Source organism: Amycolatopsis vancoresmycina (genome assembly GCF_000716785.1).
In the GTDB taxonomy this organism is placed as follows: Bacteria; Actinomycetota; Actinomycetes; order Mycobacteriales; family Pseudonocardiaceae; genus Amycolatopsis; species Amycolatopsis vancoresmycina.
This window is the reverse complement of record NZ_JNYY01000004.1, coordinates 335,682-391,710: the sequence shown is the minus strand read 5'-3', so window position 1 is coordinate 391,710 and position 56,029 is coordinate 335,682. Positions and strand designations below refer to the sequence as shown.

Below are 56,029 nucleotides of genomic sequence, written 5' to 3'. Positions count from 1 at the left end.
CCGGGCCGCGATCTTGATCTTTCTGGTGGTCAAACACGCGGGTCGTGCGTGCGGGCGCCGGAACTAGTGCGAATATGTGGACATGAAGGCACGTGTTCTCGTGGTCGACGACGACCCCGCACTCGCGGAGATGCTCACCATCGTGCTCCGTGGGGAGGGGTTCGACACGGCGGTGGTCGCCGACGGCTCACGCGCGCTGCCCGCGCTGCGTGAGCTGAAGCCGGACCTCGTCCTGCTCGACCTGATGCTGCCCGGGATGAACGGGATCGACGTCTGCAAGGCGATCCGCGGCGAGTCCGGGGTGCCGATCGTCATGCTCACCGCCAAGAGCGACACCGTGGACATCGTCCTCGGCCTGGAGTCCGGCGCGGACGACTACGTGGTCAAGCCGTTCAAGCCGAAGGAGCTGGTCGCGCGGGTCCGGGCCCGCATGCGCCGCACCGAGGCCGAGCCCGCGGAGTCGCTCACCATCGGCGACCTGGCGATCGACGTGCCGGGCCACGAGGTCACCCGCGAGGGCAAGGCGATCCCGCTGACCCCGCTGGAGTTCGACCTGCTGGTGGCGCTGGCCCGCAAGCCGCGCCAGGTGTTCACCCGCGAGGTGCTGCTGGAGCAGGTCTGGGGCTACCGCCACGCGGCCGACACCCGGCTGGTGAACGTGCACGTCCAGCGCCTGCGGTCGAAGGTCGAGAAGGACCCGGAGCACCCCGAGGTGGTGTTGACCGTTCGCGGTGTCGGGTACAAGGCCGGCCCGCCGTGATGAGTCGATGAGCACGGAGACCGGCAGACGGCTCCCCGCGTTCGCGCGCTCGACGGCACGCCTGGTCCGGCGTGTCGTCGTTTTCGCGCGCCGCCGTGCGGTCGCGTTCAACGAGCTGTGGAAGCACTCGCTGCAGTTCCGCGTGACGGTGTCGACGCTGGCGCTGTCGTCGGCCGTGGTCTTCGTGCTGGGCATGGTGCTGCAGAACCAGATCACCGAACGGCTGCTCGACACCAAGCGCGACGCGGCGATCGCGCAGACCCGCGCGGCCGCGGACACCGCGGCCGGTGAGCTGGTCGGCCTCGGTTCCGAGAACGACGAGGCGCTGACGAACCGGCTCGAAAACGCGCTGAAGAAGATCGCGATCACCCCGACCAGCCAGGACGCGGCCGGCTCGGCGGCGGGCACGTTCGTCCCGGTGCTCGCCAGCGGCGGCCGCAACCAGTCCGGCGACCCGGCGTCGGCGGGCCCGTTCGAGAACGTGCCGCCGCGGCTGCGCCAGTTCGTCGAAGCCGACCAGACGAGCTGGCTCGAGCACACCGTCACCGACGACGGCGGCAGCCGCACGACGTATCTGATCGTCGGCACGCCGCTGAACACCGTGGCCAGCCCGCTGCAGCTGTACCTGCTGTTCCCGCTGACGACCGAGCAGAACACGGTTTCGACCGTGCAGAACACGCTGCTGGTCGGCGGCCTCGTGCTGCTGCTCCTGCTGGCCGGCATCACGAACCTGGTGACGCGGCAGGTGGTGCGGCCGGTCCGCCAGGCCGCGGCGGCGGCCGAGCAGTTCGCCGGCGGCGACCTCGACCAGCGGCTCGCCGTGCTCGGCGAGGACGACCTGGCGAAGCTCGCGGTGTCCTACAACGAGATGGCCGCCAGCATCCAGCGCCAGATCCGCCAGCTCGAGGAGTTCGGCGGCCTGCAGCGCCGGTTCACCTCCGACGTCTCCCACGAGCTGCGCACCCCGCTGACCACCGTCCGGATGGCCGCGGACGTGCTGCACGCGTCCCGCGAGCAGTTCCCGGCCGGGCTCGCGCGCTCGACCGAGCTGCTGGTCGACGAGCTCGACCGGTTCGAAGCGCTGCTCGGCGACCTGCTGGAGATCAGCAGGCTCGACGCGGGTGTCGAGGAGCTGGCCGCGGAGTACATCGACGTCCGCCCGATCGCCACCCGCGCGGTCGAGCAGGTGCGGGTGATCGCCGGCAACGCGGGCAGCTCGGTCGAGCTGGTGCTGCCCGAGGACGAGGTGATCGCCGAGGTCGACGCCCGGCGCGTCGAGCGGATCCTGCGCAACCTGCTGGCCAACGCCGTCGACCACAGCGAAGGCAAGCCGGTGGTGCTGACGGTCGGGGCGAACGAAACCGCCGTCGCGATCACGGTCCGCGACCACGGCGTCGGCCTGCGGCCGGGCGAGGCGGACCTGGTGTTCAACCGGTTCTGGCGCGCCGACCCGTCGCGCAACCGGCGCACCGGCGGCACCGGCCTCGGCCTGGCGATCAGCCAGGAGGACGCGCGCCTGCACGGCGGCGAACTCGACGCGTGGGGCGAGCCCGGCCACGGCGCCTGCTTCCGGCTCCTGCTGCCGCGCAGCCAGGACGTGCCCGCCGGCGACCCGCCGCTGACCCTGCCGCCGCCGGACCGCTTCGCGGCCGAAGTGCCGCTCGGGATCATCGACGTCACGCCGGCGCCGGAGGCGATCTTTGCGGAACGTGAGGGAATCGGTCAGTGACGCAACACGCTTTTCGGGGGTCCGGGTGGCGGAGCCCCCGGCTCGGGGCGAAGCCCCGGTTGACACGGGTTCTTCTCTCGGTGCTGTGTTTCGTGCTGCTTGCCGGCTGTGCGAACGTGCCGCTGGAATCGCAGCCGCAGGTGGTCCCCGGCGAGCGTCAGGGGCAGAGCTCCGGTGACGTCGTGCCGGAGCCGCCGCCCGGCATCGACCCGCTGTCGCTGGTCCGCGCGTTCGTCGGGGCGACGCTCAAGCCGGGGCAGAACAACGCCGCCGCCCGCGCCTACCTGGACGAGCAGGGCCGTGCGGGCTGGCGGCCGAGCCGCAGCCTGACGATCATCCAGGACACCTTCGGCACGGTCTACGACACGAACCCGCCGCCCGACCCGAACACCCAGGTCGTCAACGTGCGCGGGGTCGACATCGGCTCGCTGGACCAGAACAGTGCGTTCGTGCCGGACCACAGCCCGGCGATGCTCCAGGTGAAGGTGCGCAAGCAGGCGAACGGCCAGTGGCGGATCGTCGACCCGCCCCCGGACCTGTACGCGACCGAGTCCGACTTCAGCGAGAACTACACGCCGGTGCCGGTGAGCTTCTATTCGGAGTCTTCGAACACGTTCGTCCCCGATCGGCGGTACGTGGTCGCGAAACCGCAGTCCGGGCTGCCGGGCCGGGTGATGGACCTGCTGGTCAGCGGGCCGTCGACGAGCCTGGCCGGCGCGGTGAAGAACCTGCTCGGCGAGCCGATCGAGATCGACACGAACGTCAAGAGCCTCGACGACGGGACGCTGGTGGTGCCGCTGACCGGCCTCACCGGGGTGCCGGACGACATCCGGAACCTGATCGCCGCGCAGATCGTGCTGTCGCTGCAGTACGTCACGTCGGCGCGGATCCGCATCCTCGCCGACGGCGCCCCGCTGGTGCCGAACCACCCGGACTGGCGGCTGAACGAGCTGCCCGCGTACGGCGCGTCGCTGTCGATCGGCCAGGAGCTGCTGGGCCTGATGACGGTGGGCGGCCGGGTCCGGTCCCTCGGCGACGGCGCCCCGGTGCCGGGCCCGGCGGGCAACGGCGGCTACGACGTGGTCAGCGCGGCCCAGTCGATCGACGGCAAGCGCCTGGCGGTGGTGGAGCGCGCGGACGGCGGAGTGCGGCTGCGGATCGGCGACCTGGGCCACGACCTGGCGCTGACCACCCTCGGCGGAAGCTCCCTGACTCGCCCGACCTGGCGCCCGGCCACCGGCGAGGTGTGGACGGTGGTCGACGAGCTCACGGTGTGCCGGATGGTCCTCGACCCGAACGGCCACTGGACGGCCCTGCAGGTCAACGCCACGGACCTGACCCAGCAGGGCGGCGTGACAGAGCTGCGCTTCTCCCGCGACGGCGCCCGCGTGGCGGCGGTGATCAAGGGCGAGCTGTGGGTGGCTTCGGTGGTCGTCAACGGCGATTCGGTGTCCCTGCGCGAGCCCCGCCACCTCCAGCAGCACGAGCTCGAGGACGTGGTGGACGTGGACTGGGTCGCCCAGGACGGCCTGGTGGCGGTGACGAAGTCCCCGTCCCAGCCGGTGGTCCGCGTGACGGTGGACGGCCAGCGGATGGACGCGTTCAACAGCAGCAACCTGACCCCGACGGTCCACGGCGTGACGGCGGCGCCCAGCCGTCCGATCGTGGTGGCGGACGCGAACGGCCTGTGGACGGCATCGGTGCTGGGGGAGGTGTGGCGCCCGCAGAGCCACACGATGAAGGACGCGGATCCGTTTTATCCGGGCTGATCTTTCGCTCGTGTGGGTGACGGCTGGAGCGCCGAAACTGTCGGTGCCGGTCGTGACACTGTCCGTGTGCTGAGGAAACTGATCGATCTGCTGATCCCGGCCCGCTGCGCTGCGTGCGGAGCGCGCGGGGAGCCGTGTTGTGCGCGGTGTGAGGGTGTTTGGGGCGCGGCCAGGGAGGTGTCACGCGCGCCGACGGCGGGGGTGGTGCGGGTGTTCGCGCTGGCCCGGTACCGCGGGGTGGGGCGGAAGTTGCTGATCGCGTTCAAGGAGCGGGGGCGTCGCGATCTGGCGCCGTCGCTGGGGAGGGTGCTGGCGGAGGCCCTCGTCGAGCTGCCGCTGGAGGTGGGCGGTCCGCCGGTCGACCGGGCGGCTCCCCATGCCACGGTCCTGCCGTTGGCCGTGCAGGTCCCGGCTCGGGCGATCTGCGCGGCCCCAGCGAGCCGCCGATCGGCTGCCGAGGTTCCGGACCGGGCGTTGTGTCTGGTCCCGGCGCCCAGCCGCCGGTCGGCCGCACGGGTGCGGGGTGGCCCCCACGTCGAGCGCCTAGCCAACGCCGCGGCGAGGGTGCTGGCGGCCCGGGGCATCGAGGTAGTGGTGGCCCCGGCCCTTGAGTTGGCTGCCGGAGCCCGCGATGCGGTCGGCTTGAGCCGCGAGCAGCGCATGGCCAACCTCACGGGCCGCTTGCGGTTCCGCGAGGCGGGGCGGCCGCCACCGGGCGTGCCGATCGTGGTGCTGGACGACGTGGTCACCACCGGAGCCACGGCAGCGGCCTGCACCCGAGCGCTGGCGGCGGAGGGATTTACGGTCTCCGCCGTCCTGACCCTGCTCGCAGCCGGCTGAACCGGGCGAGCTTCCCGAGGCATGGGAAGGAGCGATCCATACCACCACTGTGGCCCTTCGACGGCAGGAGCGCACGCCGGCCGATCATGTGACAGCTCGCGGCCCCGAGCCGGGCGGTCTTGCTTCGCCCGCTCAACGGGGTGACGGCCGCCGCCTCGGGTGGTGGGCTCGCCGTGCCCGGTCAGCGTGCTGCCCGGTCCCGCAGCGACAACCCGGACCCTCGCGCCGGGCGGCCTCGCCGCGCCCCTTCATCGTGCTGCCCAAGCCCCAGCGCCAACCCACCCCTCGAACCGGCCAGCCCGCCCCGAACCATCGCCGGGCCACACCACCTCACCCCAACCACACGCCCGCACACCCCGAACCACCGTGGTACCGGTTCCGCGCCACCCCCGCCAAAAGCCCCCACCCACCAATCCCCGCCCAGGTCGAGCCCACAATCCACCCCACCCCGCGCGCCCGGGTGACCCCCGCGTCACCTACACGAGTGACATCAACCGGGAACGCGAACGGACCGGCGGCCGTTGTCCGGGCATGAGGGTGCCGATCATCACCACCCGGCCGCCACACCACTCCACCGGAGTGGCGGCTGCGGGAGACCGGGCTGTCACCCTCGGCGTCCACCCGGGAACACCAGTGCGCCGTCCGTGTGAAAGCACGGCCACCGCGGCGCGTCCGACCAGCGGGTGTTTTGTGGTGCCCGCCCCGCGATCACTGCGCGGGGTGACCGAGTCCCATCCCCTGACATCCCCCGGCTCGGGGGCTGTTGTAACGGGCGTGAGGAAGCTAACGTGCTCCGCAATCAGCAATCCCCGCAGGCAGGGAGGTGACGAGCCCATGTCCCTGGCGCCGGAGGTGCGCTGAGTCCGCGCTCGGTCACCGGCACGAGACGTCGTGATCCGTCCCGAGTTCCTTCTCAGCCCGCGATCCGGGCTTACGTCCCCGCAATACCGGCGCCGTGTGTGAACACAACAGCTCGCAGTCATCTCAGCGAGGGAGGTCGTGTATGGACATCGTCGTTAAGGGCCGCAACGTGGAGGTGCCCGACCACTACCGGGCACTCGTCAGCGAAAAGCTGGCCCGTCTCGAGCGCTACGACAGGAAAGTCATCCGGTACGACGTGGAACTGTTCCACGAACCCAACCGGCGCCAGGCCAAGAGCTGCCAGCGCGTCGAAATCACCGGAAAGGGGCGAGGCCCGGCCGTACGCGCCGAAGCGTGTGCCGCCGACTTCTACGCGGCGCTCGATTCCGCAGTCACCAAGCTGGAAAACCGGCTGCGGAGGACACACGACCGGAGGCGCGTGCACTACGGCCGCAGCCGCCCGGAATCGGTCGCCGAAGCGACCTCGGCACTGCCGGGTGGTGGATCCCCGGCCGCAGCCAGTCCCGCCGCGCGTACCGCGGTGTTGGACGCACCCGAAGCCGAACCGCAGACGAACGGCTTCGCGAGTGCCGAAGAATTCCACCTGCCCCAGCAGCAGAGCTGGGCCGACGACGACCTGGGTCACCAGCCCGGCCGCGTCGTTCGCGAGAAGCAGCACACCGCGGAACCCATGACGGTGGACCAGGCTCTCTACGAGATGGAGCTGGTCGGCCACGACTTCTACCTCTTCAACGACTCCGACGCGGGCCGGCCCAGCGTGGTCTACCGGCGGAAAGGCTTCGACTACGGCGTCATCCGGCTCGGCTGAGCCGGGTAAAAGGGAGGTCAGCCGGAGGGCCCGCACGCGCTTGCGTGCGGGTCTTCCGCATGTCAGGACGTACGGCGTGTGCACACGAGCGCCACCGTTCCCTACGATGGGGGTGGGAAGGTGGCGCCGAACACGGCCGCCACCGCGGGAGAACCTGCCCGGGACCGGCCTGGGCGCGCTCATATTCAGCTAGTGAGGTCGACCGGATGGTGCTGAACCGCCTGCTCCGCGCGGGTGAGGGCAAGATGGTGAAGCGGCTGCGCAACATCGCCGATCACATCAACACCCTCGAAGACGACGTCAAGGACCTGACCGACGCCGAGCTGCGGGCCAAGACCGAGGAGTTCCGCAAGCGGAACAGCGACGGCGAATCCCTCGACGACCTGCTCCCGGAGGCCTTCGCGGTCGTCCGGGAAGCGGCCAAGCGGGTGCTGGGCCAGCGGCACTTCGACGTCCAGCTGATGGGCGGTGCGGCCCTGCACCTCGGCCAGGTCGCCGAGATGAAGACCGGCGAGGGCAAGACGCTCACCTGCGTCCTCCCCGCCTACCTGAACGCGATCCCCGGCAAGGGCGTCCACGTCGTCACGACGAACGACTACCTGGCCAAGCGCGACTCGGAGTGGATGGGCCGCATCCACCGCTTCCTCGGTCTCGAGGTCGGCGTCATCCTCTCGGAGCAGCAGCCGGACGTGCGGCGCTCCCAGTACAACGCCGACATCACCTACGGCACGAACAACGAGTTCGGCTTCGACTACCTGCGCGACAACATGGCGTGGAGCCTCGACGACTGCGTGCAGCGCGGGCACAACTTCGCCATCGTCGACGAGGTGGACTCGATCCTCATCGACGAGGCCCGGACGCCGCTGATCATCTCCGGCCCGGCCGACCAGTCGTCGCGCTGGTACGTCGAGTTCGCCCGGCTCGCGCCGCTGATGCAGGGCATCGACACCACCACGATGGGCTCGCGTGAGCGGGTCGAGAAGACGAACCTGATCAACTCGAAGTACCACTACGAGGTCGACCAGCGGAAGCGCACCGTCGCCGTCACCGAGAAGGGCGTCCGGTTCGTCGAGGACCAGCTCGGCATCGACAACCTGTACGAGGCCGCGAACACCCCGCTGGTCGGGTACCTGAACAACGCGCTGAAGGTCCAGGAGCTCTTCCACCGCGACAAGGACTACATCGTCCGCAACGGCGAAGTCATGATCGTCGACGAGTTCACCGGGCGCATCCTGCACGGCCGCCGCTACAACGAGGGCATGCACCAGGCGATCGAGGCCAAGGAAAAGGTCGAGATCAAGGCCGAGAACCAGACGCTGGCCACGATCACGCTGCAGAACTACTTCCGGCTTTACGAAAAGCTTTCCGGCATGACCGGTACGGCCGAAACCGAGGCCGCGGAGTTCCACCAGACCTACAAGCTGGGTGTGGTGCCGATCCCGACGAACCGGCCGATGATCCGCGTCGACCAGGCCGACCTGATCTACAAGACCGAGCAGGCCAAGTTCGAGGCCGTCGCCGAGGACATCGCCGAGCGGCACGAGAAGGGCCAGCCGGTCCTGGTCGGCACCACGAGCGTCGAGAAGTCCGAGCACCTGTCGAAGCTGCTGGTGAAGCTGAGCGTCCCGCACGAGGTGCTGAACGCGAAGCACCACGACCGCGAGGCGCTGATCGTCGCGCGCGCCGGCCAGAAGGGCGCGGTCACGGTCGCCACGAACATGGCGGGCCGCGGTACCGACATCGTGCTCGGCGGCAACCCGGACCTGATCGCCGACCAGGTGCTGCGCGAGCGCGGCCTGGACCCGGTCGAGCACTCCGAGGAGTACGAGGCCGCCTGGCCCGAGGTCCTGGAGCAGGTCAAGGCGGAGTCGAAGGCCGAAGGCGAAGAGGTCCGCGAGGCCGGCGGTCTGTACGTCCTGGGCACCGAGCGGCATGAGTCGCGCCGCATCGACAACCAGCTGCGCGGCCGGTCCGGCCGTCAGGGCGACCCGGGCGAGTCCCGCTTCTACCTCTCGCTCGGTGACGAGCTCATGCGCCGCTTCAACGCGACCATGGTCGAGCGCGTCATGACGACCATGCGCCTGCCCGACGACGTGCCGATCGAGCACAAGATGGTCTCCAAGGCCATCAAGAGCGCGCAGACCCAGGTCGAGCAGATCAACATGGAGCAGCGCAAGGACGTCCTCAAGTACGACGAGGTCATGAACGAGCAGCGCAAGGTGATCTACGCCGAGCGCCACCGCGTCCTGGCCGGCGAGAACCTGCGCGACCAGATCGAGGGCATGCTCGAGGACGTCGTCAACGCCTATGTGGACGGCGCGACGGCCAACGGCTACGCCGAGGACTGGGACCACGAGAAGCTGTGGTCGGCGCTGAAGCAGCTCTACCCGGTCAGCATCGAGTGGGACGACCTGGTGGAGGACGGCGACCTCGACGCGAGCGGCCTGCGCGAGGCGCTGCTCGAGGACGCCCGCCACGCGTACGACAAGCGCGAAGAGGAGATCAACGCGCTCGTCGGCCCGGAGGGCATGCGGACCCTGGAGCACCAGGTGATGCTGACGGTCCTCGACCGCAAGTGGCGCGAGCACCTGTACGAAATGGACTACCTCAAGCAGGGCATCGGCATGCGGGCGCTGGCGCAGCGCGACCCGCTGATCGAGTACCAGCGCGAGGGCTTCGACATGTTCCGCGCGATGCTGGACTCGCTGAAGGAGGAGGCCGTCGGCTTCCTGTTCAACCTGCAGGTCGAGCGCGCGGAAGCCCCGCCGGCCGAGGCCGCGTCGGCGCTGCCCACGGGCGTCCCGACGGGCAACGGCCAGGCGACCGAGGGCCGCCACGCGCGTCCGGCACCGCCGCAGCCGCCGACGACGGACACCGAGTCGGTCCCGGCGGCCCTGCGCGGCAAGGGCCTCGGCGGCGGCGGTCAGCCGTCGGGCATGACGCTGTCCGGCCCGGGCGAGGACGGCGAGGTCGAGTCCCACGCCGAGGGCGGCGCACGCCCCGCGGGCGGCGGCGCCGGAGGTACCCGCCGGGACCGTCGCGCCGCGCAGCGCGACGCGGCGAAGAAGGGCAAGAAGGGCCCGCGTCGCTGACAGACGAGAACGAACGGGGCGCGCGGCAGGTTCGCGCGCCCCGTTTTCGTCCCCGGACGTGACAGGGTGCCGCAGGGGATTTCCGCCGCACCGATGTGGACGGTGCGGCACGGTGCCCGGCGGTGAGCGAGCACCGCGCACCCGCCTCACGCCGCTCGCCGGCTCGGCTGGCCCGGCTGCTGTGGCCTCAACAGCGCGAAGCGCTCGCACCGCCAGCCCGTCGGCGTGCGGGTGAAGCGGGCCGCCAGCGCGAACGACCGGCCGTCCGCCTCCACGCGCGCGCACGCCTCGACCACGTCCGGTGCCGGGGTGCACGTGTGGACGGTCTGCGTCCGGTGGCGTGGGCGTGGCAGGCGTGGCCCGCTGAGTCCCGCGTAGACCGCCGGGGCCACCAGCGCCCGCACCTGCGCCGCCGGGCGGCGGCCGTCGTAGGCCTCCAGCAGCGTGTTCAGCAGGTGGCCCACCTCGCCCGCGTCGAGCTGCCTCGGCGACGGCCACCGGCCGCGGCGGTGATCCGGCGGGGTCACCGATTGTTCCCCGAGGCGTGGCACTTCGTAGTCGGCCAGCGTTCGCAAGCGGTGTTCCTCGATCATTTTCTCCCCTTCCTGACTCGCATTCCCTTGGAGTGGGAACAGGCCGAAAAGGACACCGGAATCGCTCGATCAGGGCGAGAACCCCGGAAGACGTGGATTGCACGTGGCCGATGCGGTAAGTCCGACCGGCGTTGTTGCGCACTGCGAGACACCGCGTTGCCGCCCCGGCTATGGTGTGCCGGGTGCTGAAAGGGCTATTGGTCGATTTCGCCGGAGTTCTCACCGATCCCGACGCAGGCCGGTTCTACGACTATCTGGCGGCCGCCCGCGAGCGCGGCGTCCGCACCGCGCTGCTGTCCAACGCGCCCGGGGCGTCGGACGAGGTCAAGAACACGATGTTCGACTATTTCGACGCGCTGGTGTTTTCCGGCGAGGTCGGCGTGGCCAAACCCGACCCGGCGGTCTACCTGATCGCGGCCGACCGGCTCGGGCTGCCCGCGGCGGTCTGCGCGTTCGTCGACGACTCCGCGACGAACATCCGCGGCGCCGTCCAGGCGGGCATGATCGGGGTGCAGCACCGGTCGGTCGGCGAGACGCTGGAGGAGCTCGCCGTGCTGTTCCCCGACGGGTGAGGGTCAGCGCGCGCGGCGGACCAGCTCGAACGACAGCACCGCGGCGGCGGCCGAGACGTTCAGCGACTCGGCGTCACCCGGCATCGGGATCGACAGCCACTCCGTGACGAGCTCGCCGACCTCCGGCCCGACCCCGGCGGTCTCGCCGCCGAGGACGAACGCGGCGCGCTGCGGCAGGTCCACGTCGAACACCGTGGTCTTCGCCGACGCGCCCAGCGCGTAGACGCCGTAGCCGGCCTCGGTGAGCTCTTCGGCGGCCTCCCGCGCCGACCCGCAGCGCAGCACCGGCGCGCGGAACGCCACCCCGGCCGACGCCTTGACGACCAGCGGGTCCAGCGCCGCGACGCCGCGCCGGGGCACGATCACGCCGTCCAGCCCGGCCGCGGTCGCCGTCCGCAGGATCATGCCGACGTTCGCCGGCGTGGTGATGCCGTCCAGCAGCAGCACCCGCGACGGCGGGCGCCGGTCGGCCAGCGCGGCGGAAAGCGCTCGCATCCGCGGCGCGACGACGTCGGCGAGCACGCCCTGGTCCTGCTTGCCGTTGCCGGCGAGGACCTTGACCCGGTGGGCGCTGGCGCGCTGCACCGGCACACCTGCGGCCTTCGCGGCCCGCTGGATCTCCGCCGCACCGGGGCCGCGGGCGGTATCGGCGAGGATCACCTTGTCCACGCGCAGACCGGCGTCCGCCAGCGCCTCGAGCACCGGCTTCCGGCCGTAGACGGTCAGGAAGCGGTCCTTCGGCGAGATAGTCGACTCATCACCCACACCCCGCAGTCTCGCACCATGAAAGGATCGGCCCATGCCCGACCGCCTTTCCGCGCTGGACGCCTCGTTCCTCTACCTCGAGGACCACGCGACGCCGATGCACGTCGGCGGGGTGGCGATCTTCGAGCGGCCGCGGTCCGGGTTCAGCTACGCGCAGCTGGTCGACCTCGTCGGCGGGCGGCTGGCGTACCTGCCGCGGTACCGGCAGCGAGTGCTGGAGGTGCCGGGTCACCTGGCGCGCCCGGTGTGGGTGGACGACGTCGACTTCGACCTGAACTACCACGTCCGGCGTTCGGCGCTGCCCCAGCCGGGCAGCGACGAGCAGCTGTTCGACCTGGTCGCGCGGCTGATGTCCCGGCGGCTGGCGCCGGAGCGGCCGCTCTGGGAGGCGTACTTCATCGAGGGGCTGGCCGGTGACCGGGTGGCGCTGGTGACGAAGACCCACCAGTCCGTTGTGGACGGTGTCGGCACGATCGACCTCGGCCAGCTCATCCTCGACGCGACGCCGGCCGAGCCGGAGCCGTTCGAGGACATCTGGACCCCGCGCCGCGAGCCGAGCCGCACCCAGCTGGTGCTCGACGCGATCAGCGAGGGCGTCCAGCGGCCGGGCGAGGTGGTGGAGAACGTCCGGTCGGCGGCGAACGACGCGTTCGCGGCGGCGGGCAAGTTCGCCGAGACGGTCGGCGGGGTGGCGTCGACGCTGCGCACGCTGGTGAGCCCGGCGCCGCCGGGACCGCTGAACGTCCGGGTGTCGGGCGGCCGCGTGTTCGCGGTGGTGCGCACGCGCCTGGAGGACTTCCGCAAGATCCGCGCGGCGCACGGCGGCACGGTCAACGACGTCGTCCTCGCCGCCATCACGGGCGCGCTGCGCGAGTGGCTGCTCTCGCGCGAGGAGCAGCTGACGCCGAACACGACGATCCGCGCACTGGTCCCGCTGGCGGTGCGCGACGCCGAGACGGCGGAGTTCTCGACGCCGGCCCTGGTCGGCAACCAGGTGGCGGCGTACCTGGTGGACCTGCCGGTCGGCGAGCCGAACCCGGTCCTGAGGCTGCAGCACATCGGCCACGCGATGGCCGAGCACCTCGATTCGGGCCGCTCGGTCGCCGCGCGCGGCCTGCTCAAGGTGGGCGGCTTCGCCCCGGCTACGCTCCATTCGCTCGGCGCGCGGGCGGCGGGGTCGCTGTCCGGGCGCATCTTCAACGTCATGGTGACGAATTCACCGGGCCCGCAGGTGCCGATGTACGCGGGAGAGGCCAGACTGGTCGAGATGTTCCCGGTGATGCCGTTGATGCGCACGCAGGCGCTGGCGATCGGGGTGACGTCCTACCACGGCGGCGTCTACTTCGGACTCAACGGCGACCGCAAGGCCGCGTTCGACGTGGATCTGGTGGCCGGGATGATCGAAGAGTCCCTGGAAGAGCTGAAGGGTGCGCACTGGTGAGGGTCTATCTGCCTGCGACCATCGCGATGCTTCGCGACCTCGAGTCCTCGGGGGAGTTCCGCGCCCGCAGCGGCACGGCGTTCGCGCTGACGCCGGCGTTGCGCGAGGCGTACGTGAGCGGTTCGGACGAGGAACTGGAGTACGCGGCGCTGCTGGACGCGGCCCGGGCATCCCTGCGCCTGATCGCGGCGGAGGAGAAGGGCGAGCCACGCCGCGTGGTGGTGTCGGCGGACGTGGCGGGCGTGACGTTGCGCCCGGACCTGGACGCCCCGGTGGTCCGCATCGGCGGCCCGATCCCGCTGTCGGCGGTGGCGGCAATCCACGTGGACGCACCCGAGGCAGCGGAGGCGGTGTCAGCGGCGGCGGCGGTGATCGACGCGGCGGACCTGGGCGACCCGGACGCGGAGTTCACCTTGGGCGATGCCGAGGACCATGAGCTGGCTTGGTATGCGCCGCAGGAACTGCCGTTCTTGCTGGAACTGCTCTGAGTTGTCCACAGGTGGGGACACCTGTGGACAACTGGCGTTGAGGCGGGGTTGCTGTCGGTGGGGGCCGATAGACTGGACTTGGGACGCCCCCCGTGGAGGGCGGGGGCTGTCTAGTTGGTCTTAGGGCTGCTGGTAGGCGCGGCGCGGGGTGCGGCATCCGCTGGCATTGGTCCTGGTCCTGGTCCTGGCCGCAGCCGCTGCGGGCGCGCAGTCATTCACCGCGATCGGGGAATGGGCTGCCGACGCACCACAACGGGTGCTGGCCCGGCTCGGCACCCGGTTCGATCCCCACCGCAACCGGCACGTTCCCCCGGAGGAAACCACCATCCGGCGAGTGCTCTGCGACATCGACGGCGACAACCTCAACGTCGCAATCATCGGCTGGAACAACGGCACCACCCACACTCCCGCAGCGATCGCGGTGGACGGCAGCCTACCGCGAAGACGCATCCCGCACCCGCACCGGCCCCGCGCCATGGCCACCCTCCGCAACCTCGCCATCAGCGCCCTGCGCGACACGGGCCACAGCAGCATCGCCGCAGCACCGCGACCCATGGCCCGAGACACCACTCGGCCACTCACCCTCTTCGGAATCCCCGCATGACCAGCACAAACGACTTTGCCGGAACCCTGCCGGAAAGGGCGGCCCTGTCTGATTGGGTCTTAGGGCCGGGTCGGGCCGCAAAACGCAGGGCTTGTCACTCCGCGAACCACTCAGGTCCCGGCACCGGCCGTTCACACCGCCACCCGGTCGCCGCCATCAGCTTCCCCGAATCCACCCGCTGCGACCGCCCCATCGGCTCCGCCAGCGGGATCCGCGAAACCAGCCACTTAGGCAACGCCCGCGCCCGCCGCACCCCAGCAGCCGCGGCCATCGCCGCTCCCAGCTCGCCCTTCCGCACCGGTGGCGCCCCCACGTTGTAAACCCCGGAAGGCGCCCCCAAAGCCGCCGCCGCGGCAGCCGCCGCGTCGGTTGGGTGGATTGCTGTTGTCCAGTCCTCCCGTGCGCCGATGATCAGCGGGGCTCCGCGGCGGGCCGCGGCCAGCAGGGCCGATGTCATCGGGTCCGAGCCCACCAGCAGGCCGATCCGGAGCCTGACCACCGTCCGGTCCGTCAGCGCCGCCACGTTCTCGTGCGCCACCTCCGATGATGCCGTCACCACCCCCGGGCGCAGGGGAGCGTCCTCCTTCAGCAGAGCGTCGCCGCCGTCGGCGTACCCGAACGAGATGCCCTCCTGGACCACCGTTCGCACCGCTTCGACCTGCCGGACCGCCGCCGCCAGCGTCGCGCTGCCCTCAATGCGGACCCGGTCGTTCGCCGCCCACGCCGTCTTGCTCGTCATCTTCCGGGGGATTCGCGTCGCCAGGTTCAGCACCGCGTCGTGCCCGCGCAACGCCGTGACCAGCGATTCGACCGAAAACAGGTCGCCCATCACCGGTTTTGCGCCCGTCGCCTGCACCCGCTCGGCCGAGCGCGCCAAGCCGCTCACCTCGTGCCCCGCCGCCAGCAGCTTCGCCACCGCCGGCCCGCCCAATACGCCCGTCGCCCCGATCACCAGTACTCGCATGCCGACCGGACGAGGCAGCGGGCGGAAACGTGACTACCCCACCTCGCCCGCCGGTGGCGGCTGGACGTCGACCGGGGCGCCCCAGTCCGAATACCGCGTGGTGATGCGCGCCTCGGCGCCCGGCAGGATCGGCGAGAGGTCGAGGACGATCTGCAGTGGCCGGTGCGTCTCGTCGAGCCACAGTTCCACCGGGAACTTGCCGGTCGCCGCGCCCGGGGGCAGGCCCGCCGGCAGGTCGGTGCCCAGGCGGGCCGGGTCGAGGTCGACGCGGTAGTGCTCCGCCGCCACGCCGTTCAGCCGGCCCCGCTCCGCCGCGACGATCGTGCCCGCCGTCCGGATCTCGCCCAGCGTGTGCGCCGGGTCGTTCTGCGTGGTCAGCTGGGTGAGGCTGCCGCCGAGGACCTGGGAGAACGGGTCCGTGCCGTCCGCCGCGACCACGATCCACGGCTTTCCCGCGCCGACCTCGTCGCGCGAGCCTTCCGGCACCTTCGCGTACAGCTTGCCGCCCACCGCCCGCAGCTCCATCGGCTCGCCGAGGAAGTCCGTCGTCATCACCTGGGCCGTTCCGCCGGCCCCGAACCGCGCCTGGCCCTGGCCCTTCGACCGGACCGAGCCGACGGCGACGTCCGTGCCGAACTTCGCCGAGCCGCCGCTCGTCGTGGCCGCCGTGGCGGCGTCGGCCAGTGCCCGCGCGTCGTCGAACGCCGGTGGTCGCGGCGGCTCGGAACACGCGCCGGCGAGCAGGGCGGCCAGCAGCACCACGGCGGCTTTGCGCATGGCGACAACAAAAACACAGCGGCTCCCCCGAACTCGTTCGGGGGAGCCGCCGCTACTCAGCGTCGTGCGGTCAGCGACCGGCCTTCTTCATCAGCTCGCCGAGGTCGACGACCTGGTCGGCCGGCGGGGCCGTCACGTCGACCTGGGTGCCCCAGTCGCTGTACTTCATCGTGAACTTCGCGTCGCCGGCCGGCGCGCCCAGCGCCTGCATCATCGGCCCCTGGTCCATGGTGACCTGCACCGGCAGGTTGTCCTTGTTCAGCCACAGCTCGGCCGGGATCTTGATGTCCTTGCCCTTGAGCATCTCGGTGAGCTTGTCGCGCGCCGCGGCCGGCACCTGGCCGGTGAACTGGTCGACGGCCTTGGCGACGTCGAGCTCCACCTTGTAGTGGTTGACCTGCTCGCCGTTCAGCTCGGTCTGGTCGGACGAGATGATCCGGCCGGTCTTGGAGATCTGGTCGAGCATCTTGCCCGGGTCGCTCTGCTCCGCCGACTGCGACAGCGCGCCGCCCAGCGCCTGCGAAACCGGGTCCGTGCCGTCGGCCGAGATCTTGGCCCACGCCTTGTCGGTGCCCATCTGCTTCTGCTCTTCGGCGGGCAGCTTGATGTACATGACCTTGTCCACCATGCGCATCTCGGTGGTCTGGCCGGCCGCGGTGCTCGTCATGGAGAACTTCGTGTCCGCGCCGTCGAACGCCATCGCGCCGGTCGCGGTCATCGTCTGGCCGCCGGCGGCGCCCTCCATGGTGAACTTCGCCGACTTGGACTTCTCGGTGCCCTGCTTGGACGCCGACGCCAGCTGGATCGCGTCGGTGAACGGGGACGCGAGGCCCTTGCTGCCGCCGTCGGACTGGGACTGGCCGCCCGCGGCCGCCGGCTGGGCGGTGCCGGTGGCGGAGTTGCCACTGCACGCGGTCAGCGTGAGCACCAGCGCGGCGCCCGCGGCGACCAAGGTGGTCTTGCGCATCGAAATTCCCCTCAGAGTCGGATGGTCCGCTCGGCATATCGCCCGAACGGGCGAATAATTACACCTGTGACGGTGACGATCCCCGGTCGGTTCCCGGTTGTCTCAGGAATCTGTGGTGCGGGTCACATCGTGACCGCCACGGGAGGCCAGCAGGCGCCGCAGCGACGCGAGGCGCTCGGGGCTCGCCGTGCCGTCGGTGACGACGTCGTCGAGCGCGCAGTCCGGGTCCTCGGGCGGGCCCAGATGCCCGCAGCCCGACGGGCACTCCTCGGCGGCTTCGGCGAACTCCTCGAAGGCCGCCACGATGTCGTCCGCGGTGACGTGGGCGAGCCCGAACGACCGCACGCCGGGCGTGTCGATGACCCAGCCGCCGTCCGGCAGGGGCAGCGCCACCGCCGCGACGGACGTGTGCCGCCCCTTGCCGACCGCGCTCACCACGCCGGTGGCCAGTTCGGCGTCCGGCACCAGGCGGTTGACCAGCGTGGACTTGCCGACGCCGGAGTGCCCGACCAGCGCCGTCACCCGGTCTTTCAGCATTTCGGCGAGGCCCTCGGGTTCCTCGTCGAACCGGGTCACGATCGCCGGGATGTCGAGGCCCGCGTAGCCGGCCAGGAGCTCGTCCGGGCTGGCCAGGTCGGCCTTGGTCAGGCACAGGACCGGCTCGACGCCGCCGGCGTAGCAGGCGACGATGCAGCGGTCGATGAAGCCGGTGCGCGGCGGCGGGTCGGCCAGCGCGGTGACGATCAGCAGGCGTTCGGCGTTGGCGACGACCAGCCGCTCGTACGGGTCGGTGTCGTCGGCCGTGCGCAGCAGAGAGCTGGTGCGGTCGTCGACCCGGACGATCCGCGCGAGCGTGTCCGGCTTGCCGGAGACGTCCCCGACGATGCCGACGCGGTCACCGACGACCACCGGGGTCCGGCCCATCTCGCGGGCCCGCATGGCGGTGATCACCTGGCCCGGATCGGCGTCGATCGCGCAGGTCCAGCGGCCGCGGTCCTTGCCGATGACCATGGCCGTGACGGCGTCGGCGTGCTCGGGACGGCGCTTGCTGCGGGGCCGGCTGCCCTTGCCCGGACGCACGCGGACGTCGGACTCGTCCAGCTTGCTCCAGTCGTTGCGCGCCAAACCCTCGTCCTCTCGTGCGCCGGTGCCCACCCGAATGATCCCACGCCGCTCGCCAGGGCCCTGGCCAGCGTGTAACGATGGCTCATCCGGCAAGAGGAGGCGCTATGTGCGGCCGCTACGCCGCCACGAAGGACCCGGCGAAGCTGATCGAGGAGTTCGACGCGATCGACCTCACCGAAGGCCACGCGCGCGCCGACCACAACGTGGCGCCGACGAAGAACGTCGTCACGGTCGTGCAGCGGCACCCGCGTGACGAAGACGGCCAGGTCCTCGAGGACGAGCCGGCCGAGCGCTCGCTGCGGATGATGAATTGGGGCCTGGTGCCGTTCTGGGCCAAGGACCCGTCGGTCGGCTCGCGGATGATCAACACGCGCGCCGAGACGGCGGCCGAGAAGCCGGCCTTCCGCCGCGCGCTGGTGTCGCGCCGCTGCCTGGTGCCGGCCGACGGCTGGTTCGAGTGGCGCCGCACGGGCAAGGAGAAGGAGCCGTTCTACATGACTTCTCCCGACGATTCGTCGATCGCGTTCGGCGGCATCTGGGAGACCTGGCGGCCGAAGGATGACGACGACGCGGCGCCGCTGATCACGTTCTCGATCATCACGACCGATGCGGCGGGCCAGCTCACCGACGTCCACCACCGGATGCCGCTGATCGTGCCCCGCTCCCACTGGGACGGCTGGCTCGACCCGGACCGCGAGGACGTCACCGACCTGCTGGTCCCGACGCCGGAGGACATCGTGGCGTCGCTGGAGCTGCGGCCGATCTCGACCCGCGTGAACAACGTCCGCAACAACGGCCCCGAGCTGCTGGAGCGCGTCGACCCGGCGCACGAGGGCGCCCTGTTCGACATGCCGAAGTCATGACGGCGATCCCGGTCGAAACCGCCTACGGCCCGGCGCGGGTCTACCTGCACTGCGCCGAGGAGGGCACGGCGGTGCTGATGCTCGGCCACGGCGCGGGCGGCGGCCTCGGCGCGAAGGACCTGGTGGAGGTGACCCGCGCGGCCCAGACGGCCGGCGTCCACGTGGCGCTGGTGGAGCAGCCGTACCGGGTGGCGGGCCGCCGCGCACCCGCCCCGGCGAACCAGCTGGACACGGCCTGGCTGACGGTGGCGGACGAGCTGTCGGAGCGCTTCGACGACCTCCCGTTCGTGTTCGGCGGCCGCTCGTCGGGGGCCCGGGTGGCGTGCCGGACGGCTGCCGCCGGGCAGGCGGTGGCGGTGCTGTGCCTGGCGTTCCCGGAGCACCCGCCGGGCAAGCCGGAGAAGACGCGCCAGCCGGAGCTGGACGCGGTCGAGGTGCCGGTGCTGGTGGTGCAGGGGGCGCGGGACCCGTTCGGTCGGCCCGCGGCGGGACCGCACCACGAGGTCGTCGTGGTCGACGGGGACCACAACCTGTCGGCGGACCTGGAGTCGGTGTCCCGGGCGGCGACGGAGTGGCTGTCGCGGGTGCTGCGGCCGCTGGCCTGATCCCGCAGCTCAGGCCGCGATCGGCGCCACCACGGCCCCGGTCAGCCGGATCAGCTCAGCCGGCGCCAGCTCCACCTCCAACCCCCGCCGCCCGGCCGAGCAGAACACCGTCTCGAATCCCTCGGCCGACGCGTCGATCACCACCGGCAGCCGGCTGCGATGCCCCAGCGGCGAGATCCCGCCGAGCACGTACCCCGTCGCCCGCTGGGCCGCCGCCGGGTCCGCCATCTTCGCCTTCTTGCCGCCCGCCGCGGCCGCCAAAGCCTTCAAGTCCAGCTGTCCCGTGACCGGCACCACGCCGACCACCAGCCGGCCGTCCACCTCCGCCACCAGCGTCTTGAACACCCGTGCGCGGTCCAGGCCCAGCGCCTCCACCGCCTCCAACCCGTACGACTCCGCCCGCGGGTCGTGGTCGTACGCGTGCAGCTCGTGCGCCACTTTCTGCTTCGTCAACAGCGCCGTCGCCGGGGTGCCCTTGCCAGCCATGGCGGAAGTCTAGGGAATGCCCGATCCCCCCGATCGGTTGTACGGGGCGTGACCACAACGCTCGCCACCACACGCTCTCGCAGCCGCCGCCGTCCCGAGGCACCGGCGAACCGCGGCGTGCCCGGTCCCCGCGTAAACTCGGGTCCGCCGTATGCGCGCACGCGCATCGACGCCGAGCGGGAAGGGAACGGTTTGCCGAGCACGCAGAACTCAGCGCCGGAAGAAGCGACCGAGGCGGAGCGCGCCGAGCGCTTCGAGCGGGACGCGATGCCGCTGCTCGACCAGCTGTACTCGGCCGCGATGCGGATGACCCGCAACCCCGCCGATGCCGAGGACCTGGTCCAGGAGACCTATCTGAAGGCCTACGCCGCGTTCGCCTCCTTCAAGGCGGGGACGAACCTCAAGGCGTGGATGTACCGCATCCTGACCAACACCTACATCAACGGCTACCGCAAGCGGCAGCGGCAGCCCGTGCAGGCGCCCACCGAGGAGATCACCGACTGGCAGATCGCCAAGGCGGAGAGCCACACCTCGAGCGGGCTGCGGTCGGCCGAGGTGGAGGCGATGGACAACCTCCCCGACACCGACGTCAAGGCCGCCCTGCAGAAGCTGCCCGAGGAGTTCCGGCTGGCCGTCTACCTGGCCGACGTCGAGGGCTTCGCGTACAAGGAGATCGCCGAGATCATGGACACGCCCATCGGCACCGTGATGTCCCGCCTGCACCGCGGCCGCGCGCAGCTGCGCGACCTGCTCGCCGACGTCGCGCGGGAGCGCGGCTTCATCCGGGGGGCCAAGGAGGAGGTGGCCGGGCGATGAACGACATGTGCGAGGGCGCGTCCGACAAGGTCCGCTGCGAAGAGGCGCTCGCCGACATCTACCTGCTGCTCGACCGCGAGTGCAGCCCCGAGCGGGACGCCGCGCTGCGCGCCCACATCGAGGACTGCCCGCCGTGCCTCGAGGAGTACGGCATCGACGAGCACATCAAGCAGCTGCTGGCCCGCAAGTGCGGCGGCGACCACGCCCCGGCCGAGCTGAAGAGCCGGTTGCGCGCGTCGATCCGCCAGACCGTCGCCACCCGCGGCGGCGTCACCGTGGAACGCACCGAGATCACCCTCGAGCAGCGCTCCGAGTAGCGCCCGAGCACGACGAAGGCCCCCACTCGATCGGGTGGGGGCCTTCGTCATGCCGGACGCCGGATCAGGCGTTGGGCTTCTTGCCGTGGTTCGCGCCGTTCTTCTTCCGGTCGCGACGCTTGCGGGCGCGCTTCGACATGCTCACTCCTCGTCGTCAAAGCTGGTCAACCTCTCAAGTGTGTCATGACGTCCCGTTCTGGTTGGATGGGGGACGTGTCCACGCTCGCCGAACTGCTCGCCGACAACACCGGCCTCCCCGGTGAGGCCGCGGACCACCTGCAGACCGTCGTCGCCGAGTGGCAGCTGCTGGCCGACCTGTCGTTCGCGGACTTCCTGCTCTGGGTCCCGGTGACCGAGGAACTGCAGCCCGACGGCGGCGACTTCGTCTGCGTCGCGCACGCGCGCCCGACGACGGCGCCCACCGCGCACCCGGAGGACGTCGTCGGCACGCGGTTCACCGTCGACGAGCACCCGCAGCTGGCGAAGGCCATGCGTGAGGTCCGGATCTGCCGCGAAGAGGACCCGCACTGGTACCGCGACCTGCCGATGCGGCGCGAGGCCATCCCGGTCCGGTTCCACGACCAGGTGATCGCGGTGATGAGCCGCGAGACGAACCTGGCGGCGCCGCGCGTGCCGTCGCCGTTGGAGATCGCGTACCTGGGCAGTGCCGGCGACCTGTGCCAGATGATCGTCGACGGCACGTTCCCGCCGAACGGCACCAACGCGACCGACACCCACACGTCACCGCGGGTGGGGGACGGGCTGATCCGCCTCGACTCGAGCGGCACGGTCGTGTTCGCGAGCCCGAACGGGTTGTCCGCCTACCACCGGATGGGGCACGAATCCGACCTGGTCGGAACGCGCCTGGCGCCGCTGACGCGGTCGCTGATCCGCGACCCGTTCGACGCGACCGAGGTGTCCCACCGGATCATCGAGGCCCTCGACGGGAAGCCGTCGAGCCGCACGGAGGCCGATTCGCGACGCGGCGCCGTCGTGCTGTTCCGGGCGCTGCCGCTGCGGCCGGCGGGCCAGGCGGCGGGCGCGCTGGTGCTGGTCCGCGACGTCACCGAGGTGAAACGGCGGGACCGGGCGCTGCTGTCGAAGGACGCGACGATCCGGGAGATCCACCACCGGGTGAAGAACAACCTGCAGACGGTGGCGGCGCTGCTACGGCTGCAGTCGCGGCGGACGTCGTCGGAGGAGGCGCGGCTGGCGCTGGCGGAGTCGGTGCGCCGGGTGACGTCGATCGCGCTGGTGCACGAGGCGCTGTCGATCTCGGTGGACGAGCGCGTCGACCTCGACAAGCTGCTCGACAACGTGCTGCCGATGGTCGGCGAGGTGGCGACGGCGGAGTCGCAGGTCGGGCTGTCGCGGAAGGGCTCGTTCGGGGTGGTGGTCGCGGAGATCGCGACGCCGCTGGTGATGGTGCTGGCCGAGCTGGTGCAGAACGCGATCGAGCACGCGTTCCCGGCGGGCCGGTCGGGCAAGGTCGAGCTGATCGTGGAGCGGTCGGCCCGCTGGCTGGACGTCGTGATCCGCGACAACGGGCGTGGCCTGCCGTCGGGGTTCTCGCTGGAGCGGTCGGACGGTCTCGGCCTGCAGATCGTGCGGACGCTGGTGGAGTCGGAGCTGCGGGGGTCGCTTTCGCTGCGGAAGGTGCGCACGGAGGCGTCGTCGCCGCGGGTGTCGGGGACGGAAGCCGCGCTGCGGATCCCGCTCTCGCGTCGCCTCTGACCCGAGCCGGCCGTACGCAAACGGACGACTCGCGTACCTGGAGGGACGACTCGCGTACCCAGGCGGACGACTCGTGTACCTGGAGGGTCGGTTCGTGTGCGCGAATGCGGATCTCGCGTGATCGGAGGGGCATCACGCGTGATTGAAGGGGCGAGACGGTGAAGGCCCGGCACCAGGTGCGTGGTGCCGGGCCGTTCAACGTTTTGCGGGAGGACTTTCAGTCCCGATGAGGGTTCAGCGCACCCGTTGCCAGGTGGTTTCGCCTCGCTTGTTAGGCTTGAGCCGGGCAGGTATCACTCCAGGCGAGGAGGGCACAGCAGTGCCCGCCGGGTGAAATTTCCTTCACGGCTCGGGTGGTGCAAGCAGTAAAACTCAGGCGTTGGTACGCGTGCCGATGTGCGTACGGCGGCGCTTGAGCGCGCGTCGCTCGTCCTCGCTCATACCGCCCCACACGCCCGCGTCCTGGCCGCTGGCCAGAGCCCAGGCCAGGCAGTCGGAAGCAACGGTGCAGCGGTGGCACACGGCCTTCGCCTGCGTAACCTGCGACAGAGCCGGACCGCTGGTTCCCACCGGGAAGAACAGCTCGGGGTCCTCGTCTCGGCAGGCCGCGTCGTGGCGCCAGTCCATGTTCGTGAGCTCCTTCATATGGCGCGGGAGGGCCGCGCCACAGTCGTCATGGCGGTCGTTTTTGGGTGCTTGTGAATGCTTTCACGAAGCACCGCTTTCGACAAGGGTTTCTTGGAGATCGGTGAGTCAGGTCACCCGGCCGAGCGACCCCTCTGACCTGCGGTTTCTCTCCGAAACAGCCGCCCGTAGGGAAGGCTGATGCGCTGAGTGGAGCTTCTGCGTCGACGAACGGCAGATATCACTTTGCCGCAGGCGATCAGCGGTCCCGTCGTCACACGATTACCGACAGTGCATCCGGGACGCTGAAGAATTCCACCCTGGTCCGCTGGCCGACGAGGTCGCCGTCCACCTGGAAGTTTACCGGTTCAGCTGCGTCGATGCGGATCATCGGCACGTCGTCGTGACGCACGAGACGCCGGCCGCGCTGGTTGCTCTTCGTAGCCAAAGCTTGGCGTACATGCTTGAACACGGTGGGCAACCCCAGACCGTTCAACGCGAACAAACCCAATCCCGTCTCGAACGAGCAACCCGGATTGAGGTGCACCGCGCGCTCCCCCAAATAACTCCACGGATCGGTGTTCGACACGAAAGCGGTCAACGCTTCGGCGGGTTCCTCGCCCGGGATGCGGATCGTGAGGGCCGGCCTGCCCAGCGGCGGCCGGAAGTAGGAGCGGACGGCGGCCCGCATGTACAGGGCGGCCGTGGTCTGCTTGCCGCGGCGCTTGGCGACCCGGCCGACGACGTCGGCGTCCCAGCCGAGCCCGGCGTTGAAGGTGAACCAGTGCCCGTCGGCCAGGCCGAGCCCGACCCGGCGTGCGCGGTCGTTCTCCAGGGCGTTGAGCAGCTGGTGGGTGGCCTCGAAGGAGTCCGCGGAAATGCCGAGGGCTCGTGCGAAGACGTTGGCCGATCCGCCGGGCACCACGCCCAGCGCCGGTACCGGCCCGATTTCGGCAGGGTCGCCGTCGGCGTCGGCCAGCAGGCCGTTGACGACCTCGTTGACCGTGCCGTCGCCGCCGTGCGCCACGACCAGGTCGATACCGTCCCGCGCGGCCGAGCGCGCGACGGCCATCGCGTGGCCGCGGTAGTCCGTCTCGACCACGTCGAGCTTCACCTGGCTGGCCAGCGCGTGCGCCAGCACGTCCCGGCCACCGGCGGTGGTCGAGGTCGCCTGGGGGTTCACCACGAGGATTGCGCGCACCACCGCAGGGTAAGTGACTTCCGGCGGCCCGAGAACCTTCCGGCGCCGCATGGTGACGGGCGCAACCCCGGGGAACAGCACCTTCGAGACCCTGTGCCGGGCGGTCCTCCTTCACGCGCGAGTGTCCGCTCGTCGTGACAAGTGCACCCGGGCCGACCGCCCGCTCATCGACGACATCTTGATTTTCGACGCGCGGGCGGCCCCGGGAAAACGGCCGACCGGGTGGCATACGATCGGAGGAGCCTCACGCACGGTGACCCGCCCTGGTGGAGTCCACTGTGCCGCCGAAAACAGTGCTCCCGGAAGGCCCGCAGTGAAGCTTTCGCCCGCTCCCCGTGAGGTCCGGCTGGCCGGCGCGGTCACCGCGGTGCCGTCGCTCGCCCTGCTGGTGTTCGGCGTGATCGTGCTGGTGAACGGCCTGGGCGCGCCCGCGCAGCCGGGCAACAACGTCTTCGTCGAGTCGGGCACGTTCATCGTGGTCGCGCTGGCGTTCCTGGCCGCGTCGGGCGGGCTGGTGCTCGGGCAGACGTGGGCGCGCTCGCCGGGTGTGGTGATCGCGCTGATCGTGATCGGCCTGGGCTGGTACCTGCTCGGCCCGTCCGGCGAGCCGCTGTGGGGCGTGCCGATCGCACTGCTGGGCATCGTGGCCCTGGTCCTGCTGTTCCTGCGGCCGTCGCGGGCCTGGGCGCTGGGTCTGCGCGAAGGCGAGACGGAGACGGAGGCGGCCGAACGCGGCGGTCTCGCCGGCCGCCGCGCCGAGCGCGAAGGCCACGACGAAGACTGAACCGCTCCGGCCTCGTGAGTGTTTAGGCGAGTTCTAACTCGCCTAAACACTCACGACCGGTGGGGTCACGCCTGGGCGGCCAGGGCCTGCAGGGGCGCGTCGGTGAGGCGGTTGACCGTCCACTCGTCCATCGGGACCGCGCCGAGGGCCTTGTAGAACTCCGTCGCTGGGTTCCAGTCCAGTACCGACCACTCGAGCCGCGCGTAGCCGTTCGCGACGCACTCCGCCGCCAGGGCCGCCAGCAGGGCCTTGCCCAGGCCCGAACCGCGCTGGGACTCCCGGACGTACAGGTCCTCCAGGTAGATCCCGTGCACCCCGCGCCAGGTCGAGAAGTTGAGGAACCAGACCGCGAAGCCGACGACCTCGCCGTCCACTTCGGCCACGTGCCCGAACAGCTTCGGCTCCGCGCCGAACAGCGCCTCGTGCAGCTGTGCCGGCGTCAGGTGGCACTCGTCCGGCGCGCGCTCGTAGTCCGCCAGCTCGTGGGCCAGGCCGACGGCCGCCTCGACGTCTTCGGGGCGGATCCGGCGGATGCGGTCGTCGGGCACGTCAGTCCTCCGCGGGCAGCAGGTTGAGGTGTTCGATCTGGGGTTCGCCGCGCTCGTCGCCGAGCACCGCGATGCCGGCCGCGTCCAGTCCGAATTGGACGCCGGCGGTAGCGGGCAGGCCGAGCCAGCGGGCGACCAGGACCCGGCTGAAGTGGCCGTGGCCGACCAGGATCACGTCGCCGGCTTCGATGTCGCGGCGGGCCCGGTCCAGCACGCGGTCGGCGCGGGCGGAAACGTCCGAAGCGCTTTCGCCGCCGGGGATCGGGTGGGTCCAGACCGTCCAGCCCGGCACGGTCTCCCGGATCTTCGGCGTGGTGACGCCTTCGTAGTCGCCGTAGTCCCACTCGGCGAGGTCTTCGGTGACGTCGTCGACGCGCAGCCCGGCCAGCGCGGCCGTGCGCAGGGCACGGGCCCGCGGGCTCGAGAGCACCAGCGACGGGCCGCCCACCAGGCTGCGGAGGGTGCCGCCGGCGGCCCGCGCCTGGCCTTCGCCCGCCGGCGTCAGCGGGATGTCCGTGCGGCCGGTGTGCCGCCCGTTCAGCGACCATTCGGTCTGCCCGTGCCGGAGGAGGAAGAGACGGTTGGTCACGCGCCCGAATATATCCGGCGGTTTGCGCGGCGGCTGGCCGTCTGCTTAGCTACTGAACGGTAGCTTAGTTCGAGGAGACGCCCATGTCCGAGACGCCGACGTTCGCGCTGTGGCACAAGCTCGCCGGGAAGCCGGGCGGGAAGCAGCTGTTCAGCGCCGCGATGTGCGTGCGGGTGCCGTACTTCCGCACGGTGCTGCCGTCGGTGCGCGAGCTGCGGCCGGGGCACTGCGAGGTGACCGCGCCGAGGTGGTGGGGTGTTTACAACCACATCCGCACCTTCCACGCGATCGCCGCCTGCAACCTCGCCGAGATCGCGATGGGCATGCTCGCCGAGGCCACTGTCCCCACCACCCACCGCTGGCTGCCGAAGGGGATGAGCGTCCAGTACGTCGCCAAGGCCGAGACGGGCCTGCGCGCGGTGGCGTCGCTGCCCGAGCTGCCGGAGTTCGGCGCCGAGGGCTTCGACCTCGAGGTCCCGGTGACCATTTCGGACGCGAACGGCAAGCCGGTGGTCACCGGGACGATCACCATCTGGGTGACGCCGAAGAAGCGTTAGAGCTGCTTGTACTGCACGTAAGTCGTCTGGTGGAAGGTGTTCGCGCCGGACGGCGACGGCAGCCCGAGCCGCCGGTCGACGAGCGGGCCGAGCACGCCGCAGCCGTGCGTGGCCGGCAGCGCGAGGTCCGGGTCCACGACGCCGAAGTGCATGGTCGGCGGGTTCTTCGAGATCACCGTCGGCGGCACCGCCGGGTCGTCGTGGACGACCGTGTGCAGCACCCCGAGGGTGCAGCCCTTGCGCAGCAACGGGTGCCGCAGCGTCGCGGTGACGTCCAGTTCGCCGCGCCGCTCGGCGTTGCTCTGGAAGTCCGAGTGGCCGCCGTAGTGCAGCTGGAGCGTCGTGCCCGCCAGGCCCGGCACGGTCACCGGCGCGTGGCGCAGCGTGCCGAACTCCTGCGCGTACGCCCCGTTCACCCGGCCCTCGCTGAACGTGAGCCGGATCTCCCCGAGCGGGATCTCCCGGCCGTCGATGGTCAGTTTCCCTTGTGAGACAAAGGCTTCGCAGCGCCAGGTGCCCGGATCGGCGGCCGGCGGCGGTGCCGGGCAGTCGGTGAAGTCGAAGGCCGGGACCTCGTCGGCGGACGCGGTTCCGGAGGTGACCGCCAGTGCCGCCACGGCGACCGCGGCCGCCCCCAGTGCGAGAAGTTTCATGGCGGTGAGCCTGCTCGGAACGCCCGGCCGGGACATCCGGGATCGCCCCCAGGGAAGCCCCGGGGATTCGTCACGGGCCGAGCCGGGCCAGCGCGTCGACGAACCCGTCGTCGGTGGCCGCGAAGAACTCGGCGTCCGCGGCTTCGACGTCCTTCAGCGCCTTCGCGACCAGTTCCAGTCCGGCCGGGGTGATTTCCAGGCGCTTCGCGCGGGCGTCGGCCGGGTCGTCGGCGCGGGCCAGCAGGCCGCGGCCGGCGAGCTTGCGGACGACCTGGCTGGTCATCATCGTGTCGGTGCCCGCCTGGTCGGCGAGCTGCCGCTGGGTCGGTGGCTCGCCCGCGCGGGTGAGCCACCACGTCGTCGTCAGCAGCACGAACTGGACGTGCGTGAGGTCGTGCGGGGCCAGCGCGGCCCGCATCGCCCGCTGCCAGGCCAGTGTCACGCGCCACAGCAGGAAGCCGGGGCTGCGCTCGGGGCCGGGCAGGCGGGACTCCGGGGCGGTCATACCGGGGAGCTTGCCTCAGCGAGCTTCGCGAGTGCGCGCATGGCGTCCGGAGTGTCCGAAGTGACCTGCGGGCCGAACCCTTCGGGGCCGTCGATGGTGACGCGGTAGGTGATCCGCGTGCCGCCGTCGACGTCGGTCAGCTCGTGCTCGAAGCGCAGGTGCGCGTCCGGCAGCGCGGTCTCGTCGGTGAAGCTCCGGCCCTCGGTGACCTCGGTGAGGGTGAACGGGATCGGCGGCATGCCGTCCATCGTCATCGTGCCGCTGGTGCCGACGGCGAAGGGGCCGTCGAGGACCACGGACCGGACGCCGGCGTCCCACTCCGGCCAGCGGCTCGTGTCGGCCCAGAGCGGCCAGATCGCGGCGGCGGGGGCGGTGGACGTCTCGCTGTGCTCGTACTCGAAAAGTGCCATGCGAGCAGACTATATGCACGCTTACTAAAAGTGCAAGCGGCCTGGTGGCCGGGAGGTGGTCAGTTCGCCGAGCGCAGCTTGTCGTAGTAGGCGACGCAGTCCGCGTACACCGGGAGCAGGCCCCGGTCGACGGCCTCGGCGAGGGTCGGCGCGTTGCGGTCCTTGTCGGACAGGACCGGCTCGATGTCCGTGGGCCACGGCAGCGCCAGCGTGGGGTCCAGCGGCGTGATGCCGTGCTCGCCGGTGGGGTTGTACGGCTCCGAGCAGAAGTACGACATCACGGTGTCGTCCTCCAGGGCGGCGAAGCCGTGACCGAGCCCCTCCGCGAGGTACATCGCGCGGAACTCGCGCGAGTCGAGCACGACCGCGTCCCACTGGCCGAAGGTCGGCGAGCCGACGCGGAGGTCGACGACGACGTCGAGCAGCGAACCGCGCGGGCAGTAGATGTACTTGGCCTGGCCGGGCGGGGTGTCGGCGAAGTGGAGGCCGCGGATCGTGCCGCGCCGGGACACGCTGTGGTTCGCCTGGCCGAGCCGCAGCGGGTGGCCGGCCGCCGCGCGGAAGACGTCGTCCTGGAAGGGGGCGACGAACAGGCCCCGGTCGTCGGGGAACGCCCGGGGGGAGAACTCGTAGGCGTCCGGGACGCGCAGCCGGCGGAATTGCATGGCGTCACCTTATCGGGCGGCCTACAAAACCGGACGGACGTCTTGGGAATTGCCGGGAAAAGGGCGCCGGTGTGACATCAACCGCACCGAGGGGTCACCCGCGGCACGGGACCTGTCACAATGGCGGGACCGCCGCGTCCGCGGCCATCGCCAGACCCACGGCACCGATGGCCGACGTGACGCCTCGCCGACAGGCCGGCGCTACCGCGCTGGGCTGCCGTGCCGGGATTCCCCCACGGTTTCCCCCTTGTGGACCGTGGTCCCAGCCGCATGCCCAGGAGAAATTCCAGTGACCCACGTCCGAACCGCGAGTTCCGTCATTCCCACTGGACGAATGACGGAAACGACGACAGGAAACCCCATGACCGACCCCACCGGCACTGTCGCGCCGGTCACCGACGAAGAGATCTTCACCGGGCATGAGGGCGGCAAGCTCTCGGTGGCGGCCACCCGCCCCATTTCCAGCCCGCGTGACCTTTCGATCGCCTACACCCCCGGGGTGGCGAAGGTGAGCCGCGCGATCGCCGAGGACGCGGCCAAGGCCAAGCGCTACACGTGGGCGGACCGGCTGGTCGTCGTGGTCAGCGACGGGACCGCGGTGCTCGGCCTCGGTGACATCGGCGCGAGCGCGTCGCTGCCGGTCATGGAGGGCAAGTCCGTTCTCTTCAAGACCTTCGGCGGGCTCGACTCGATCCCGCTGGTGCTGGACACCACCGACGTCGACGAGATCGTCGAGACGCTGGTGCGGCTGCGGCCGTCGTTCGGCGCGGTCAACCTGGAGGACGTCTCCGCGCCGCGGTGCTTCGAGCTGGAGGACAAGCTCAAGGAAGCCCTCGACTGCCCGGTCATGCACGACGACCAGCACGGCACGGCGATCGTGACGCTGGCCGCGCTGCGCGGCGCCAACCTGGTCCTCGACCGGGCGATCGCCGACCAGCGGGTCGTCGTCTCCGGCGCCGGTGCGGCCGGCGTGGCCTGCGCGAAGATCCTGCAGGAGGCCGGCATCGGCGACGTCACCGTCCTCGACTCGCGCGGCATCATCCACGCCGGCCGGGACGGCCTGAACCCGGTCAAGCAGCGGCTGGCGGCGACGACGAACAAGGCGGGCCTGCGCGGCGGCCTCGCGGAGGCGCTGGAGGGCGCCGACGTGTTCCTCGGCCTGTCCGGTGCGACGATCGACGAGTCCCTGCTCGGCCGGATGGCGGGCGGCGGCATCGTGTTCGCGCTGTCCAACCCCGACCCGGAAGTTCACCCGGACGTGGCGGCCCGGTACGCGTCGATCGTGGCGACCGGCCGGAGCGACTTCCCGAACCAGATCAACAACGTGCTGGCGTTCCCCGGCGTGTTCCGCGGCGCGCTCGACTCGGGCGCGCGGGCGATCACGGAGAACATGAAGCTGGCCGCGGCCGAGGCGATCGTCTCGGTGGCGATGGACGACCTCGGCCCGGACCGGATCGTCCCGTCGCCGCTCGACCCGCGCGTGGCCCCGGAGGTCGCGGCCGCGGTGGCGAAGGCCGCCGAAGCCGACGGCGTCACCGCCTGACCGCCCTGCCGCAACCGGTCGTGAGTGTTTAGGCGGGTTAGAACTCGCCTAAACACTCACGAGGGCCGCGGCAGACTCAGGAACCGAGCAGGTCCGCCAGGCGGTGGCGGGGGACGTCGACCAGGCGGAGGTCCGTCAGGTCGGACGGGACGTCGAGGGCGACGTTCGCCAAGCGGGCGTGGGCGCGCGTGAGGATCTCGTCCTGGTGCTCCACCGCGTCCGCGACCACCACCGCGTGCCGGTTGTCCGGCGTGCTCCGCAGGTAGCGCAGCGCGTACTTGCCCCGGACGAGGTCCGCGAGGGCCGTCTGCGACCGCTCGTCCGCCAGGTCCGGGTGCGCGTTGGGGACCAGCAGGGCCAGGCGCCGGGCGTTCGTGCCCAGCAGGGTCCGCAGCAGCCACGGGCCCGGGTCGCCGGTGAGGTCCATCGCGACCGCGTCGCCCTCGGGGCCGGAGATCGACCAGTCCACCGGCCGCGACTCCAGCGCCAGCCCGCCGGCGGCCGCGATCTCCTTCAGCTTCTCCAGCAGCGCCGGTTTCGTGCCCGCCGCCTCGACCGACTGCGGCCCGTGCGTGTAGATCGCCTTGCCGCCGCGCATCTTCTTGGCCTTCGCCGTCGGCTGGCAGACGTACAGGTCCGCCGCGCTGCCGATCGCCTGCGCGCCGAAGTAGCGGTTGAAGCCCGGCAGGATCGCCTCGAACGTCAGCCCCAGCGTGGCCAGTGACCGCTGCACCTGCGCGCCCAGCGCCGGGTGGCGCGGGCTGTAGCCGTAGGCCAGCAGCAGCCGTCCTTCGCTCGGCTCGCGCAGCGCCTGCACCCCGCGGGCCGCGAACAGCCCCATGCCTTCCGGCGTGTACGGCGGATCGCTGAACACCAGGTCGAACCGGCCCGCGAACGCCGGCGGGAGGCCGACGCGCAGGTCCGCGTGGGCCGTCGCGATCCCGCGCTCGCCGCGGTCGTCCAGGTAGGCGAGCACGCGCTCGTCCAGGTCGACGACCGTCAGGGCCGCCGACGGGCAGACCGCCCGCACCGCCAGCGACGTCAGGTCGTGGTCGCCGAGGAACAGCAGGCGGGCGGAGGTGAGGTCGTACTGCGCGTCCAGCCAGAGCGCGCGGCGCAGCACGGTCTCGGGCGTGGCCTGCACGTGGTCGAGCGCGGCCAGCGGCGACGGCACCTCGGCCACCCACTCGGCGACCTTCGGCAGCAGGTCGTGCGTCGTGACGGCTTCGTCGAGCGGGTCGGCGAAGCGGGGCGCGTGGTACTGCAGGTACGACGCCGCGACGCCGGGGGAGATGCGCAGGCGGTCGCCGCTGCGGTCCAGGTCGTCGCCGAGGGCGGCGAGGACGGCCTCCACGCTGCGCCGCGGCGCCGTGCTGAGCCGCACGAGCTCGCCGAGGTCGTGGTCGCCGGTGCGCAGCAGGTCGAGGACGCGGTACAGCGGGCGGACGCCGACGCCGTGCGCGGCGAGGACGTCGTCGAGGGCGTTCACGGACTCCGAGCCTAGTGGCCGGCCTGCGGAACAGCGTGCCAACCACCGCCGACTCGGCTACGGTCGGTTGCACCGGACATGGGGAGTGGCAGTGACCATCGAATTCCGCGACGTGACCAAGCAGTATCCGGATGGGACGGTCGCCGTCGACAAGCTGAACCTGACGGTCGAGGACGGCACGATCACCGTGTTCGTCGGCCCGTCCGGCTGCGGCAAGACGACGTCGCTGCGGATGATCAACCGGATGGTCGAGCCGACCGCCGGGCAGGTGCTGCTCGACGGCAAGGACGTCGCCGAGGGCGACCCGGCGCTGCTGCGCCGCGGCATCGGCTACGTCATCCAGCACGCCGGGCTCTTTCCACATCGGACGGTGCTGGACAACATCGCCACCGTGCCGCTGCTTTCGGGCTGGGACAAGGCGAAGGCGCGCAAGCGGGCCGCCGAGCTGCTGGAGATCATCGGCCTGCCGGTCGAGCTCGGCAAGCGGTACCCGGCGCAGCTTTCGGGCGGCCAGCAGCAGCGCGTCGGCGTCGCCCGCGCGCTCGCCGCGGACTCGCCGGTGCTGCTGATGGACGAGCCGTTCTCCGCGGTCGACCCGATCGTGCGCGAAGACCTGCAGAACGAGCTGCTGCGGCTGCAGTCGCAGCTGGGCAAGACGATCGTGTTCGTCACGCACGACATCGACGAGGCCGTCCGGCTCGGCGACAAGGTCGCGGTGATGCGCGTCGGCGGCAAGCTCGCCCAGTACGGCACGCCCGCCGACGTCCTGCGCCACCCGGTGGACGACTTCGTCGCCTCGTTCGTCGGCCGGGACCGCGGCTACCGCGGCCTGTCGTTCCTTTCCGCCGAAGGCGTCGAGGTCAAGGAGCTGGAGCTGGTCGAGATCGGCGCCGCGGTGTCCGCGAGCGACGGCTGGCGGCTCGCGGTCAACGCCGAGAAGCAGCCGCGCGGCTGGCTGCCGCCGAATTCCACTGTGGATGGTTCGCTCGACGAGGACGACCTCGTGGCCGGCGGCTCGCTCTGGGTGCGGGGGACGCCGATCCGCGGCGCGCTGGACGCGGCGCTGTCGTCGCCCGCCAGTCTCGGGGTCGTCGTCGACGAAGAGCACCGGGTGCTCGGCGCGGTGGTCGCGCGGCAGGTGCTGGACGTCATCGAGGGCACGCCCCAGGCGTCATGACCTTCTTCGACGAGCTCGGGCAGTACCTGAGCAGCGGGAACACGCGCGCCGAGATCCTCGGCGACCTGGGCGACCACGTGTACCTGGCGCTGCTCCCGCTCGTGCTCGGCATCGTGCTGGCCGTCGCGGCGGGCTGGCTCGGCAGCCGCTGGGCGCCCGCCCGGCAGGTGCTGATGGTGCTGGCGAACTTGCTCTACACGATCCCGTCGCTGGCGCTGTTCGTCGTCATCCCCGGCCTGATCGGGTCGAAGATCCTCGACAGCGTCAACGTCGTCGTCGCGCTGACGATCTACACCACGGCGCTGCTGGTCCGGCCGGTGCTCGACGCCCTCGACGCGGTGCCGCCGCCGGTGATCGCCGCCGCGACCGCCGTCGGGTACAAGCCGCTGCGGCGCTTCTTCGCCGTCGAGCTGCCGCTGTCGGTGCCGGTGCTGGCGGCCGGCGTGCGGGTCGCGTCGGTGAGCAACATCAGCCTGGTCAGCGTCGGCGCGCTGATCGGCACCGGCGGCCTCGGCGTGCTGTTCACCGACGGCTTCCAGCGCGAGTACTTCTCGCCGATCGTGACCGGCATCGTGCTGACGCTGCTGCTGGCGCTGGTCGTCGACCTGGTCCTGGTGGGGATCCGGAACCTGCTGACACCGTGGGAACGGGTGAGCGCCGCATGATCACCGACCTCTTCCGCTGGTTCGGCGACCCGGCGCACTGGTCCGGCCCGGACGGCATCCCGCAGCGGCTGCTGGAACACCTGGGCTACACCGCGTTGTCGCTGGCCATCGCGCTGGTCATCGCCGTCCCCTTGGGACTGTTCGTCGGCCACACCGGACGCGGTGGCGTCGCGCTGGTGAGCGCGGGCAACGCGATCCGCGCGCTGCCGACGCTGGGGCTCGTCACGTTCCTGTTCCTGCTCTTCACCGAAAGCGTCACCTCGACGATCATCGGGCTGGTCGTGCTGGCCGTGCCGCCGATCCTGGCCGGCACGTACGCCGGGCTGCAGGCGACCGACCACGGCGTGGTCGACGCCGCCGAGGGGGTCGGGATGACCGGCTGGCAGCGGCTGTGGCAGGTCGAGGTGCCGATCTCGCTGCCGCTCGTGCTCGGCGGGATCCGCAACGCCGTGCTCCAGCTGGTGGCGACCGCCGCGGTGGCCGCGTACGTCGGACTCGGTGGCCTGGGCCGGTTCCTGCTCGACGGACTGGCCATTTTGGACTACGCCGAGGTCGTCGCGGGCGCGTTGCTGACGACGTTGCTGGCCGTCGTCCTGGATCTGCTCTTCGCGGGGTTGAACCGCGCACTGGTGCCGCGGGGCGTGCGGCTCGCCGCGGCCGTGAAGAAGGTGACGGCGTGAAGCGGCTGATCCTGCTCGTGGTCCTGGTGCTGGCCGCCGGCTGCGGGAACCCGCTGGCGGGTGGCGGCGAGGGCGGCGCTTCGGGTGACATCATCATCGGCGCGTCCGACGTCGGGGAAAGCCTGCTGCTGGCCCAGATCTACGCCGGTGCGCTGCGGGAGGCCGGTGCGACGAACGTGACCGTGCGGCCGCCGGTCGGCAGCCGCGAGGTCGTCGTCAAGGCGCTGCAGGACAAGTCGCTGTCGGTGGTGCCGGACTACAGCGGGAACCTGTTGCGGTACTTCGACAAGGACACCACGGCGACGAAGCCGCAGGACGTCTACGCGCAGCTGCGGCAGAAGCTCCCCGCCGGGTTCGAGGTGCTGGACCAGGCGCCGGCCGAGGACAAGGACCTGCTCGTCGTCGGCCCGCAACTGGCGGCTTCGGGGGTGAAGACGTTCTCCGACCTGGGCCCGCGCTGCCGCGAGCTGGTGTTCGGCGGGCCGGGGCAGTGGAGCAGCCGCTGGAAGGACAAGATCAAGGCGCTGTACGGCTGCGAGTTCAAGGAGATCCGCACGACCGACACCGGCGGGCCGGTGACGGTGGCCGCGCTGAAGTCCGGGGACGTGCAGGTGGCGGACCTGTTCAGCACGTCGTCGACGATCGCCGCGAACGGGTTCGTGCCGCTGGCCGACGACAAGAACATGTTCCCGGCGCAGAACATCGTGCCGCTGGTGGCCCGCGGGACGCTCTCGCCCGCCGAATCGGCCGCGCTGAACCGCGTGTCGGCGGTGCTGACCACCGAGCAGCTCACGCGGCTCAACGTCGAGTTCACCGAGCAGAAGCGCAATCCGCTCGACATCGCCGAGGACTTCCTCGCCCGCAACCACCTCAAGTCCTAGGTTCGTAGCGGTCGAACTCCGTCTCCAGCACGCCTTCGCCGCGCGTGAGCCCCGGTAGCCGCCGCTGCAGCCCGTGCACTTCGGCGGCGGGAAGGTCGCCCTCGATACGAGCCTCCGGCCCGTCCATTGTGGTCTGTTTCGGAATGCCGCGCACACGCGCGACGGCCTGCGTGACGGCGCTGATCGTGTCGGCCGGGACGTCGAGGGTGAACCGGTGGATCGGTTCGCACTCCACCGTCCCGGCCCGGTCGAGCGCTTCCCGGAGCACGATCGGCGTCAGGTCGCGGAAGTCGCCGGCGGTGCTCGACATGCTCTTGTCGAACGTGCCGTGGGAGTGGCTTTGCCTGGCGTAGTAACCGGAATGCGTCATGGTGACCGCGCAGGCCGGGACCGACCAGCTCGCCAGCGTCGCCCGGACCGTCTCTTCGACGGCGCGGAAGAACGCCGCCGGCATGGAGCCCGGCTCGACGGCCAGCCCGAACGTGACGCCGCTGTCAGCCGGTTCGACGCGGAGCCCGACGGTGGCGAGGAACGGGTCCGCGTCCTGGCCGATCAGCCGGACGGATTCGCCGGTGCCCGTCACCCGCTGGACGTGGATCGTGGTGGTCTCGCCGAACTCGACGTCGACGCCGTATTCGTCGGCGAGCGTCGCCTGGATGACCTCTTTCTGGACTTCGCCGTACAGGGAAAGAAGGATTTCGGATCCGTCGACCTGCAGCCCGATGAGCGGGTCCTGCTCGGCGAGCTGGGCGAGCGCCGCGTGCAGCGCGCCCTTGTCGCCGCCGGTCGTCACGACGGTCCGGAGCGTCGGCGGCGCGAACTGCCGCCCGGCCGACGCCGGTGGCTCGCCGATCGCGTCGCCGATCCGGGCGTCGAGGCCGGTGACGCGGGCGATCCGGCCGGCGGTGACCCGGTCGCGCCGGACGGCCTTCCCCTGCTCGAAGACGTGGATCGCGGTGACCTTGCCCGCCGGGAGCTTCTGCCGGACGCGCAGCGTGCCGGAGAACACGCGGACCAGCACCGCTTTCCGGCGGTCCACTTTGAACACCGTGCCGGACAGCGGGCCGGTGGTGTCCTCTTCGGACTTCGGCAGCAGGTCCACGACGGCCTCGCGGAGCTCGTCGACGCCGTCGCCGGTGAGCGCCGACCCCTCGAAAACGGGAGCGGGCGGCAGTTTGCGGGCGATCTCGGCCCGGACGCGGCCGGGGTCGGCGCCGCGGCGGTCGGTCTTGTTGACGAAGACGACCGCCGGGATGCCGAGCCGATCCAGGGCTCTGGCGAGCACGCGCGTCTGCGCCTGGACGCCTTCGACGGCCGAGACGACGAGCACGGCGCCGTCGAGCACGCTCAGCACCCGTTCCACCTCGGCGATGAAGTCGGGGTGGCCGGGGGTGTCGATGAGGTTGACGGTGGTGGCGCCGATCGCGAACGAGACGACGGCGGACTTGATGGTGATCCCGCGGGCGCGTTCGAGCGCGAGCGTGTCGGTCTGCGTGGTGCCGTCGTCGACGCGGCCCAGCCGGTCGATCACGCCGGCGGCGAGCAGCAGCCGCTCGGTGAGGGTGGTCTTACCGGCGTCGACGTGCGCGAGAATACCCAGGTTGAGTGTCGGCAACGAGCTTCATGTCCTCGGTGTAGGCGGTTTCGGCCAACGGGAAGAACACGAAAGCTCGGCGCATGATCACTCCAGGGGGTCGGGTCGTTTTCAGTGAAGCAGACACCGTCACATGCGGCAACCGGTTAACGCTCCACGGCCAGGCGGACGCCGAGGCCGATGAAGATGCCCCCGGTGGCGACCTCGATCCGGCGCTGGTTCCGCTTCCGCCGGACCCACCCGCCGACGCGGCCGGCGAGGACGCCGACCGCGCCGTCGACGAGAAACTCGAAGGCGATCAGGATCGCGCCGAGGACGGCGAACTGCAGCCAGACGTGCCCTCGGGCGGGGTCGACGAACTGCGGGAGGAAGGCGATGGTGAAGGTGACCATCTTGGGGTTGAGCAGGTTGGTGAGCAGGCCGCTGAGGTAGGCGCGGTCGCTCCGGCGTTCGACGAGCGGCTTGCGGTTCCGGATGGCCTGGACGCCGAGGTGGATGAGGTAGGCGGCACCGACGACCCGCACGACGGTGAAGGCGACGGGCACGGCGGCGAAGAGCGCGGCGAGCCCGGCCGCGGCGACGGCGACGTGGATCGCTTCGCTGGTGGCGACCCCGGCGGTGGCGAGCAGCCCGGCCTTCGGGCCGCCGCGCATGCCGCAGCCGAGGATGAAGAGCATGTCCGGCCCCGGCGTCACCATCGCGACGGCGGTGGTCACGAGGAAGGCCAGGAGGAGGTGCTGGTCGACCGGCATGGCCCGATCCTGGCACGCCGGCCGTGCCGCACGAACTCCTTTTCCGCTCGTCAGGCCCGCACGGCCGCCGCGACGCGGGCCGCGTCCTCGATGCCGCGCTCCGGGGGCTCTTCCGACAGCGGCAGCAGCACCACCGAGCCGCTGCCGGCTTCGTGCAGGGAGTGGACCGCGGCCGCGCAGGTGTTCAGGTCGCCGCAGACGGCCAGCCGGTCGATCCACTCCGGGCGCAGGCCGGCCGCCAGCTCGTCCACTGTGGACGTCGAGTCCATCAGGGCCAGCAACTCGGTGGCGAACGGCAGGCCCTCCACCTGCACGCGGGAGCCGGGGTTCAGGGACTCCGCGACGGTCGTGCGTGCCCGCTCGCGGTCGCCGAGGGCCAGCCAGTTGTACGTCACCAGGGCGTGCGGGCCGGTGGCCGCGATGCCCGCGAGCGCCGTCCGGACGAACTCGGGCGGCGACGGCTCGGCCAGGATCGTCCCGTCCGCGGAGGTCCCCGCCACGGCCAGGGACTTCGGCCGGCGGACCCCGGCCAGCACCGGGGGCACGGTCTCCGGCGGGAACACCAGCTCGACGGCGTCCAGCTCGACGTGGCGGCCGCGCATCGAGACCCGATCGCCCGCCAGGAGCCGGCGGACCGCCACCAGCGTTTCGTCCAGCGCCGCCAGCGGGGACTCCGGGTAGGCGCCGATCTGGCGCATCCACGACGCCACGCCGTGCCCGAGGCCGCCGATCAGCCGGCCCGGGTGCAGCTCCGCGAGCGCCGCCAGCTCCATCGCCGCGATCGCCGGGTTGCGCGCCACCGCCGGCAGCACCCCGATGCCGACCTTGATCGTCGAGGTCACCGCGAGCGCGGTCGCGACGGTCGCGATGCCCGCCGCCCAGAAGCAGTCCTCGACCAGCCAGACCTCGTCGAGGCCGGCGGCTTCGGCCTGCCGCGCGAGCTCGACCAGCTTGGCCGGCGGCTGCTCGCGGTTGATCCGGACACCGACCGACCTCGTGGGTGCGTACATGCGCTGTCTCCTGTTCAGAGGCGGGAAAACGCCGGCGCGTACTCGAAGGCGCCCGCCTGGGTGGGTTGGTACGCGGCCAGCGTGCGCGCCTGGAAGTGCGGGCGCCACGCCGGATCGGGTGGCGTGATCGAGAGCGTGTCCGCTCGGACGAAGCCGAACCGGGAGTAGTAGGCGGGGTTGCCGAGGAGGACGACCAGGCCGTGGCCTTGGGCGTCCGCGGCACCGAGGACGGCGTGCATGAGCGCGGAGCCGACACCGCTGCGCTGGTGCGCGGGCAGGACGCCGAGGGGGCCCAGCCCGACGGCGGTGTCCTCGTCCTCGCCGAGGCGGGCGCGGCTGCAGCAGACGTGCCCGACGACCTCACCGTCGTGGAGGGCGACGAGGGAGAGGGGGTTGATCAGATCGCCGTCGGCGCGGAGTTCGTCGACGAGGGGGGCCTCGACGGGGGTCACGCCTTCTTCGCGCCGGAAGGCTTCGCTGTGGACGGTGTGGATCGCGGGGCCGTCGGCGGGGGTTTCGCGGCGGATCAGCATGATCGCCACCTTGCCCCGAACCGGCGGCTGGGGGCAATCGGGTTTGGGCTGCGCCCCCCAGTTGCCACGCTAGCGGAGGGCACCGACAGTTCCGGGAACGGCGAAGGCCCCCGCGTTCCTGGTGCGGGGGCCTTCGCCGTGGTCAAGCGGTCAGTCGAACGCCTTCGCGATCAGCGCCTTCTGCTCCACCTCGTGCACCTTCGACGAACCCGCCGACGGGGCCGCCATCGGGCGGCGCGAGACGACCTGCAGGCCCGAGAGGACCTCCGGGAACTTGCGGGGCAGGTTCAGGCCGAAGAACGGCCATGCACCCTGGTTCTCCGGCTCCTCCTGGACCCACGCGACCTGCGTCGCGTTCGTGTAGCGCTCCAGGGCCGCCAGCAGCTTCTTCTTCGGCAGCGGGTAGTACTGCTCGATCCGGACGATCGCGACGTCGTCCGCCTCGCGCTTCGCCCGCTCCGCCACCAGCTCCCAGTACAGCTTGCCGGAGGTCAGCAGGACCTTGCGGATCTTCGCCGGGTCCGGTGTGACGTCGTCGATGACCGACATGAAGCGGCTCTCGCCGGTGAAGTCGGCGACCGCCGACGTCGCCGCCTTGTTGCGCAGCATCGACTTCGGCGTGAAGACCACCAGGGGGCGCTGGATGCCGTCGAGGGCGTGGCGGCGCAGCAGGTGGAAGTAGTTCGCCGGGGTGGACGGGACCGACACCGTCATCGAGCCCTCCGCGCACAGCGACAGGAAGCGCTCGATGCGGCCGGACGTGTGGTCCGGGCCCTGGCCCTCGTGGCCGTGCGGTAGCAGCAGCACGACGTCCGAACGCTGGCCCCACTTGGCCTCGCCGGAGGAGATGTACTCGTCGATGACCGTCTGGGCGCCGTTGACGAAGTCGCCGAACTGCGCCTCCCACATCACCAGCGCTTCGGAGTTCGCCACCGAGTAGCCGTACTCGAAGCCGACGGCCGCGTACTCCGACAGCGCCGAGTCGTAGATCATCACGCGGCCCTGGCCGTCGGCCAGGTTCTGCAGCGGCGCGTACTCCTGGCCGGTCTTGCGGTCGATGAACACCGAGTGCCGCTGGGTGAACGTGCCGCGCCGCGAGTCCTGGCCGGACAGCCGGACCAGCCGGCCCTCCATCGCCAGCGACCCGAACGCCAGCAGCTCGCCGAACGCCCAGTCGATGTCGCCTTCGCGCGACATCTTGTGGCGGCGCTCCATCACCGGCTTGACGCGCGGGTGCGGCGTGAAGCCCTCCGGGACCTGGACGAACGCGTCGCCGATGCGCTCGATGACCTCGTCGGCGACCGCCGTCTTCACCTTGGCCGGCACCTGCTGCTCCTCCTCGACGGAGGGGCTGGCCTTCGCCGGGTGCTTCTCCAGCTCGCGGACCTCGTTGAAGACGTGCTCCAGCTGGCTCGAGAAGTCGCGCAGCGCCGCCTCGGCCTCCTCGACGGAGATGTCGCCGCGGCCGATCAGCGACTCGGTGTAGGTCTTCCGCGTCGAGCGCTTGGTGTCGATGATGTCGTACATCGCCGGCTGCGTCATCGAGGGGTCGTCGCCCTCGTTGTGGCCGCGGCGGCGGTAGCAGATCAGGTCGATGACGACGTCCTTGTGGAACGCCTGCCGGTACTCGACGGCCAGCTTGGCCACCCAGTGCGCGGCCTCCGGGTCGTCGCCGTTCACGTGGAAGATCGGCGAGCCGATCATCTTCGCGACGTCGGTGGCGTACTGCGAGGAGCGCGAGTGCTCCGGCGCGGTCGTGAAGCCGACCTGGTTGTTGACGATGACGTGCACGGTGCCGCCGGTGCGGTACCCGCGCAGCAGCGCCAGGTTCAGCGTCTCGGCCACGACGCCCTGGCCCGCGAAGGCCGCGTCGCCGTGCATCAGGACCGGCAGCACGGTGTAGCCCTCGCCGCCCTTGTCGAGGATGTCCTGCTTCGCGCGGACGATGCCCTCGAGGACCGGGTCGACCGTCTCCAGGTGGGACGGGTTCGCGGTCAGCGACACCTTCGTCTCGCCGTCGCCGAACATCCGGAAGTACTTGCCTTCGGCGCCGAGGTGGTACTTCACGTCACCGGAACCGTGCGCCTGGCCCGGGTCGAGGTTGCCCTCGAACTCCTGGAAGATCTGGCTGATCGGCTTGCCGACGATGTTGGCCAGCACGTTCAGGCGGCCGCGGTGCGGCATGCCGATGACGACCTCGTCGAGCTCGTGCTCGGCGGCCTTGTCGAGGATGGTGTCGAGCAGCGGGATCGCCGTCTCGCCGCCTTCGAGCGAGAACCGCTTCTGGCCGACGTACTTGGTCTGCAGGAACGTCTCGAACGCCTCGGCGGCGTTCAGCTTCGAGAGCACGTACTTCTGGACCGCGGGGTCCGGCTTCTCGTGCGGGATCTCGACGCGTTCCTGGATCCAGCGGCGCTCCTCGGGGTCGAGGATGTGGGTGTACTCGATGCCGACCGTGCGGCAGTAGGAGTTGCGCAGCACGCCCAGGATGTCGCGCAGCTTCATCCGCTCCTGGCCGGCGAAGCCGCCGACCGGGAACTCGCGGTCGAGGTCCCAGAGCGTCAGGCCGTGGGACAGCACGTCCAGGTCGGCGTGGCTGCGCTGGCGGTAGTTCAGCGGGTCGGTGTCGGCCATCAGGTGGCCGCGCATCCGGAACGCGTCGATCAGCTCGATCACGCGGGCGGTCTTGTCGACCGGGCCGTCCGGGATGTCGGCGACCCAGCGGATCGGCTCGTACGGCAGGCGCAGGCTGGTGAAGACGTCGTCGTAGAAGCCGTCTTCGCCGAGCAGCAGCTGGTGGATGCGCTTGAGGAACTCGCCCGACTCCGCACCCTGGATGATGCGGTGGTCATACGTCGAGGTCAGCGTCATGATCTTGCTGATGCCGAGGTCGACCAGCGTCTTCTCGCTGGTGCCCTCGAAGGCGGCCGGGTACTGCATGGCGCCGACGCCGATGATGGCGCCCTGGCCGGCCTGCAGGCGCGGCACCGAGTGGTTGGTGCCGATGCCGCCCGGGTTGGTCAGCGAGATCGTGGTGCCGGAGAAGTCGTCCGCGGTCAGCTTGTTGTTGCGGGCCTTCTTGACGATGTCCTCGTACGCCTGCCAGAACTGCAGGAACGTCATGTCCTCGACGCTCTTGACCGAGGCCACGACGAGGTTGCGCGACCCGTCCTTGCCCTTCATGTCGATGGCGAGCCCGAAGTTGACGTGCTCCGGCGTGATCGCGAACGGCTTGCCGTCGATCTGCTGGTAGTGCCGGTTCAGGTTCGGGTAGTCCTTCAGCGCCCGCACCATGGCGTAGCCGATGAGGTGCGTGAAGGAGATCTTGCCGCCGCGGGTGCGCTTGAGGTGGTTGTTGATGACGATGCGGTTGTCCGCCATCAGCTTGGCCGGGACCGCGCGCACGCTGGTCGCGGTGGGGACGCTCAGCGAGGCGTCCATGTTCTTGGCGATGGCCGCCGCGGCACCGCGCAGCTGCTTCGACTCCGGCTCTTCCTTCTTCGCGTCGGCCTTGGGCTCGGCCTTCGCGGCCGCCGGCTTCGGCGCGGCCTTGGCCGGCGCCTTGGCGGCGGGGGCCGGCTTGGCGGGCGCGGCCTGCTTGGCCGCCGACTCCGCGTTCTGCACGGCCTTGGCCGACGGCTGCGCCGCCTGGCCGTTGGTGGCCGGCTTGGCGTCGGCCTGCTGCCGGGCGGTGTCCGCCTTGGCCTGCGCGCTCTGCGTCGGCTTGAAGTCCGCGAAGAAGTCGTGCCAGGCGGCATCGACTGAGGAAGGGTCGGCGAGGAACTGGTCGTACATCTCTTCGACCAGCCACTCGTTGGGGCCGAACTGTGACGCAGGGCTGCTGCTGGACACGGCTGGGGCTCGCCTCTATCCGTCTCGATCTCGATCTTGAATCCGCTGATGCGCCTACCAGGCTAACCCCCTCGGTGACCGCGATGTGATGGAACCGGCCTGTGTGAGGCGTGGCGCACTAGGGTATCGGTCACTGACTCGATCAAGATGTGCTAAGGGAACCTTAAGCGCTGGACCCGGTACAGCGTTCCCGGGCTCTTCCGGCCGGCTTCCTCCGCCGGCCGTCGGGCGTTCACCGCGGCGGGTTCCACTGGAGGGATGTGGCTGGTCGAATGTCCTTCGTTCTGGGACCAGGGCCTGGTGCGGCCGCTGGTCACCGAGTCCGGCGCGGTCGTCCTGCGGTGTGACTCGTGCTCCGCGGTCTGGCCGACGCTGGCCGACTTCGAGGAGATGGAGTGGGTCGAGCCCGACGAGCCGGACTGGCTGGTGGGGGCGGGGATCCACGTCCGGCCGGGCACGGTCCGCTGGGCGTCGCGGCCGGACGTCGAGGCGGCCGGGCTGGGCGGGTTGAGCTGGCGCGCGCTGCCCTAACCGAGCTCGTACGGCGGCTCGTGGGGGACGAGCTTGACGGCCAGGTGGAGCTGGTCGGTGGCCAGCAGCCCGGCTATGTCGCGGATCACCGGTGTGACATCGGTGATGCCGGTGACCCACTCCTCGGCGAGCTCGCCGCCGAGCCGGATCGCCTGGAAGTTCAGCGGTGTGTGGTCGAGATCTCGCTCGGGCGCCCACTCGACGTGCCCCGCGAGGAGCTGCTCGAAGCCTTCGCGGGTGAGGTCGACGGCCAGGATGCGCTCGTGGCCGGGCTTGCGGCCGTTGTCGCTCTCGAAGGCCGCGAGCCGGAACGACGGCGTGACCTCCACGCTCCCGCCCGGCTCGATGGTCTGCTTCTCGAGCGCGGCGTCCGCGGCGGCAGGCGAGCAGGCCAGGTAGACCCGGACGGTCGTGTCGGTCTGCGCCGCCCGGATCTGCCGGTCGGGAACCCGCTTCTCTTCGAACATGCCCGCCATGCTCCCAGGTTTCGGCCACACGAACCCGTATCCCGCGTGATTGAAGCCGTAACTGGCGTGATTGGAGCCGTAACTCGCGAGATCCGGCTTCGATCACGCGAGTTACGGGCCTGATCACGCGAGTTACGGGCTCAGCCGAGGGCCCAGAGGCGGGCGTAGTGGCCGTTGGCGGCCAGGAGCTCGGCGTGGGTTCCGGTCTCGGCGATCCGGCCGTGGTCCAGGACCACGATCCGGTCCGCGCGGGCCGCCGTGGCGAGGCGGTGGGCGACCACGAACGTCGTGCGGCGGCGGGCCACGTGTTCCGTCGCGCGCAGGACCGCCGCCTCCGTCGACGGGTCCAGGGCCGCCGTGGCCTCGTCGAGCAGGAGGACGTCCGGGTCGACCAGCTCCGCCCTGGCCAGCGCGACCAGCTGACGCTGGCCTGCCGACAGCGACCGGCCGCGTTCGCCCACCGGCTGCAGGAACCCCGACGGGAGGGCCGCGACGCCGTCGAGCGCGCCCACCGCCCGGACCGCGGCCTCGACCTCCGCGTCGGTCGCCGACGGGCGGCCGTAGCGGACGTTGTCGGCCACCGTGCCCGAGAACAGGTGCGCCTCCTGCGGCACCACGCCCATCCGGCGCCGCATCCCGGCCAGTTCGTACTCGCGGACGTCCGTGCCGTCGATCCGGACCTCGCCGCCGGTGACGTCGTAGAAGCGGGCCACCAGCTTCACCGCCGTCGACTTGCCCGCCCCGGTCGCGCCGACCAGCGCGATCGTCTCGCCCGCCGCGACGTCCAGCGAGAACTGCTCCAGCGCCTTGCCCTCGGCGCCGCTGTAGGAGAAGTCGACCTCCTTGAACGACACCTCGCCGCGCAGCCGCTCCGGCACCGCGACCGGCTTCTCCGCCGCCGGCACCGACGTCGGCGTCCGCAGCAGGTCGCCGATCCGGTTCAGGCCGACGCTCGCCTGCTGGTAGCCGTCGAACACCGCCGACAGCTGCTGGATCGGCGAGAAGAACTGCTGCAGGTACAGCAGGAACGCGAGCAGCACACCGGCCGACAGGGTGCCCGCCGAGACGCGGTTCGCGCCCGCCACCAGCACCGTCGTCGTCGCCAGGTCCGACAGCAGCGCCACCAGCGGGAAGTACGTCGCCACGTACCGCTGGGCTCGCAGCCGCGAGCGCCGGTAGTCGTCGCTGCGCGAAGCGAACGCCTCCGCGGAGCGGTCTTCGCGCGTGTACGCCTGCGCGACGCGCAACCCGCTGACGTTCTCCTGCATGTCCGCGTTCACGACGCTGACCCGCTCGCGGGCCTCGTTGTACGCCTTCGACGCCGACCGCCGGAAGATCACCGTGGCCACCGCCAGCACCGGCACCATCGCCAGCGCGTACAGCGCCAGCCCGGCGTCGGTGACCAGCAGCGCGCCGGTGATCCCGGCCAGGGTCAGCGCGCTGACCACCGCGGTGGCCAGGCCGGTCTGCAGGAACGTCGAGAGCGCGTCGACGTCCGTCGTCATCCGGGTCATGATCTTCCCGGACAGCTCCCGCTCGTAGTAGTCGAGCCCGAGCCGCTGCAGGTGCGCGTAACTGCGGACGCGCAGCGCGTACAGCACCGTTTCGCCCACCCGTGACGTCAGCCGCGTCTGCGCGAACACCACCAGCCAGTCGGCCGCGATGACCGCGGCGCCGATCCCGGCGGCCAGCCAGATCATCCACTCGACACCGGCGCGGACGCCGTGGTCGACGCCGAATTGGTACAGCCCCGGCAGCGCGATCGACGCCAGCGCGTCCGCCGCCACCAGCGCGATCACCAGCGAGAGGGGCCCGCGGACCGGCCGCAGCAGCCCGCCAAGCCGGAACTTCGGATCGGGTGCGGTGACGTCCACGTCGGGCAGCCGTGGCTCGTCGACGGCGGGCGGGAGCCGGCGCACGCCCTCGATCAGCTCCGGGGTCGGCGGCACGTCGAGGCCGCCGCCCCCGCCGACGAACCCGCTGCTGTTCGGGTCGCCGCTGCGCATCCGCGCCGCGTCGGCCAGTGCGTCGACCTCGTCGCGGCTCTCGTCCCGCGGCCACAGCGACGGCGTGACGCCGTCCTGGCCGCAGTCGAGGCCCTCGCAGCGGTGCTTCTCCTCGACGTCGTCACCCGGGCCCGCCACCAGCTCGCGGAACAGCGGGCAGCGCGCCATCAGCTCGGCTTCGGTGCCGACGTCGACCACACGGCCTTCGTCGAGCACGGCGATCCGGTCGGCGAGGGCCAGTGTCGAGCGCCGGTGCGCGATGAGCAGGGTGGTCCGGCTCGCGGTGACCGACCGCAGCGTGTCGTGGATCGCCGCTTCGGTGACGGTGTCGATGGCCGACGTCGCGTCGTCGAGGACGAGGATCCGCGGGTCGGTGATCAGCGCCCTGGCCAGCCCGAGCCGCTGCCGCTGCCCGCCCGAGAGCGTCAGCCCGCGCTCGCCGACCAGCGTGTCGTAGCCCTCCGGCAGCGCGCGGATGAACCCGTCCGCCTCCGCGGCCCTGGCGGCGGCGACGATCTCCTCCTCGCTCGCGTCCGGGCGGCCGTAGGCGATGTTGTCCCGGATCGACGTGGAGAACAGGAACGCCTCTTCGAACACGACCCCGATCGCCTGCCGCAGCTGCCGCAGCGGGACGTTACGGACGTCGAGGCCGCCGACCCGCACCGCGCCCGCGTGCACGTCGTAGAACCGGGGCAGCAGCAGCGAAATCGTCGACTTCCCGGAGCCGGCCGTGCCGACCAGGGCCAGTGTCTCGCCCGGGTTCGCGGTGACCGACAGGCCGTCCAGCACCGGCTCGCTGCGGGTGTAGCCGAACCGGACGCCGTCGAGCTCGACGCCGAGCGGCCCGGCCGGCAGCGGCCGCGCGTCCGGCGCGTCGACGACCTCCGGCTGCGCGTCGATCAGCTCGTACACGCGCTCGGCGCCGGCGCGGGTCAGCTGGGCCTGCACGACCAGGCCGGACAGCATCCGCGCCGGGCCGATCAGCGTCGCGAGGTAGGTGGCGAAGGCGAGGAACGTGCCGAGGGTGATGGACCCGTTCAGCGCGAGGACACCGCCGATGCCGAGCACGGCGACCTGGCCCGCGGCGGGCAGGGCGGCGGTGGTCGCCGTCGGGACCGCGGACAGCTTCGCCGCGCGCAGCCGCTCTCCGAACAGCTTCCGCGCGGTCGCCTCCAGCTTCGAGACCTCCCGCGTCTCCTGGCCGAACCCCTTGACCACCCGGACGCCGGTGACGGTTTCTTCGACCTGCTGCGCGACATCGGCCGCGCGCTGCTGCGCCGACCACGTCGCCGGGAAAAGCCGCTTGCGGCTGCGCGCCACGATGATGCCGACCGCGGGCGTGACGACCAGCGCGATCAGCGTCAGCACCGGCGACAGCCACAGCATCGCGACGAACGACAGCAGCGCGAAGACGACCGAGCCGAACGACAGCGGCACCTGCATCAGGATGCCGGTCACCAGCTGCAGGTCGGAGATCGCGCGCGAGGCGACCTGGCCCGTGCGCAGCGCGTCCTGCTTTCCGCCGTCCAGCCGGGAAACGGCGTTGAAGACCCGCTGCCGCAGGTCGTGCTGCACGTCGAGGGCGAGCTTCCCGCCCAGGTAGCGGCGCGCGAACGCGGTGCCGAACGCGACCAGCTGCAGCGTCACCAGGAAGACGGCGATCCCGGGCAGCCCGCCGGTGCGCCCCGCCACCGCGTCGTCCACCGCCGTGCGGACCAGCAGCGGGCTCGCGGCCTGCACCCCGACGCCGAGCGCGGCGGCCAGCAGCGACAGCACGACGAGCACGCGGTGCTCCCACGCCGCGGCCGACAGCCGGCGGATCCAGCCGGTCGTCTCGGCGGGTGGGAGCTCTTGACGGGAGCGGGGCGGAGCGATGGTCACGTTGTCACACTAAGCGCCACCACCGACAAAATATTTCCCTGAATGCCGAGAAGGCCACCTCGAGCTGCTCGAGGTGGCCTTCGACGACAACGGGACTACGTGATGTCGCGCTTCTGGTTGCCCGCCCAGCCGAGGCCGAAGAAGAGCATCGTCCACGCGAAGAAGATCAGCGCCGACGCCCACCACGAGATCACGCCCGGCGCGCCCGCCGCGAGCTGCAGGCCCAGCGCCGACCAGTGGTCGACCCCGCCCGGCAGGTTGAGCGAGTTGATCCCGAACGCGTCCGCCGCGATCCCGCCCACGATCCCGTTGGCGGTGCCGTTCGGCAGGATCCCGCCCAGGATGTCGGCCGGCCCCCACAGCGCGATGACCAGCACGTTCTCCACGATCAGGAACCACACCAGGAACAGCACCACGGCCAGCGGCACGTTGCGCAGGACCGCGCCGAACCCGATGCCGAACAACGTCACCAGCACCGACGCCAGCACCGTCCCGCCGAGCGCGGCCAGCCACTGCCCGGCCGACGGCCAGCGCCCCGCGTCCACCGACGCCATCACCGCGATCGCCGAGACGCCGAAGCTCACCAGACCGTAGATCGCGCCCCACGCCACGTAGGTGAGCATCTTCGCGGTCAGCGCCGCGATCCGGTTCGGCGCCGTGAGGAACGTCGTCGTGATCGTCTTGCTGCGGTACTCACCCGCCAGCGCGAACACCCCGAACAGCCCGGGGATCAGCTGCGCGATGTTCACCCCGTGCGCGAACGCCAGCAACCCGACCGGCAGCTTGCTCGCGTCCAGGCCCACCGCACCCGCGACCTCACGGGCATCGCTCGAGCCGATGAAGTCCGCGAAATCGTTCGTGATCTTCCCCCACACGAAGGTCAGCCAGAACGCCACCAGCGCCAGCGGGATCAGCAGCACCCACCACGTGTTCAGCGAAAGCGTCTTGCGGAACTCCGCCTTGACCAGATTGCCCATCACCGCTGCGGCCCTCCCCAGTACTGCTGTTGCTGCGGACCCGACGGCGGGTACTGCTGTTGCTGCTGCGGGCCCGAAGGCGGGAACTGCTGCGGCGGGTACCCGGGCGGCGGCCCCTGGTACTGCGGCGGCGGATACCCGGCCTGGCCACCGGCGTACTGACCCTGCGTCAGCTGGAAGAACATCCGCTCCAGATCCGCGTGCTCCTCCTGCATCCCGTACACCGCGATCCCGGCCTTCGCGGCCACGTCACCGATCTGCTGCACACTCGACCCGGCCACCGCCACCCGGCCGTCCGGCGTCGGCGACACCTGCTGCACACCCTGCTCCTGCAACGCCTTCACCAGCGCCGCCGGATCCGCGGGCTGCACCAGAACGCGCGATTGCTGGCCCCGCCGCAGCTGCTCCAGCGGACCGTAGTACCGCGTCACCCCCTGGCTGATGATCACCACCTGGTCGATCAGCTGCTCGACCTCGTTCAGCAGGTGACTCGACACCAGCACCGTCCGCCGCTGCTCCCGCGCGTACGAACGCAGGAAGTTCCGCAGCCAGAGGATGCCTTCGGGGTCGAGCCCGTTCGTCGGCTCGTCCAGCACCAGCACCTGCGGATCACCCAGCAACGCCGTCGCCAGCGCCAGCCGCTGCCGCATCCCCAGCGAGAACCCGCCCGCCTTCCGATCCGCGGCACTGCCCAGCCCCACCAGGCCCAGCACCTCGTCCGCCCGCCGATCCGGCACCCCGATCGCCGCGGCGTACACCCGAAGGTGGTTGCGCGCCGTCCGCCCCGGGTGGAACCCCTCGTTCTCCAGCACCGACCCCACCACCCGCGCCGGGTTCCCCAGCTGCGAGTGCGGCCGCCCGTTGATCGTCGCCACCCCCGACGTCGGCGTCACCAGCCCCAGCAACATCCGCAACGTCGTCGTCTTACCCGCGCCGTTCGGCCCCAGGAACCCCGTCACCGAACCCGGTTCCACCGTGAAGCTCAGATCCTGCACGGCGTTCACTGCGCCGAACCGCTTGCTCAGGTTCTGCACCACAATCCGGCCACTGCCGTCGTGCATACCATCCCCTAACGTTCCCGCTGATGGGGCGACATCCTGCCCTAACCGGCCCGCCCGCGCCCACGGAACACCCGAACCCGCCAAGAGCGACCTTCGTCACGTTCTGCTACCGGCCGGTATCGGTGCCGACGCCCTGACCACAGGGTTCCCGGCCGGCCGCAGATCAACTCGGTAAAGAATTCGTGCGACTTGCCGACCCGGTGGAGCAAACTCGGCCGAACCCCTCTAAGCTAGGACTCGGCGGCCCGCTCCCAGTGACCCCCAGGCTGGTTGAGCGGGTCGCCCCTTCGTCTTCGCTTCGCTTCGACTCCGTCGTGTTGCCCGGGGGGCCGAGCCCCCCGGACCCCCCACGGTGCCTCTGGCTGCGGTTCCAGCGTTGTCCCGTTCGGGTGGTTGGTCTGGCCTTTTGGCTTTGGGCATTCGCTCGTCGCGCTTTTGGGTTGGGGTAAGGGAACGGGCCCCTGCTGTGTTGCTGCAGGGGCCCGCTCTGGGGAAATGGCTTCTGTTGTCAGGCCAGGACCGTGGCCAGGTCGGTGTGGGGGAGGTCGTGGGCCACGGCGACCGGGGCGTTCGTCAGCGCTCCCGCGTGCGTGTTGAGGCCCTTGGCCAGCGCCGCGTCCGCCTGCAGGGCCGCCTTCCAGCCGTGCTCGGCCAGCTGGACCGCGTACGGGAGCGTGACGTTCGTGAGGCCGTACGTGGAGGTGCGGGGGACCGCTCCCGGCATGTTCGCCACGCAGTAGAAGACCGACTCGTGGACCGTGTACGTCGGGTCGTCGTGCGTGGTGGGGCGCGAGTCCGCGAAGCAGCCGCCCTGGTCGATGGCGATGTCCACCAGGACGCTGCCCGGCTTCATCCGGGCCACCAGCTCGTTCGAGACCAGCTTCGGGGCCTTGGCGCCCGGGACCAGCACCGCGCCGATCACCAGGTCCGCCTGCAACACCGACTCCTCCACCGACAGGCGGTTCGACGTCACCGTGCGGATGCGGCCGCCGAAGTCGTTGTCGATCTGGCGGAGCCGGTCCACGTTCGTGTCCAGGATTTCCACGTCCGAGCCCAGGCCCAGCGCCACCCGGGCGGCGTTCAGGCCCGCAACGCCGCCGCCGATGACGACCACGCGCGCCGGGTGCACCCCGGGAATGCCGCCGGGCAGCACACCGCGGCCGCCGCTCGGCTTCATCAGCGAGAACGCGCCGACCTGCGGGGCCAGGCGGCCTGCGACCTCGGACATCGGGGCGAGCAGCGGCAGCGCGCCGGACGCCGTCTGCACCGTCTCGTAGGCGATCGCCGTGGTGCCGGCGGCCAGCAGCGCGTCGGTCAGCGGGCGGTCGGCGGCGATGTGCAGGTAGGTGAACAGCACCTGGTCGCGCCGGAGCCGCCCGTACTCCTCGGCGATCGGCTCCTTCACCTTGAGGACGAGCTCGCCCTCGGCCCACGTCTCGTCGGCGGTGGCGAGGACCTTCGCGCCGGCGGCGACGTACTCCTCGTCGGTGATGGACGAGCCCAGCCCGGCGCCGGCCTCGACGAAGACGTCGTGCCCGCGGCCGACCAGCTCGTGCACCCCCGCCGGGGTCAGCGCGACCCGGTATTCGTGCTTCTTGATCTCACGGGGAACGGCGATACGCACGGTCGGCCTCCTGGGTCGGTCTGCGTCCGGAATTCAAGCGGTGCTCGCCCTCACGGTGAACCACCCGGACGGCGGTGTCATCGTGCTGGCCGGACAGTTCTTTGCGGGATCCGTAGTGCTGGCCGAACAAGACCCTTGACCTCGACTTCACTTGAAGTAGCACGGTCGGCCCATGCGTGCTGTGTGGTTGCGAGAGTTCGGTGGTCCGGAAGTCCTCGTCCCGGGGGAGGCGCCGGACCCGGTCGCCGGGCCGGGGCAGGTGGTGGTGGAGGTCGCGTTCGCGAACACGACGTTCGTGGAGACGCAGTTCCGGGCGGGGGCGCCGGGGCCGTTCCGGGCTTCGTTGCCGGTGATCCCGGGCAACGGCGTCGGCGGGGTGATCAGCGCGGTCGGCGCGGGGGTGGACCCCGGGCTGGCGGGACAGCGCGTGGTCACGGCGACGGGCGGGTCCGGCGGGTACGCCGAGCGCGTCGCGGTGGACGTGGCGGCGGTGTTCCCGGTGCCGCCCGCGCTGGAGCTCGACGCGGCGGTGGCGGTGCTCGCGGACGGCCGCACCGCGACCGGCTTGGTGCATGCCACCAGCGTGCGCCCGGGTGATCGAGTCCTGGTCGAAGCGGCGGCGGGCGGCGTCGGCGGCCTGCTGGTCCAGCTCGCGAAGGCGGCGGGCGCGACGGTGATCGGAGCGGCGGGCGGCCCGGCGAAGGTGGCCAGCGTGCGGGGAGCCGATTCGGTCGTCGACTACCTGCAGCCGGACTGGGCGGCCGCGGCAGGCGAGGTGGACGTCGTGTTCGACGGCGTCGGCGGCGCGATCGGCACGGCGGCGTTCGGGCTGCTGCGCCCGGGCGGCCGGATGGCGGTCTACGGCCTGGCGGGCGGATCGTGGGCCGAAGTGTCCGAAGAGGACGCCGCGGCACGGGACGTCACGCTGGTGCGGTCGATCGGCAGCCCGGAGCGGATGCGGGCGTTCACGGAGTCGGCACTGGCGGAGGCGGCGGCGGGCCGCCTGGTCCCGCTGATCGGGCAGCGCTTCCCGCTGGCGAAGGCCGCGGACGCCCACGCGGCGATCGAGTCACGGGCCACGGTGGGCAAGACGCTGCTGGTCGCATGATCGACGCCGCCGAGTTCCGCTGGGAGGACGGCGCGCTCACCGTGGGCGTGTGCGAGCTCGACACCGGTCCCGGCTCGTCGCGACGGACCTCAGTTACCAGGTGCGGTGAACGCCGTGAAGGCCACCTCGAAGGAGGTGGCCTTCACGGGTTCCGCCGCGGGAGGGCGGAGACTCAGGCGCGGTACGCCGTCCAGGAGTTCTGCATCCGCGTGGCCTGGCCCGCGGTGAACTCGTACATGCAGCTGTCGTAGCTGTAGTCCATGAAGTTGTGGACCGGGTCCTTGCCGGTCGACGTGCAGGTGTCCTTGTTCGTGGGGCAGCCGGACGTCGCCGTCGCCTCGGCCGGGGTGTCCGACACGTAGTCGCCCGAACCGGAGCAGCCGCCCTGGAACGTGTGGTAGAGGCCCATCCAGTGGCCGACCTCGTGGGTGGCCGTGTCGCCCTCGTTGTAGTTCGTCGCCGAGCGGCCGGGCAGGGACTCGTCGAGGATGACCACGCCGTCGAGCTTCGGCTGGGAGCTGTAGTTCGACGGGAACGTCGCCCAGCCGAGCAGGTCGTCGCCGAGGTTGGCGGTGTAGATGTTCAGCGCGTTCTTGCCGCCCTTGCGCAGCGCGTTCTTCATGTTGCGCTCGGCCGACGTGCCGTCGGTGATGCCGTTGTACCAGGTGGAGTTGTTCGTGTAGTCGGTGCTGACGAGCGAGAAGCTGAAGCCGCTCGACGCGTAGGCGCTGTTCAGGACCGAGATCTGCTTGCTGATGGTCGACGCGGGCAGGTTGCCGGTCGAGCCGCTGGTGATCACGTGGAAGTACACCGGGATCGAGACCGCGGCGGCCTGGGCGGTGCGGGCCGTGCGCTTGCCGGCGAGCTTGCTCTGCATGTCCGCCTCGATGCGGGCCGCCTCCGCCGGGGCCACCGTGTCGGCGTGGCCGTCCTTGCCGCGGTCCGCGGCGTGGGCGGGGGTGAAGCAGTCGCCGCTCGGCGCCGCGACGGCGCTCCCGGCTCCTGCGGCCGGGACGACCAGCGCCACCAGGGAAAGCGCGGACACCGCACCCAGCTTGACGGCCCGACCGAACCGCTCCGAACTGCTCATGGGCGAACTCCTCTTGCAACGACCCGGCTACCCGGGGTGGTGAGGAGAAAAATGCGGCACGCGATCTTCGGAATCCACCATCTTTCGGCGGGAAAAGACACTCCGGACGATCGGCGCGATCCATGCGGAGTAACGCATAGGTCATGGAATGGGCCGAATGGCCCATCAGCTCCAGTGCACGGCGACGAGCTGGGTGAGCAGGGCCAGCCGGACGTCGGGGTCGTCGAGGTCCAGCGGCACCAGTTCCAGCAGCTTCCGCATCCGGTACCGCAGGGTGTTCGGGTGGATCCGCAGCTCCCGCGCCGCCGCCCGCGGGTCGCCGGGGTGGCGCAGCCACTCGTACAGCGTCTCGACGTACCCGGCCCGGCCCGTCTCGTCGTGCGCGCGCAGGGTGCGCAGCGGGCCGAGGTCGGCGACCCGCGCCGCGGCCGCCGCCGTCGCGCCGCGGTGCAGCGTCAACGCCGTCCAGGCTTCGTCGAAGGCGATCACGCGCTCGGCGAGCAGCTCGGCGCGCAGCAGCCCGAGGGCTTCGTCGGCCTGCGCGCGCGACACCGAGAGGTCGCCGATCTCGCCGGGGGCGCCCGCCGCCGCGCGCGGAGCGCCGGTGCGACGGGACGGTCCCGTCGCGACGAGAGCGTCGCGCAGTTCCGCCCAGCCGCCGGGGCCCGGCCGGTCCGGCACCACGGCGTAGAGCAGCCCGGCGAGCTCGGTCGCCACCGGACGGCGGCCGATGCCCTGGGAGAGCCGTTCGAGCATGGCCAGCCGCAGCCCCTCGGCGTCGCGTCCGTCGCCGCCGGTGACCTCGATGACGACCACGCGGTGCGGCTCGTCGGACAGGTCCAGCTCCGCCATCGCCTTGCGCGGGTTCGCGTTGCCTTCGAGCACCGCGCGCAGCAGCTCGGCCGACGCGCGGCGCTGCGCATCGGTGTGTGCGCGCCGCCGCAGCAGGTGCAGCGCGACGACGGGAGCGGCGTCGGCGAACGCCGCCGCGCGCTCGTCGGACACCGGCCCGGCCACCACCGCCCACATCGACCCGAGCAGCTCGCCGCCCATCCGGATGGGCACGATCAGCCGCGGCAGCGTGCCGTCGCGCTGGGCCGGGACGAAGATCGTCTGCCGGCCGCGGGACAGCTCGCGGAACACCCCGCGCGACCGGAACCGCGCGAGCACGTCGTCGGGGATGCGCCGGCCCATGATCGTGGCGACGCGTGCGGGGTCGGTCAGGTCCTGGCGCGCGGAGTAGGCGAGCACGCGCGAGTTGGTGTCCTCGATGGTCACCGGCGCGTCGACGACGCTCGCGACGGCGTCGGCCAGCCGGAACAGGTCGCCGGAGCCGGGGTCGAGGTCCTCCGACTCGTCGGCGAGGGCGTCCAGGACGGTCCGCAGCAGCCAGACGAGCTGCGCCCACGACGTCGCGGCGTGCACCTGGATCAGCGCGACACCGTGGGCCTTCGCGGCCCGTTTGACCGCGGGCTTCGCGGCCAGCGGCGGCTTGAGCAGCACGGCGGCGGCGCCCTGCCCGGCGCTCTGCTTCACCAGCTCGGCGGCGTCTTCGGGACTGGTCGTCGCGACGCC

Annotated in this window: 53 protein-coding genes (1 of these 53 running past the window's edge); 24 read left to right on the top strand and 29 right to left on the bottom strand. The window is 71.3% G+C overall.

Annotated elements, in window-relative coordinates; translation table 11 throughout:
• Positions 1-82 precede the first annotated feature (82 nt).
• From mtrA to secA, 6 genes are all read left to right on the top strand, one after another.
• Positions 83-760 (top strand): MtrAB system response regulator MtrA, encoded by a 678-nt coding sequence (mtrA, locus tag OO60_RS11615; protein ID WP_003085616.1) that lies wholly within the window; start codon positions 83-85, stop codon positions 758-760.
• 7 nt (positions 761-767) lie between these two features.
• Positions 768-2,489 carry an MtrAB system histidine kinase MtrB gene (gene mtrB, locus OO60_RS11610; protein WP_003085617.1) on the top strand — a complete coding sequence of 574 codons (1,722 nt, stop codon included), beginning with the start codon at positions 768-770 and terminating at the stop codon, positions 2,487-2,489.
• The gene (locus tag OO60_RS11605; protein WP_420835560.1) at positions 2,486-4,258 is read left to right on the top strand and encodes an LpqB family beta-propeller domain-containing protein; all 1,773 of its coding nucleotides are present in this window, start codon (positions 2,486-2,488) and stop codon (positions 4,256-4,258) included. Before mtrB ends, OO60_RS11605 begins: the two co-directional genes overlap by 4 nt.
• Positions 4,259-4,459: 201 nt before the next feature.
• Positions 4,460-5,098: a ComF family protein gene (locus tag OO60_RS11600; RefSeq protein ID WP_003085623.1), complete on the top strand. Its 639-nt coding sequence runs from the start codon at positions 4,460-4,462 to the stop codon at positions 5,096-5,098.
• Positions 5,099-6,101: 1,003 nt separating this feature from the next.
• A complete protein-coding gene (gene hpf / locus OO60_RS11595; protein WP_003085632.1) occupies positions 6,102-6,788 on the top strand; it encodes a ribosome hibernation-promoting factor, HPF/YfiA family in 687 nt (228 codons plus the stop codon).
• 206 nt (positions 6,789-6,994) lie between these two features.
• The gene (gene secA, locus OO60_RS11590) at positions 6,995-9,880 is read left to right on the top strand and encodes a preprotein translocase subunit SecA (RefSeq protein ID WP_033261301.1); all 2,886 of its coding nucleotides are present in this window, start codon (positions 6,995-6,997) and stop codon (positions 9,878-9,880) included.
• Between the two features lie 146 nt (positions 9,881-10,026).
• On the opposite strand, the gene OO60_RS11585 is transcribed toward secA, so the two are convergent.
• Positions 10,027-10,473, bottom strand: a complete 447-nt coding sequence (locus OO60_RS11585; protein ID WP_003059747.1) for an Rv3235 family protein — start codon at positions 10,471-10,473, stop codon at positions 10,027-10,029.
• A gap of 197 nt (positions 10,474-10,670) precedes the next feature.
• Here OO60_RS11585 and OO60_RS11580 point away from each other — a divergent pair, with 197 nt between their 5' ends.
• The gene (locus OO60_RS11580; RefSeq protein ID WP_003059750.1) at positions 10,671-11,045 is read left to right on the top strand and encodes an HAD-IA family hydrolase; all 375 of its coding nucleotides are present in this window, start codon (positions 10,671-10,673) and stop codon (positions 11,043-11,045) included.
• Between the two features lie 3 nt (positions 11,046-11,048).
• On the opposite strand, the gene OO60_RS11575 is transcribed toward OO60_RS11580, so the two are convergent.
• A complete protein-coding gene (locus OO60_RS11575; RefSeq protein WP_003059751.1) occupies positions 11,049-11,810 on the bottom strand; it encodes a TrmH family RNA methyltransferase in 762 nt (253 codons plus the stop codon).
• Between the two features lie 34 nt (positions 11,811-11,844).
• Between OO60_RS11575 and OO60_RS11570 the strand changes: the two genes are divergently transcribed.
• From OO60_RS11570 to OO60_RS11560, 3 genes are all read left to right on the top strand, one after another.
• On the top strand, positions 11,845-13,251 hold the full coding sequence (locus OO60_RS11570; RefSeq protein WP_033261300.1) for a WS/DGAT/MGAT family O-acyltransferase: 1,407 nt from the start codon (positions 11,845-11,847) through the stop codon (positions 13,249-13,251).
• On the top strand, positions 13,248-13,739 hold the full coding sequence (locus OO60_RS11565; protein ID WP_081655723.1) for a DUF6912 family protein: 492 nt from the start codon (positions 13,248-13,250) through the stop codon (positions 13,737-13,739). The genes OO60_RS11570 and OO60_RS11565 overlap by 4 nt, the downstream gene beginning before the upstream one ends.
• A 148-nt stretch (positions 13,740-13,887) precedes the next feature.
• Positions 13,888-14,343 (top strand): transposase family protein, encoded by a 456-nt coding sequence (locus tag OO60_RS11560; RefSeq protein ID WP_081655724.1) that lies wholly within the window; start codon positions 13,888-13,890, stop codon positions 14,341-14,343.
• Positions 14,344-14,437: 94 nt separating this feature from the next.
• Here the strand turns inward: OO60_RS11560 and OO60_RS11555 are convergent, their stop codons facing one another.
• The 4 genes from OO60_RS11555 to rsgA form a co-directional block, all read right to left on the bottom strand.
• Positions 14,438-15,307 carry an NAD-dependent epimerase/dehydratase family protein gene (locus tag OO60_RS11555; RefSeq protein WP_033261299.1) on the bottom strand — a complete coding sequence of 290 codons (870 nt, stop codon included), beginning with the start codon at positions 15,305-15,307 and terminating at the stop codon, positions 14,438-14,440.
• Positions 15,308-15,340: 33 nt separating this feature from the next.
• Positions 15,341-16,084 carry an SCO4651 family lipoprotein gene (locus OO60_RS11550; protein WP_003059763.1) on the bottom strand — a complete coding sequence of 248 codons (744 nt, stop codon included), beginning with the start codon at positions 16,082-16,084 and terminating at the stop codon, positions 15,341-15,343.
• 70 nt (positions 16,085-16,154) lie between these two features.
• Positions 16,155-17,051, bottom strand: a complete 897-nt coding sequence (locus OO60_RS11545; RefSeq protein ID WP_003059766.1) for an SCO4651 family lipoprotein — start codon at positions 17,049-17,051, stop codon at positions 16,155-16,157.
• A gap of 102 nt (positions 17,052-17,153) precedes the next feature.
• Entirely contained in the window at positions 17,154-18,176 is a 1,023-nt protein-coding gene (gene rsgA, locus OO60_RS11540; protein ID WP_003059769.1) for a ribosome small subunit-dependent GTPase A, read from the bottom strand.
• 104 nt (positions 18,177-18,280) lie between these two features.
• Here rsgA and OO60_RS11535 point away from each other — a divergent pair, with 104 nt between their 5' ends.
• Together OO60_RS11535 and OO60_RS11530 are read left to right on the top strand one after the other, a co-directional pair.
• Entirely contained in the window at positions 18,281-19,039 is a 759-nt protein-coding gene (locus OO60_RS11535; protein ID WP_003059771.1) for an SOS response-associated peptidase, read from the top strand.
• The gene (locus OO60_RS11530) at positions 19,036-19,644 is read left to right on the top strand and encodes an alpha/beta hydrolase family protein (RefSeq protein WP_003059772.1); all 609 of its coding nucleotides are present in this window, start codon (positions 19,036-19,038) and stop codon (positions 19,642-19,644) included. The genes OO60_RS11535 and OO60_RS11530 overlap by 4 nt, the downstream gene beginning before the upstream one ends.
• A gap of 9 nt (positions 19,645-19,653) precedes the next feature.
• Here the strand turns inward: OO60_RS11530 and ybaK are convergent, their stop codons facing one another.
• Positions 19,654-20,130 (bottom strand): Cys-tRNA(Pro) deacylase, encoded by a 477-nt coding sequence (ybaK, locus tag OO60_RS11525; RefSeq protein ID WP_003059775.1) that lies wholly within the window; start codon positions 20,128-20,130, stop codon positions 19,654-19,656.
• A 192-nt stretch (positions 20,131-20,322) separates the two neighbouring features.
• Between ybaK and OO60_RS11520 the strand changes: the two genes are divergently transcribed.
• A complete protein-coding gene (locus OO60_RS11520; RefSeq protein WP_003059778.1) occupies positions 20,323-20,946 on the top strand; it encodes a sigma-70 family RNA polymerase sigma factor in 624 nt (207 codons plus the stop codon).
• The gene (gene rsrA, locus OO60_RS11515) at positions 20,943-21,263 is read left to right on the top strand and encodes a mycothiol system anti-sigma-R factor (RefSeq protein ID WP_003059781.1); all 321 of its coding nucleotides are present in this window, start codon (positions 20,943-20,945) and stop codon (positions 21,261-21,263) included. The genes OO60_RS11520 and rsrA overlap by 4 nt, the downstream gene beginning before the upstream one ends.
• A 64-nt stretch (positions 21,264-21,327) precedes the next feature.
• Here the strand turns inward: rsrA and OO60_RS48410 are convergent, their stop codons facing one another.
• Complete coding sequence (locus OO60_RS48410; RefSeq protein WP_098515123.1) at positions 21,328-21,402, bottom strand: 50S ribosomal protein bL37; 75 nt, start codon at positions 21,400-21,402, stop codon at positions 21,328-21,330.
• Between the two features lie 74 nt (positions 21,403-21,476).
• Here OO60_RS48410 and OO60_RS11505 point away from each other — a divergent pair, with 74 nt between their 5' ends.
• Positions 21,477-22,997 carry a sensor histidine kinase gene (locus OO60_RS11505; protein WP_003059785.1) on the top strand — a complete coding sequence of 507 codons (1,521 nt, stop codon included), beginning with the start codon at positions 21,477-21,479 and terminating at the stop codon, positions 22,995-22,997.
• Positions 22,998-23,369: 372 nt separating this feature from the next.
• Here the strand turns inward: OO60_RS11505 and OO60_RS11500 are convergent, their stop codons facing one another.
• Both OO60_RS11500 and OO60_RS11495 read right to left on the bottom strand, forming a co-directional pair.
• Positions 23,370-23,624, bottom strand: coding sequence for a WhiB family transcriptional regulator (locus OO60_RS11500; protein WP_003059797.1), 255 nt, complete (start codon positions 23,622-23,624; stop codon positions 23,370-23,372).
• Positions 23,625-23,895: 271 nt separating this feature from the next.
• The gene (locus OO60_RS11495) at positions 23,896-24,822 is read right to left on the bottom strand and encodes a diacylglycerol/lipid kinase family protein (protein WP_033261351.1); all 927 of its coding nucleotides are present in this window, start codon (positions 24,820-24,822) and stop codon (positions 23,896-23,898) included.
• A 313-nt stretch (positions 24,823-25,135) separates the two neighbouring features.
• Between OO60_RS11495 and OO60_RS11490 the strand changes: the two genes are divergently transcribed.
• Positions 25,136-25,606, top strand: a complete 471-nt coding sequence (locus tag OO60_RS11490) for a hypothetical protein (RefSeq protein ID WP_003059804.1) — start codon at positions 25,136-25,138, stop codon at positions 25,604-25,606.
• A 65-nt stretch (positions 25,607-25,671) separates the two neighbouring features.
• Here OO60_RS11490 and OO60_RS11485 read toward each other — a convergent pair whose 3' ends face one another.
• Together OO60_RS11485 and OO60_RS11480 are read right to left on the bottom strand one after the other, a co-directional pair.
• Complete coding sequence (locus OO60_RS11485) at positions 25,672-26,154, bottom strand: GNAT family N-acetyltransferase (protein ID WP_003059807.1); 483 nt, start codon at positions 26,152-26,154, stop codon at positions 25,672-25,674.
• Position 26,155: 1 nt separating this feature from the next.
• Entirely contained in the window at positions 26,156-26,743 is a 588-nt protein-coding gene (locus OO60_RS11480; RefSeq protein WP_003059810.1) for an acid phosphatase, read from the bottom strand.
• An 83-nt stretch (positions 26,744-26,826) separates the two neighbouring features.
• Here OO60_RS11480 and OO60_RS11475 point away from each other — a divergent pair, with 83 nt between their 5' ends.
• Positions 26,827-27,300, top strand: a complete 474-nt coding sequence (locus tag OO60_RS11475) for a hotdog fold domain-containing protein (protein WP_003059814.1) — start codon at positions 26,827-26,829, stop codon at positions 27,298-27,300.
• On the opposite strand, the gene OO60_RS11470 is transcribed toward OO60_RS11475, so the two are convergent.
• The 4 genes from OO60_RS11470 to rfbC form a co-directional block, all read right to left on the bottom strand.
• Positions 27,297-27,953 carry a hypothetical protein gene (locus OO60_RS11470; protein WP_003059816.1) on the bottom strand — a complete coding sequence of 219 codons (657 nt, stop codon included), beginning with the start codon at positions 27,951-27,953 and terminating at the stop codon, positions 27,297-27,299. The genes OO60_RS11475 and OO60_RS11470 overlap by 4 nt on opposite strands.
• 70 nt (positions 27,954-28,023) lie before the next feature.
• Positions 28,024-28,458: a MarR family winged helix-turn-helix transcriptional regulator gene (locus tag OO60_RS11465; RefSeq protein WP_003059819.1), complete on the bottom strand. Its 435-nt coding sequence runs from the start codon at positions 28,456-28,458 to the stop codon at positions 28,024-28,026.
• The gene (locus OO60_RS11460; protein WP_003059822.1) at positions 28,455-28,868 is read right to left on the bottom strand and encodes an SRPBCC family protein; all 414 of its coding nucleotides are present in this window, start codon (positions 28,866-28,868) and stop codon (positions 28,455-28,457) included. Before OO60_RS11460 ends, OO60_RS11465 begins: the two co-directional genes overlap by 4 nt.
• A 59-nt stretch (positions 28,869-28,927) precedes the next feature.
• Entirely contained in the window at positions 28,928-29,533 is a 606-nt protein-coding gene (gene rfbC, locus OO60_RS11455) for a dTDP-4-dehydrorhamnose 3,5-epimerase (RefSeq protein ID WP_003059825.1), read from the bottom strand.
• Positions 29,534-29,894: 361 nt separating this feature from the next.
• On the opposite strand from rfbC, the gene OO60_RS11450 reads away from it, so the two are divergent.
• The gene (locus OO60_RS11450) at positions 29,895-31,076 is read left to right on the top strand and encodes an NAD(P)-dependent malic enzyme (protein WP_003059828.1); all 1,182 of its coding nucleotides are present in this window, start codon (positions 29,895-29,897) and stop codon (positions 31,074-31,076) included.
• 76 nt (positions 31,077-31,152) lie between these two features.
• Here OO60_RS11450 and OO60_RS11445 read toward each other — a convergent pair whose 3' ends face one another.
• A complete protein-coding gene (locus OO60_RS11445; protein ID WP_003059832.1) occupies positions 31,153-32,565 on the bottom strand; it encodes a bis-aminopropyl spermidine synthase family protein in 1,413 nt (470 codons plus the stop codon).
• 91 nt (positions 32,566-32,656) lie between these two features.
• Between OO60_RS11445 and OO60_RS11440 the strand changes: the two genes are divergently transcribed.
• Genes OO60_RS11440 through OO60_RS11425 form a run of 4 tightly spaced genes read left to right on the top strand, consistent with a single transcriptional unit; the run spans position 32,657 to position 35,968 of the window.
• Positions 32,657-33,742 (top strand): ABC transporter ATP-binding protein, encoded by a 1,086-nt coding sequence (locus tag OO60_RS11440; RefSeq protein WP_003059835.1) that lies wholly within the window; start codon positions 32,657-32,659, stop codon positions 33,740-33,742.
• Positions 33,739-34,407, top strand: coding sequence for an ABC transporter permease (locus OO60_RS11435; RefSeq protein WP_003059837.1), 669 nt, complete (start codon positions 33,739-33,741; stop codon positions 34,405-34,407). The genes OO60_RS11440 and OO60_RS11435 overlap by 4 nt, the downstream gene beginning before the upstream one ends.
• Entirely contained in the window at positions 34,404-35,087 is a 684-nt protein-coding gene (locus OO60_RS11430; protein ID WP_003059839.1) for an ABC transporter permease, read from the top strand. The genes OO60_RS11435 and OO60_RS11430 overlap by 4 nt, the downstream gene beginning before the upstream one ends.
• The gene (locus OO60_RS11425) at positions 35,084-35,968 is read left to right on the top strand and encodes an ABC transporter substrate-binding protein (protein WP_003059842.1); all 885 of its coding nucleotides are present in this window, start codon (positions 35,084-35,086) and stop codon (positions 35,966-35,968) included. The genes OO60_RS11430 and OO60_RS11425 overlap by 4 nt, the downstream gene beginning before the upstream one ends.
• Here OO60_RS11425 and OO60_RS11420 read toward each other — a convergent pair.
• The 5 genes from OO60_RS11420 to OO60_RS11400 all read right to left on the bottom strand — a co-directional run bounded on the left by OO60_RS11420 (position 35,958) and on the right by OO60_RS11400 (position 43,709).
• Positions 35,958-37,583, bottom strand: coding sequence for an elongation factor G (locus OO60_RS11420; protein ID WP_003059844.1), 1,626 nt, complete (start codon positions 37,581-37,583; stop codon positions 35,958-35,960). The two genes, OO60_RS11425 and OO60_RS11420, sit on opposite strands and share 11 nt — an antisense overlap.
• A gap of 125 nt (positions 37,584-37,708) precedes the next feature.
• Positions 37,709-38,314: a LysE family translocator gene (locus tag OO60_RS11415; protein WP_003059846.1), complete on the bottom strand. Its 606-nt coding sequence runs from the start codon at positions 38,312-38,314 to the stop codon at positions 37,709-37,711.
• Between the two features lie 50 nt (positions 38,315-38,364).
• On the bottom strand, positions 38,365-39,324 hold the full coding sequence (locus OO60_RS11410; RefSeq protein WP_003059849.1) for an LLM class flavin-dependent oxidoreductase: 960 nt from the start codon (positions 39,322-39,324) through the stop codon (positions 38,365-38,367).
• A gap of 14 nt (positions 39,325-39,338) precedes the next feature.
• The gene (locus tag OO60_RS11405; protein ID WP_003059852.1) at positions 39,339-39,857 is read right to left on the bottom strand and encodes a GNAT family N-acetyltransferase; all 519 of its coding nucleotides are present in this window, start codon (positions 39,855-39,857) and stop codon (positions 39,339-39,341) included.
• A gap of 150 nt (positions 39,858-40,007) precedes the next feature.
• On the bottom strand, positions 40,008-43,709 hold the full coding sequence (locus OO60_RS11400; RefSeq protein WP_081911178.1) for a multifunctional oxoglutarate decarboxylase/oxoglutarate dehydrogenase thiamine pyrophosphate-binding subunit/dihydrolipoyllysine-residue succinyltransferase subunit: 3,702 nt from the start codon (positions 43,707-43,709) through the stop codon (positions 40,008-40,010).
• 258 nt (positions 43,710-43,967) lie between these two features.
• On the opposite strand from OO60_RS11400, the gene OO60_RS11395 reads away from it, so the two are divergent.
• The gene (locus OO60_RS11395; protein ID WP_003059856.1) at positions 43,968-44,240 is read left to right on the top strand and encodes a hypothetical protein; all 273 of its coding nucleotides are present in this window, start codon (positions 43,968-43,970) and stop codon (positions 44,238-44,240) included.
• Here OO60_RS11395 and OO60_RS11390 read toward each other — a convergent pair.
• The 5 genes from OO60_RS11390 to ald form a co-directional block, all read right to left on the bottom strand.
• Entirely contained in the window at positions 44,237-44,707 is a 471-nt protein-coding gene (locus tag OO60_RS11390; RefSeq protein WP_033261348.1) for a DUF4291 family protein, read from the bottom strand. The two genes, OO60_RS11395 and OO60_RS11390, sit on opposite strands and share 4 nt — an antisense overlap.
• Before the next feature lie 140 nt (positions 44,708-44,847).
• The gene (locus OO60_RS11385) at positions 44,848-48,594 is read right to left on the bottom strand and encodes an ABC transporter ATP-binding protein (RefSeq protein WP_003059861.1); all 3,747 of its coding nucleotides are present in this window, start codon (positions 48,592-48,594) and stop codon (positions 44,848-44,850) included.
• 95 nt (positions 48,595-48,689) lie between these two features.
• The gene (locus OO60_RS11380) at positions 48,690-49,571 is read right to left on the bottom strand and encodes an ABC transporter permease subunit (RefSeq protein ID WP_003059863.1); all 882 of its coding nucleotides are present in this window, start codon (positions 49,569-49,571) and stop codon (positions 48,690-48,692) included.
• The gene (locus OO60_RS11375) at positions 49,571-50,632 is read right to left on the bottom strand and encodes an ABC transporter ATP-binding protein (protein ID WP_003059865.1); all 1,062 of its coding nucleotides are present in this window, start codon (positions 50,630-50,632) and stop codon (positions 49,571-49,573) included. Before OO60_RS11375 ends, OO60_RS11380 begins: the two co-directional genes overlap by 1 nt.
• 508 nt (positions 50,633-51,140) lie before the next feature.
• Positions 51,141-52,256 carry an alanine dehydrogenase gene (gene ald / locus OO60_RS11370; protein ID WP_003059868.1) on the bottom strand — a complete coding sequence of 372 codons (1,116 nt, stop codon included), beginning with the start codon at positions 52,254-52,256 and terminating at the stop codon, positions 51,141-51,143.
• Positions 52,257-52,428: 172 nt separating this feature from the next.
• Here ald and OO60_RS11365 point away from each other — a divergent pair, with 172 nt between their 5' ends.
• The gene (locus OO60_RS11365; RefSeq protein WP_003059871.1) at positions 52,429-53,364 is read left to right on the top strand and encodes a zinc-binding dehydrogenase; all 936 of its coding nucleotides are present in this window, start codon (positions 52,429-52,431) and stop codon (positions 53,362-53,364) included.
• 172 nt (positions 53,365-53,536) lie between these two features.
• Here OO60_RS11365 and OO60_RS11360 read toward each other — a convergent pair whose 3' ends face one another.
• Positions 53,537-54,454 carry a zinc metalloprotease gene (locus tag OO60_RS11360; RefSeq protein WP_003059875.1) on the bottom strand — a complete coding sequence of 306 codons (918 nt, stop codon included), beginning with the start codon at positions 54,452-54,454 and terminating at the stop codon, positions 53,537-53,539.
• A gap of 165 nt (positions 54,455-54,619) precedes the next feature.
• Positions 54,620-56,029 carry the 3' portion of a PucR family transcriptional regulator gene (locus tag OO60_RS11355; RefSeq protein ID WP_033261297.1) on the bottom strand. Its footprint extends 150 nt past the window's final position, so only the last 1,410 of its 1,560 coding nucleotides appear in the window; its start codon lies beyond the right edge, outside the window — the gene reads right to left on this strand; it ends in the stop codon at positions 54,620-54,622.

Excerpts from the sequence above, each read along its gene's own strand:
- secA (WP_033261301.1), top strand. The coding sequence starts at position 6,995 with ATGGTGCTGAACCGCCTGCTCCGCGCGGGTGAGGGCAAGATGGTGAAG.
- OO60_RS11380 (WP_003059863.1), bottom strand. The coding sequence starts at position 49,571 with ATGGGCAATCTGGTCAAGGCGGAGTTCCGCAAGACGCTTTCGCTGAAC.
- rfbC (WP_003059825.1), bottom strand. The coding sequence starts at position 29,533 with ATGCAATTCCGCCGGCTGCGCGTCCCGGACGCCTACGAGTTCTCCCCC.
- OO60_RS11570 (WP_033261300.1), top strand. The coding sequence starts at position 11,845 with ATGCCCGACCGCCTTTCCGCGCTGGACGCCTCGTTCCTCTACCTCGAG.
- ybaK (WP_003059775.1), bottom strand. The coding sequence starts at position 20,130 with ATGGCTGGCAAGGGCACCCCGGCGACGGCGCTGTTGACGAAGCAGAAA.
- OO60_RS11500 (WP_003059797.1), bottom strand. The coding sequence starts at position 23,624 with ATGGACTGGCGCCACGACGCGGCCTGCCGAGACGAGGACCCCGAGCTG.
- OO60_RS11535 (WP_003059771.1), top strand. The coding sequence starts at position 18,281 with ATGTGCGGCCGCTACGCCGCCACGAAGGACCCGGCGAAGCTGATCGAG.
- OO60_RS11410 (WP_003059849.1), bottom strand. The coding sequence starts at position 39,324 with ATGTACGCACCCACGAGGTCGGTCGGTGTCCGGATCAACCGCGAGCAG.
- OO60_RS11530 (WP_003059772.1), top strand. The coding sequence starts at position 19,036 with ATGACGGCGATCCCGGTCGAAACCGCCTACGGCCCGGCGCGGGTCTAC.
- OO60_RS11460 (WP_003059822.1), bottom strand. The coding sequence starts at position 28,868 with ATGGCACTTTTCGAGTACGAGCACAGCGAGACGTCCACCGCCCCCGCC.
- mtrB (WP_003085617.1), top strand. The coding sequence starts at position 768 with ATGAGCACGGAGACCGGCAGACGGCTCCCCGCGTTCGCGCGCTCGACG.
- rsrA (WP_003059781.1), top strand. The coding sequence starts at position 20,943 with ATGAACGACATGTGCGAGGGCGCGTCCGACAAGGTCCGCTGCGAAGAG.
- OO60_RS11475 (WP_003059814.1), top strand. The coding sequence starts at position 26,827 with ATGTCCGAGACGCCGACGTTCGCGCTGTGGCACAAGCTCGCCGGGAAG.
- OO60_RS11435 (WP_003059837.1), top strand. The coding sequence starts at position 33,739 with ATGACCTTCTTCGACGAGCTCGGGCAGTACCTGAGCAGCGGGAACACG.
- OO60_RS11450 (WP_003059828.1), top strand. The coding sequence starts at position 29,895 with ATGACCGACCCCACCGGCACTGTCGCGCCGGTCACCGACGAAGAGATC.
- OO60_RS11470 (WP_003059816.1), bottom strand. The coding sequence starts at position 27,953 with ATGAAACTTCTCGCACTGGGGGCGGCCGCGGTCGCCGTGGCGGCACTG.
- OO60_RS11395 (WP_003059856.1), top strand. The coding sequence starts at position 43,968 with ATGTGGCTGGTCGAATGTCCTTCGTTCTGGGACCAGGGCCTGGTGCGG.
- OO60_RS11550 (WP_003059763.1), bottom strand. The coding sequence starts at position 16,084 with ATGCGCAAAGCCGCCGTGGTGCTGCTGGCCGCCCTGCTCGCCGGCGCG.
- OO60_RS11360 (WP_003059875.1), bottom strand. The coding sequence starts at position 54,454 with ATGAGCAGTTCGGAGCGGTTCGGTCGGGCCGTCAAGCTGGGTGCGGTG.
- OO60_RS11365 (WP_003059871.1), top strand. The coding sequence starts at position 52,429 with ATGCGTGCTGTGTGGTTGCGAGAGTTCGGTGGTCCGGAAGTCCTCGTC.
- mtrA (WP_003085616.1), top strand. The coding sequence starts at position 83 with ATGAAGGCACGTGTTCTCGTGGTCGACGACGACCCCGCACTCGCGGAG.
- OO60_RS11375 (WP_003059865.1), bottom strand. The coding sequence starts at position 50,632 with ATGCACGACGGCAGTGGCCGGATTGTGGTGCAGAACCTGAGCAAGCGG.
- OO60_RS11415 (WP_003059846.1), bottom strand. The coding sequence starts at position 38,314 with ATGCCGGTCGACCAGCACCTCCTCCTGGCCTTCCTCGTGACCACCGCC.
- OO60_RS11390 (WP_033261348.1), bottom strand. The coding sequence starts at position 44,707 with ATGTTCGAAGAGAAGCGGGTTCCCGACCGGCAGATCCGGGCGGCGCAG.
- OO60_RS11555 (WP_033261299.1), bottom strand. The coding sequence starts at position 15,307 with ATGCGAGTACTGGTGATCGGGGCGACGGGCGTATTGGGCGGGCCGGCG.
- OO60_RS11430 (WP_003059839.1), top strand. The coding sequence starts at position 34,404 with ATGATCACCGACCTCTTCCGCTGGTTCGGCGACCCGGCGCACTGGTCC.
- OO60_RS11585 (WP_003059747.1), bottom strand. The coding sequence starts at position 10,473 with ATGATCGAGGAACACCGCTTGCGAACGCTGGCCGACTACGAAGTGCCA.
- hpf (WP_003085632.1), top strand. The coding sequence starts at position 6,102 with ATGGACATCGTCGTTAAGGGCCGCAACGTGGAGGTGCCCGACCACTAC.
- OO60_RS11405 (WP_003059852.1), bottom strand. The coding sequence starts at position 39,857 with ATGCTGATCCGCCGCGAAACCCCCGCCGACGGCCCCGCGATCCACACC.
- OO60_RS11465 (WP_003059819.1), bottom strand. The coding sequence starts at position 28,458 with ATGACCGCCCCGGAGTCCCGCCTGCCCGGCCCCGAGCGCAGCCCCGGC.
- OO60_RS11545 (WP_003059766.1), bottom strand. The coding sequence starts at position 17,051 with ATGCGCAAGACCACCTTGGTCGCCGCGGGCGCCGCGCTGGTGCTCACG.